Below are 57,671 nucleotides of genomic sequence, written 5' to 3'. Positions count from 1 at the left end.
CGCCGCCAGGGGTTTGAGCATGAAAGTTTCGAGGTCCCGCCCCACCCAGACGATGAGATCCGCCCGGGAAAGACTGCGGACGTCGGAAGGCCGCAGACTGTAGCCATGAGGCGAGGCGGCACCCTGCAGCAGTAATTCCGGTATACCCACCCCCTGCATGACCCCGGCCACCAGGGAATGGATCGGCTTGATGGTCACCACCACCTTGGGCGCCGCCAGCGCATCCGTCATCATCAAAAGCAACCCCACCGCCACCAGCACAAACAATTTCCGCATCAGCACCTCCCATGGGCATCGGTTTATATGTTATATATGTGTTTTTGGCCAGAGCACACCCATTATACCAATTAATTCCGACAACCCTTGGATCTCGAGCAACCGATGCCAAAAATTTCCGTACCCTCCGCACGGCAGCCGCGTCAACTTTTGGTCCAGGCGCAGAATTTAAGCCTCGAAGTCAACGGTCGACGATTGCTGGACGACATTACTTTCGACCTTGCTGCCGGCCAGATCCTAACCGTAATCGGCCCCAACGGTGCCGGCAAAACCACCCTGCTGAGAGTCCTGCTCGGGTTGCAACCCGGGTTCAGCGGCCGCCTCTGGCTGCGCCCGGAGCTGCGTATCGGCTACATGCCGCAGCGTCTGGCCATCGATCCTTCCTTCCCCCTCAGCGTACACCGCTTCATCACCCTGATCACCCCTTTCCCCCGTCACCAAGTGGAGCAAGCTCTGGCCGAGGTCGGTGCGTCACAGGTCATCGATCACCCGGTGCAGCGCATCTCCGGGGGAGAGTTGCAGCGGGTCCTGCTGGCACGGGCCCTGCTGCGCGAACCCGATCTGCTGGTCCTGGACGAGCCCATCCAAGGCGTGGATGTCCATGGTCAGGCTGAGTTGTACCTGCTGCTGGGACGCCTGCGCGACGAGCGGGGCTGCACCATCCTGTTGGTTTCACATGACCTGCACCTGGTCATGGCCGCCACCGACCGGGTACTGTGCCTGAACCGCCACCTGTGCTGCACCGGCACCCCGGAAGCGGTCGTGCGATGCCCCGAGTTCATTGCGATGTTCGGTCCGCAGGTGGGCGAATCCCTGGCGGTATATCGGCACCGCGAGGAACACAATCACAACCACCCGCAGGCCGTCCGGCCGCCGGAATAGGACTGAAAGGACAGTTCATGGATGATTTTCTGTTCCGAGCCCTGCTCGGCGGCCTCGGTGTCGCCGCCGTCGCCGGCCCCTTCGGGTGCTTCGTCGTCTGGCGACGGCTGGCCTATTTCGGCGACACCCTGGCCCATTCAGCGCTGCTGGGCGTAGCCCTGGGTTTTCTCCTGGAGTTGGATCTGACCCTGGCGGTGGTCGCCATCTGCATGCTCCTGGCGCTGCTCCTGTTTCTGCTGCAGCAGCGTGAGGGCCTGGCCGGCGACACCCTGCTGGGCATCCTGGCCCACAGCTCCCTGGCCGTCGGCCTGGTCGTGGTCGGCTTTCAGCAGACCCTGCGCATCGACCTGATGGCGTACCTGTTCGGAGATATCCTGGCCGTGACCCGTCTTGACCTGGCCTGGATCTGGGGGGGCGGACTGCTGATGCTGACACTGTTGTGGCGCCTGTGGCGGCCGCTGCTGGCCGTGACCGTCAGCCCTGAACTGGCCGAGGTGGAGGGGGTGCCGGTGCGGAGAGTGCAGCTGGCCTTTGTCCTGCTCATGGCCTTGCTGGTGGCCATCATGATGAAGATTGTCGGCCTGGTGCTGGTCACTTCGCTGCTCATCATCCCGGCGGCGGCGGCGCGCTCACTGGCCCGCTCGCCGGAACAGATGGCGCTGCTGGCGGTCGGTGTCGGCGCCCTGGCGGTCGGCGGTGGTCTCTGGGTTTCATTGCGTTGGGACGCTCCGGCCGGGCCGGCCATCGTCGTCAGTGCCGCCCTGCTGTTCGTTTTGAGCCTCGGCCTGGAGCGCCTGCTCAGCGCCGATTCTCGTTGACCCGATGCCACCCCGAACGGCTGTCACCCTAACTTTTGACAGGGAAATCCCCATGGCAAAATTCCTCCTGCTGTGCCTTCTGGCTCTCATCGGCGCGACCGGGCTTTGCCACCAAGCCACGGCTGAAAGCGACCCGGGGTGGAACATCCACCTCGACGATTCGCAGCTGCAGCCCGGCGGCCTGCTGCGGATCGATGTCGATCCCTCCCAGGCTGCCGCGCACATCGACTGGGGTGAAATTCGGGTGCCGCTGGTACCGCTGACGGCAGAAAACCGGCTGGCCGCTTTTCTGGGTATTCCCCGCGACACCAAGCCTGGCCCCGTCATTCTCCAACTCACGGTTACCGACCGCCAGGGTCGGGAGCATCGACATACCCTGCCCCTGGTCATCAAACCCCGGGAATTTCCAGTCCAGCGCCTTAAGGTACCGGAAAGCTATGTCTCCCCGGATCCGGAAATCCTCGCCCGCCACCAACGGGAACAGGCCGAGGTGCGTGCCGCCCTGGCCGGTTCCCGGCCGGAGCAATTATGGCGACAGCCCTTCAGAAAACCCCTGCAGGGCGCGGTCAGTTCGCCCTTCGGCGTGCAGAGAATGTTCAACGACCAGCCGCGCAGCACTCATTCCGGCGTCGACCTGCGGGCACCTTCGGGACATCCCGTTGCCGCCGCCGGCGACGGGGTGGTGATCCTTACCGGCGATCACTACTTTTCCGGTCGGTCGGTGTATATCGACCACGGCATGGGACTCATTACCATGTATTTTCACCTCTCGGAGATCCTGGTGGAAAACGGCCAAAGCGTCACCGCCGGCCAAATCATCGGCCGAGTGGGGTCCACCGGGCGTTCCACGGGGCCGCACCTGCACTGGGGCCTGCGGGTGCATGATTGTCGGGTCGACCCCCTGGCCCTGCCGGCCCTGTTCACACAATAAGAGCAGACTCCGGGCCGGTCGGCGTCACTCGTCAACCGGCTGACGGACCTCGACCATGATCGCTTCGGCTCGGCCTTCGCCACCCAGATAATGGCTGATGCGCCAGGCATGGTAGCCGACCCGGTCGAGCCAGCGCATGGCATCCAGCATGGACAGGGCCATGGCGGCATCACGCCCGCCGGCCGCTGCCCGACTCAACACCACGGGCCGGCCTTCACGATGCAACTGCGTTACCTCAGCGGATTTTCCCTCGATCCCCGACAGCCAGTCGGCCTCTGCCCGCCCGTGCAGACCCGCTTCTCCCAAATGCAGAATTTCCCGGACCAGGTCGACCGTGTCCGACAAAGGCTCAGGGATGATGGCTTGCCTCAGAACCACCGGTGGCTGCAGATAGGACCAGAGCCGCGCCAGATGCGCCACGGCGTGCATCTGCGCGATGCGGGTCTGGGATAAGGGGGCTTCGTTCGCCACCGGTGGAATGCCGGCCAGAAACTGCTGGGTCCGGTCCAGGGCCTGCTGGAGTTCCAGGGTCCAGGCCGGCTCCGAAACCTGGCGATAATTGACCAGGCCATCCCGTATCCCATTGAACAGCTCACAGGCCGTTTCGCTCAGGGCCCGTCGGCTCGCCTCCAAGGCTACCGCCGGAACGCTCATCAGGGTCGGGTCGAGATGATGGGTCAATTTCGGGCCCTTGTCGGGCAAAACCCTCTCGATCCAGGCGGAAAAGCGCTCCACTACCGGCAGAAAAACCGCCACCCCAAGGGTGATGAAGGCGGTATGGAAGGCCGCCAGGCTGGCCGCTCCCGGATCCAGCCCCAAGTGCAGTTGGGCCCATTGAAGGCCGCGCAGAAACAGGGGCAACAGGAACAGGGCGATGAGTCCCGTGCCCAGATTGAAAATGACATGGGCCAGTACCGTCCGTTTGGTCGGCACGCTGGCGCCGATGGCGGCCAGCGCTCCGGTGACCGTGGCACCGATGGCCGCGCCGATGACCAGCAGCGCCGCTTGTTCGAAAAAAATCGAGCCGGCATGCAGGGCCGTCATGGTAGTGGCCACCGCGGCACTGGACGACTGCATGATCACCGTCAGCACCAGCCCGATCAGAACCATGAGCGCACGCCCCATCAAACCGTCAGCGGGCAGGGCCTGCAATTGAAATGAACCCGCCAAGCCCTGCATGCCGGCCTGCAGGGTCTCGATACCGACAAAAATCAGCCCGAAGCCGGCCAGGGCCAGACCCAGAGAGCGCCAGCGACCGCGCGCCAGCAATTTCATGAAGGCACCGATGCCCACCAAGGGCAGGGCATAGAAACCGAAACTGACCCTCAAGCCGAGAATCGACACGATCCAGCCGGTGCTGGTGGTGCCGAGGCTGGCGCCCATGACCAGACCGACGGACTGAGCAAAAGTCAGCAAACCGGCACTGACAAAACCGATGACCGCCACAGTGGTCGCACCGGACGATTGCACCAGGGCCGTCGCAAGGGCTCCGGACACAAAGGCCTTGGCCGGTCGCCCCGTGAAACGCACCAGGGCCTGGCGCAAGGCATCACCGGCAAAAGCTTTCAAACCGTCGGAAAGCAGCGACATGCCGAGCAGAAACAGCCCGATCCCGCCTGCCAGGCGAAACACGATGCCGATCATGGCCAATTCTCCATCGGCCAGGTTGCAACTGCGGAGCAAGTCTTCGAACCGCAATCGGCTCCGTCATCCAAGTGTGAACCGCTAAAAAGCCCCATTAAAATACCCCCCGAAAAGACCATGGTTGCGGCGGCGCGGACCGAAAATGCCGGGTTGGCTAAAACCCCTTCATAAAACCCGATAATCCACAACAAAAATGCTTGTATTTCAGATCCACCTCATGATATGGTCGCCAGCATCACGACAAGTTTGTGCAAGTTTTTTGTCGCCCGATATTGACACGACGTCAATCGAAAAAGCACACATAATTTTCCTTTTGTGTGTTTTCCAATGCAGACGCGGCCCGGATTTGCACAACCAAACGTTCCCGCAGGGAATCACGGAGTTAAAAATGGCAGAAGGTACGGTTAAGTGGTTTAACGACGCGAAGGGTTTTGGATTCATCGAGCAGGACAACGGTCCGGACGTGTTTGTGCACTTCTCGGCGATTCAGGGCGATGGCTTCAAGTCTCTCGCCGAAGGGGACCGCGTCTCCTTTGACGTCATCCAGGGTCAAAAAGGGCCGCAATCGGCCAACGTCCGGAAGATCTAATCCTCCCGACAATCGGATCCCAAAAAGCCCCGCGGCCTGCCGCGGGGCTTTTTTGACATGTACCGGCATCACCCCACCCCCTCCGCCATCTTTCGCCCTGCTTTTACCGCGAACAGCTTCCATTTTATCAGGAGAACAGATCCATGAGCGATGAAGGCCGCAAGGTCATCTATTCGATGATCCGGGTCAGCAAGTTTCACAATAAGAAACCGGTCCTGAAAGACATTTCCCTGTCCTATTTCTACGGCGCCAAGATCGGCGTACTGGGACTGAACGGTTCAGGCAAGAGTTCCCTGCTCCGCATCCTGGCCGGAGTCGATCAGGAGTTCCAGGGGCAGACCATTCTTTCACCAGGCCACACTGTCGGTTTCCTGGAGCAGGAACCGCAACTGGCCACCGGTCGTACGGTGCGTCAGATTGTCGAGGAGGGCGTTCAGGAAACCGTCGACCTGCTGGAAGAATTCAACCGTATCAACCTGCAATTCGCCGAACCCATGTCCGACGACGAAATGAACGACCTCATCGCCCGCCAGGGCGAGGTGCAGGAAAAACTCGACCATCTCGAGGCCTGGGACCTGGACAGCCGCCTGGAACAGGCCATGGACGCCCTGCGCTGCCCGCCCGGCGACACTCCGGTGGATGTGCTGTCCGGCGGCGAACGCCGCCGGGTCGCCCTGTGCCGCCTGCTGCTGCAGAAACCCGACATCCTGCTGCTGGACGAACCGACCAACCACCTCGATGCCGAAACCGTGGCCTGGCTGGAACAGCACCTGCAACGTTACGCCGGCACCGTCATCGCCGTCACCCATGACCGCTACTTCCTGGACAACGTCGCCGGGTGGATCCTGGAATTGGATCGCGGCCAGGGGATCCCCTGGAAGGGCAACTATTCCTCCTGGCTGGATCAGAAACAGGAACGCCTGCGCCAAGAGGAAAAACAGGAAAGCGCCCGGCAGAAGACCCTGCAGCGGGAACTGGAGTGGATTCGCATGTCGCCCAAGGGCCGCCACGCCAAGGGCCAGGCCCGCATCACCGCCTATGAGCAACTGCTCGGCCGACAGAGCCAGGACCAGGAGCGGGAACTGGAACTGTTCATCCCGCCCGGACCGCGGCTGGGGGACGTCGTCATCGAGGCCCAAGGCGTCAGTAAGGCCTTTGGCGACCGCCTGCTGTTCGAGAGCTTGAATTTCCGCCTGCCGCCGGGCGCCATCGTCGGCATCATCGGTCCCAACGGTGCCGGTAAAACCACCCTGTTCCGCCTCATCACCGGCCAGGAGCAGCCTGACGGGGGCACCATCCGGGTCGGCGAGACAGTCAAACTGGCCTATGTCGATCAGAGCCGTGAAGCCCTCGATGCGGAGAAGACCATCTGGGAGGAAATCAGCGGCGGCCAGGAAGTCATCGAGTTGGGCAACCGCACCATGAACAGCCGCGCCTACGTCTCGCGCTTCAATTTCGGCGGCGACCAACAGCAGAAAAAGGTCGGCGTGCTGTCCGGTGGCGAACGCAACCGGGTGCATCTGGCCAAAATGCTGCGCAGCGAATCCAACGTCCTGCTGCTGGACGAACCGACCAACGACCTGGACGTCAACACCATGCGCGCCCTGGAAGAAGCCCTGGAAAACTACGCCGGCTGCGCCGTGGTCATCAGCCACGACCGTTGGTTCCTGGACCGCATCGCCACCCACATCCTGGCTTTCGAGGGCGACAGCCAGGCGGTCTGGTTCGAAGGCAACTGGTCCGAGTACGAAGAGGATCGCCGCAGGCGCCTCGGCGCCGCCGCCGACCAGCCGCATCGCATCAAGTACCGCCCCCTGACCCGGGCATGAAAAAAAGGGTGAAGGCTGAAGTCCGAAGGCAAATCCGACCCGCGCCTGAGAGGGCGGATGCAGCATGCCCATGCTGAACTGTGTGGCAAAGGGTCTCCGGGCGCGAAACCCTTCTTGACAGATGCCAAAAAGTGATGTTGTTGCAAACCTTTGGGGCTCGCCGATACCGGCGAGCCCCTTTGTTTTACCTATAAATTCTCCTGTTGCCGGATTTTTTCCACCGCCGCCGCCGCGCCGATGACAATCAGCCGATCGCCGGGCAACAGCCTTTCGTCGGGACCTGGCGCCGCGACTTCATTGCCGTCCCGGCGGATAAAGGCCACCGTCACCCCGTAGCGCTGTCGAAATTGCAGTTCCGCCAAGGTGCGCCCGGTACACTGGCAGAATCCGCCCACCGCCAGTTCCGTGACGGCAAAACGCTCCTGCCCGACCTCCTCCTCCGCCATGGCCAGTTCTTCGAGAATCTTTTCGGCCTGACGCAGTTCCTCCACCGGCCCCATGAGCAGCAACCGATCCCCCGGATAGACACGATAGTCGGGCCCCGGATCATACTTCACCTGGCCGGCACGACTGACGGCCAGGATCGACACCCCCGCCGCCGTGCGCAGGGGAATCGCCCGCACCTTCTGCCCGGCGAAGGCGGACCCGGAACGCAGCCGCACCTCCTTGAAGGCCACCGGCCAGTCGATATGCGACGGCAGGGCGCCCATGGCATGACTGAGGGCATCCGCGGCCTGCTCGGCGGCATCGCTGAAGGGCCGGAACACCACTTGCGCGCCGGCCTTCTCGTACAGAGCCGCCTCCTCCTGATTGACAGCCGTCAGGGCTACCTTGCCCTCATAGCCGCGCGCCTTGAGAACGCTTAGCGTCGCCAGGTTGAGATTCTTTTCCCGCACCGTACTGGCCACCCAGCGGGCCTTGTCGAGGGGCAGATGGTCGAGGAGTTCCGGGTCCGACATGTCGCCGTACAGCACGGAAATGCCCCGTGCCCGCCATTTGTCCAGGGCGACGGGATCGAAGTCGACGCCGATGATGGTCTTGCGACGGCGCAACAGATCCTCGGCCAGGCCGCTGCCGTAATTGCCCAAACCCACCAGGATGACATCCACGGAAGGCAGCTCCCGCACCGAGTCGGCCGCCGCCTCGCGGAACGGTTGCTGCCGCTCGAAGATTTTCAGAGGACCAGACAGCAGCCGGTAAAGGGGACCGGAATAGAGGATCATGTAGGTGGAGGCAAAAATGGTCAGCACGCCGACCAGGGTGATCAGCCCCATGACTTCCGGTGAAATATGTCCGAGGCTCAGGCCTAGAGCGGCCACGATGAGGGAGAATTCCGATATCTGGGCCACGGTCAGGCCGGCCAGAAACCCGGTGCGGCGGCGATAGCCCATGAAGCCCATGATGATCAGCACGATGATGGGGTTGCCGACCAGCACGAATCCGGAGAAGAGGACCGCCGGACCAACCTGGGCGCCGACCGTCGACCAGTCCAGGCGGGCACCCAGGTCGATGAAGAAAAACAGCAGCAGAAAATCCCGCAGGGTGGTGAGGCGAGCGCCGATGGCATCCCGAAAAGACGTGGAAGCCAGGGAAATCCCGGCCAGAAAAGCCCCGACCTCCTTGCTGAACCCGAGCACTTCGCCGCCGGCGCCGAGCAGCACCGCCCAGGCGATGGCAAACAGGATGAGCAACTCCTGGGACTGAGCCAGGCGCTGCAGCAGCGCCGGCAACACATAACGCATGAGCAGGGCCACCAGCACCAGCATCCCCACGCCTTTGACGAAGATCAGCAGGGACGACTCCAGCACCGACACATCCCCCGCCATGCGGCTGCCGAAGGTGGTCAGTATGACCAGAGCCAATATGGCGGCAATATCCTGCACTATGAGAAAACCGACGGCGATCTGGCCGTGCAGGGAATCGATCTCCTTCTTGTCGGAGAGCAGTTTGACGATGATGATGGTACTGGAAAAGGTCAGGGCCACGGCCACATAGGCGGCATGCAACCACGGCAGACCCAGCCACAAGGCCAGCACCAGGCCGATGGCGGAGGTAAAGAGAATCTGCCCCACACCCGTGGCCATGGCGACGGGGCCGGTGGTACGAATCAGGTGCAGATCCAGTTTCAGGCCGACGATGAACAGCAGCAGGGCAATGCCCATGTTGGCCAGCAGGGCGATCTGTTCATGGCTGGCGATGATGCCCAGCACCGCCGGCCCCGCCAGAATGCCGGTAGCCAGAAACATGATGATCAGGGGCTGGCGCAGCTTCTGGCCGACCATGCTCAACAGGGTGGCCAGGCTCAGAATGGCGGCGATTTCAAAAAAGGAATTGGCGGAAGTCAGGCTCATGATCTCGTCGTGGGCAAGGGTTGATTGGGAACCGGAACAGGAGCAGTATCCCTGCAACGGCACCGATCAGGCAATTACTTTTCGCGTCGCAACAGTCGGCGCAGCAACTTTTCCAGTTCCACGATCATCACCACCGTGACGCTGACGGCCAACACCCGCAGCCACTCGCCGGCGGTCAGGGGCGTGGATCTGAAGACCCATTGCATGGCCGGAATGTAAAGAAAAGCCAGATGGGCCAGAAAAGAGGCCAGGGTGCTGAAAAACAAAAATGGATTGCTGAACAGGGGAACCTGGAGGATGGAACGGGTTTCCGAGCGACTGTTCCAGGCCTGGAAGAACTGGAAACAAACCATGGTGGTCACCGCCACGGTTCTGGCGTTGGCCAGGTCGAATCCGGCCCTGAGGGTACTGTAATAGTTGAAAATTACTCCACCGCCGATGATCAGGCCAACCAGTACCGTGCGTTGCAGCAGCACGGCGGACATGATCCCGGTGCCCGGGGGACGCGGCGGACGATGCAGGATCCCTGCTTCGCCGGGTTCGAAGGCCAGAGCCACGTCCTGCAAGCCGTTGGTAACCAGGTTGACCCACAGCAACTGGGCCGGAACAAAGGGAATGGGCAATCCCAACAGCATGGTCCCAATGAGGGTCAAAATCGCCGCGATGCCGATGGGGATGAGGAAAAACACCACCTTGCGGATATTGTCGAAAACGATGCGGCCTTCCCGCACCGCATCAAAAATACTGGCGAAATTGTCGTCCGTCAGCACCATGTCCGAGGCTTCCCGGGCCACATCGGTGCCGGTGATGCCCATGGCGATGCCGATGTGGGCGGCCTTGAGGGCCGGGGCGTCGTTGACGCCGTCTCCGGTCATGGCAACAATTTCACCGTGTTTTCGAAGCTGTTCCGTCACCCGCAGCTTGTGCTCCGGCGACACCCGGGCATACACGGCCACGCAGGGGACCTCGTGGAACAGTTCCTCGTCGCTGAGGGCTTCCAGTTGACTGCCCGTCAGCAGCCTGGCGTCCTCGCCGCCGATGCCGATGCGGTTGGCGATGGCCTCCGCCGTGGCCGCATGGTCGCCGGTGATCATCACCACCCGGATACCGGCCCTTCGGCAATCGGCCACCGCCTCCACCGCATCGGGACGCGGCGGGTCCATCATGCCCTGCAATCCGGCGAATTTCAGACCTGTTTCCACATCGCGATGACACAGGGAGCGACAGTCGGCCGGCATCTCCTTCCAGGCCATGGCCAACACCCGCAACCCCTCCGCGGCCAGACGGCGTACCGCAGCCAAAACCTCTTCACGCTCCGCATCCGGGACCTCGCACCTGGTCAGGACCACCTCCGGCGCGCCCTTGACCAGGACCAGGGCCTGCTCGCCGGATCGGTTCAAGGTCGCCATGAAACCCCGCTCCGATTCAAAGGGCAACAGCCCCAATTGCGGCCAACGTTCCCGCTCCTCCTCGGGGTCCAGGCCGGCCTTGAGGGCCGCGACAATCAAGGCACCCTCCGTCGGATCGCCATCCACCCGAAATTCGCCGTCCTTCTGGTATATTTCCGACTCATTGCACAACAGACCGATGCGCAGCAATCGGGCCAGGTCGTCATCCTCGCCGAGGCTTACCGGTTGCCCCTCATGCAGCAACTCTCCCTCGGGCCGATAACCGGTACCGGTCAGTTCGAAGAGGCGTCCGCCGTGATCGATGCGGGTCACGGTCATCTCATTGCGGGTCAGGGTGCCGGTCTTGTCCGAACAGATCACGGTGGTGCTGCCCAGGGTCTCCACCGCCGGCAGGTTGCGGACGATGGCATGATGCTGGGCCATGCGCGCCACGCCGATGGCCAGGGTGATGGTGACCACGATGGGCAAGCCTTCGGGAATGGTGGCCACGGTCGCCGCCACGGCAATCATGAACATGTCGCGGGCACTTTCTCCGAGCCACAGGCCGACACCGAACAGAACGGTCGCTGCGGCCAACACCAGGACACCGATACCGTGGGCGAACCGCCTGATTTTATCCTGCAGCGGAGCATTCACCATCTGCACGTCCCGGACCTGCCGGGCAATGCCGCCCAGTTGGGTGCCGGCACCCGTCGCCACCACGACCCCTTTGGCGCGGCCGCCGACCACCACCGTGCCCATGAAGGCCATATTGCGCTGATCGCCGGGAGTCAGATGCTCGGCGTCAAGACACTCATGGGTTTTCTCCGCCGGCAACGACTCCCCGGTGAGCATGGCTTCCTCGATGCGCAATTCGATGCTGTTCAGCAAACGCACATCGGCCGGCACCCGCATCCCCGAGGCCAGCAGCACCACGTCGCCGGGCACCAGTTCCTCGCTGTGAATTTCCTGTTCGCTGCCATCCCGCAGCACCCGGGCCATGGGCACGGCCAGGCGCTGTAATGCGCGGACACTTTTTTCCGCCTTGAACTCCTGGATGTAGCCGATCAGGGCGTTGATCAGCACCACGGCGACAATAACGCCGCCATCGATGGTCTCGCCGAGGAGAAACGCCACCAGTGCCGTCGCCAGCAGGATATAGATCAACGGGCTGGTAAACTGGTGCAGCAGAATCCGCAGCCAGCCAATGCCTTCCCCGCCGACCAGGCGGTTGCGGCCATATTCCGCCAACCGGGCCCGGGCCTCGCCGGCGGACAGTCCATGACCATCGGTTTTCAGCTGTGTGAGCACTTCTTCCGAGGGGATACGATACCAGTCCATGTCCACTCCTGCTGCTTGGCTCCATGGAAACTATTCAGCAACCGTGGAGAAGGGTCTCGGGGCGCCAGGCCCTCAAGTGAATTGCCATGCTCCATACAGAACCGGCCCCCATCCTTTGGAACGGGAGCCGGCAGGGGTCTGAATCAGTTCAGGACATCCCTGGAGCGCTGTGGCGAGGCCCGCTCCGTATGCAATTGGGCGACCTGGGGCACCTCCCTCCCCTCCAGCCTGGCGACCTGCTCCGCCACCACGGCCCGGAAGGCGGCCAGGTTGGCCTTGGACACCGGTTCCGCCGGCGGCATCTTGACGGTCAGGGGATTGACCGCCGACCCGTTCTTGTACATGCGGAAATCCAGGTGCGGACCGGTGGAGAGCCCGGTGCTGCCGACATAGCCGATGACCTGCCCCTGCCGCACCCGGGAACCGGTGCGAATGCCGCTGCCAAAGCGACTCATATGATTGTACAGGGTTTCCCAACCTCCGGGGTGACGGACCCGAACGTAATTGCCATTGAATCGATTGTAGGTGGCGGCAATCACCGTCCCTTCGCCGATGGTCATGATGGGCGTCCCGGTGGGTGCCGCATAGTCGATGGCCGGATGGGGCCGCACGGTATTGAGAATCGGATGGCGACGGCGCAGATTGAAACCGGAAGAAATGCGGGAAAAAGACAAGGGTGCTTTCAGGAAGGCCTTGCGGAGGCTGCGGCCGTTCTGATCGTAATAGGCGCCCGGCTTGTCGCCATCTTCAAAGTAAAAGGCATTATACACCTGGCCGTTGTTGTTGAAGCGCGCCGCCAGCAATCGACCCAGCCCCGCAGGCCGGTCTTCCCGAAAACGCTTTTCCACCACGATCTCGAAAGAGTCGCCGGGTTGGATGTCGCGAATGAAGTCGATGTCGTAGGCGAAGATATTGCCGAGACGCACGGCCAGGGCATCGCTGCCTCCAGCTTTGACCACCGACTCGAAGAGGCTGCTTTCGATGCTGCCGCGCATGGTGGACACATGCACCGTGTAGGGGATGGGTTCGCGGCTGACGGAAAATCCGTTTTGATCCTGGATAATCAGCAGTTGATCATCCTGATTGATTTCATACACGAAACTTTCGAAGGAATCATCCAGCAGGGAAAGTTTGTAGGGCCGCCCGGTGCAGATGCGGGTGACCGGAAACACTTCCCGGCACTGCAGGGTCAGATCATGCACCTGGCTGGGCGACAATGTCTGCCCCAGCAGGGAGCCGAGGGTATCGCCGGACTGGATCGTTCCCTGCACCACCTTGCGCTGCGGTCCCGCCGGCTCGGCCGCCCCTTCTTTCGTGACCGCCTTGCGGCCGGCGCTTGAGTTCCACCAGTTCTGGGCTGCCCAAAGACCGGCGCCGAGCAACAGGGCACACAGCAAAATACGGCGTCCATAATGCCTGGATCGATATTTACGGGGACAGAAATGACGCAGGGAAGGGGTCTCCTTGAACATAGCACATCCTCAATAAAGATAAATCTGTCTGAATTGATGACGAAGGCCCCGGACCGGCCGCGAACGGTCCGTGATAAGTTGAACAGAGCGAGTGACGGTCGAGGATCCGGCAAAAGCGATCCTCGAAGTGATTGTGGGCGGCGTCGGGCCGGATCAGGCAAGCGACTGCGCCGCGCGGTGAGCAACGTTGAGCAGGTTTTCGTTCAGCATATTTGAAGCGGCGTACACTCAGGCCTCCAGAAATCCTGTGGTGGCCAAGGCCACCGTAACACATGGTCGCTTACCGGGTTTCGTGGAGTATCGGAGACAGTACCGGATCGAGCTCAATCTGTGAATGTGAGTCTGGGTGCAGAAGGATGTGCGGAAATACAGCCTGATGCTGTGCATATGCACAGTAGTATCGCTAATACTCTCAGTCCCGACGCTTAGGCTCCTTCGGTTTTGTTTTTGAGCCGAGCAGAAACAAAGCGGCGCCCTCCCCTTCTGAAGTAACCAGCAAATCGTTGCCGTCGGCCGTGAAACAGAGGGCTTCGCGTTGGGGCAGATAATCGAGACCGGGCAGAACGATGCGCTGCGGTTGCCGCTGCATGGCCATTGCCCAGCTTTCCCGGGGCCGGCGACGAAAAAGGTAGGCATCCTGATAGGTAAGTACCACCGCCGTCAGGCCGTCCGCGCTGATATCCATGGCGGTGGGCTGGGTTTGAAAGGACCCGAACAGTTCCAGCAGCTGGCTGTCCCTGGCAACCGGGAGCAATTCAACCGCCGTCACCTTGCGGGCCGTGACCGGCCCTGCCGACGGCGTCGGGGCCTGCAGAGGCAGGCTGTAGAGCACCGCGGGCCGATTCCGCTTGCTCAGCAGAAGGATTTCTCCGCGGGAAACATCCACCGCCACCGCTTCGCAATCGCGCGGACCCTCCGGATACCGGAACCGCAGGCTCCAATGCGGCCGCACGGAGCCCGCATAACGGCCGTTGTGCGCCTCGGGTTCCGGCACCAGGTGCACTACCACCTCATCGCGCCGAGCCAGATTGTCACCGGTATCGGCCACCAGCAGCCAGGACCGCCCCTGCCAGACGAAGGAAGCGAGATCCTCCCAGTCGACATTCTCGACTCCCGCCACCCGTACCGATCCGAGATCGGCGCCCTGCAGGTTGATGGCATGCAGGACCGGGTCGGCCCCGCTGTCATTGACCAGCCAGAAGACCTTTTCCCGCAAGCGTGACGGGGCCAGGCCTGAAGCTTCGGCCAGTTCCGGCGAAGTCAGACGGCCCACGCCGACGGCGGGCAGAAACGGCGCTGCCGCCCCGGGCTCCCCGGCAACCAGCGGGGTCGGCAAGAGCAGCAAGAAAGCCAGCAACAGACCAGGCCCGAAGCGGATCATGACATTCCTCGAAGTTCCCGGCAGCAGGAGATGGAAGTTACTGCAATGATTTGAAATGACCTGGCACAAATGGGCGACTTTCGTCAACCGGGCTCAGTATAACAGAACCGGACAGCGAACCCGGTGCAGGGCGTGATTGGTAACGGTGCCGAACAGGACATCCCGGATTTCTCCCGTGGACCGCCGGCCGAGAACAATCAGGTTAAAGTTCTCCTCGTTGGCCAGGCGCGGGATGACGGCGCGCGGCGCGCCCGATTCCAGACGGGTTTCGACCTCCAGTCCGGCCTGGCGCAAAAGATTGGCCTGCTCGCTCAGCAACTGCCGGCCGACCTCTTTCGCCTTCTGCGCCACCATTTCTACCTGAAAATCGGGAATCATCCGGTAGGCCAGGCGGTCCACATCCACCACATGCAGCAGCACCAGGGTGCCTTCGGGCAGCCAGACGGAGCGCCGGGCCACCATGTCCAGAACCCGGCGCGAGGTATCGGAGCGATCGATGGGCAGCAGAATTTTCATGGCGGGCCTCCTCTCCGGAAAGCGAAACGGCCGGCAACCGGTCTCATCCCCCGTACACCAATCGCGGCAGCCAAAGCACCAGGCCGGGCCAGAAGGTAAGCAGCAGTAGCAGTCCGATCTGGATCAGCAGAAAAGGTATGACAGCGCGGGCGACATACAGCAGATCCCGATCCACCACCGCGCCGGAAATATACAGGCTGACCCCCAGGGGCGGCGTGCAGTAGCCGATACCCAGATTAAGGGTCATGAGCAATCCAAAATGCAGGGAATCGACGCCAAACCGCGACAGCAGGGGCAAAAAGATGGGCGTCAGGATCAGGGTCGCGGAGATGATGTCCATGAACATCCCGACCACCAGCAGCACCAGATTGACCGCCAGCAGAAACATCCAGGGGCTGTTGATGCTGGCCATCACCGTCCGGGCAATCTGATCGGGCACCTGCTCGAAGGTCAGGTATTCGCCGAACACCGAGGCCCCGGCTACAATGACCAGCAGGGTCGCGGAAGTGATGGCCGAGGAGACGATCACCTTCTTCACGTCGCGCAGGGGCATGTCGCGATGTATCACGATTTCCACGAAAAAGGCATAGAAGCAGGCCACCACCGCCGCTTCGTTGGCGGTAAAGGTGCCCGAATAGATGCCGCCGAAAATCAGCACCGGCAACAGCAGGGCCCAGATGCTCTCGCGCAGCACCGCCAGCAGTTCCCGCAAGCTGGGCCGGGCGCGGCGCACCTGACCGCGGCGGCGGCAGAACAATCCGGCATACACGGACATGGCCGCCATGATCAGCAATCCCGGAACGAAGCCGGTCAAAAACAGGGCTTCCAGGGAATCGTTGGAGATCATGGCATAGAGGATCATGGAAATGGACGGCGGGATCACCACACCCAGCACCGGTGCGGTGGTCATGAGGCCGACGCTGAACCGCTCTTCGTAGCCATGCTCGATAAGGGCCGGGATCATGAATCCGCCGATGGCCACCACCGTCGCCACCGTCGATCCGGAAATGGCCCCGAAAAAGCCGCAGGCCAGCACGCCGGCCATGGCCAGGCCGCCGGGCAGGAAACCCACCAGGGCATCGGCGACCTTGATCAGCTTCTGCACGATGCTGCCGCTGGTCATGATATTGCCGCACAGCACGAAGAACAGCACCACCACCAGGGCAAATTTGTCCATGCTGCGGTACAGCACTTCGATGACGATGCGGGCATCGATGCCGGCCAGAGTCAGGCCGACCAATCCGGTGAAGAACAGGCTGATGAATACGGGTACCGTGGCCGCCAGACAGCCGACCAGCAACGCCATGGCTGCAATCAGATGAATATCCATGCTCAGCACCCCTGTTCCGGCGGTTGGCCGCGCCAGTCATCGACCATGACCAGCAGGGTGCGCACCACCAGCAGACCGCCCATGACCGGCAGCACGGCGTAAAACAGCCATTCCGGTATCTGCAGGGTGGTGGTGCGGGCAAAGGGATCGCGGAAGGCGGTCAGCATCATGCGGCCGCCGAAACGCAGCATGATGCCGGCAAAGACCAACACCGCCAGATGGCTGATGAGGGTCAGGGGCTTTTTCAAGACCGGCAGCAACTGCGGCAGGGCGTCGATGCGAATCAGTGCGCGACGCCGCACAGCGGCGCTGCAGCCGATATAGGTCGAGACGAAGATGACCTTCATGACCACTTCGTCCGACCAGTACAGGCTGCTATGGGTCAGCTTGCGCAGGGCGATGTTGGCCATGGCCGACAGCAGGGCCAGAAGCACCCCGAGAAACAGGGTCCAGTCCTCCAGCCAGCCCAACCCGCGATCGACCCATTTGACGGTTCGCTTGATCATTCTCATCCCCCGGCGGCCGAGCGGTTACTCGGCGGCCAACCGCCGGCGCACCTTGTCCAGGTAAGCCTTGCCGACCTTGCGACCCCAGATGTCATAGACCGGTGCCGTCAGCTCCTCGAGGCGCCGGCGGTCTTCGGCGGACAGGGTGATGAATTCGACGCCGGCCGCTTCGGCGGCGGCAATCTGCTCCATTTCCTGCCGGCGGGTCAGCTCCCGGGCGTGGCGGCTCTCCTCCTCGATGACCTCCAGCAGCACCTGCTTCAGGTCGCCGGGCAGGCCTTCAAACCAGCGCTTGTTCATCATGTGCACGAACAACCCCTGGGCGTAATCGACCCGGGTGAAATAACGCGCCGTATCGAACTTGCGGGTGATGTTGCAGACGATGGGGGTATGATCGAGACCGTCGATGACCCCGGTCTGCAGCGCCTGGGGCACATCGCCCCAGGACAGCACGGTAAACTTGAGGCCCCAGTTCTTGTAGATATCGGCATTGACCGGCGCTTCGGCGATGCGGAAATTGACCCGGCGGGCATCCTGCAGGGTGCGCACCGGCGCCTTGGTGGCCCAGCCGTAGGAGCCGTGTCCGGTAATATCGACCACCATCACTCCCTGGCCGAGGGCACTGTCCCGGTATTCGTTGAACAGTTCCGGGTCGTTACGAAACTTTTCCAGTTTGTCGAAACTATCGATGACGAAGGGCAGATTGACCAGGCCCAGCTTGTCCGCCATGTTGGCCGCCGCCACGGAGGAGCAGAGCATGCCCTGAATGGCGCCCAGGCGCAATTTGCTGAGCACCGCCCGTTCTTCGCCGAGTTGGGACAGGGGCCGGAAGTCCACGTAAAGGCGACCCTTGGAGCGCTCCCAGACCTTGTCGCGAATCCGGTAGCCGACGGCCACCCCTTCCATGGCGGGATGGGAAACATTGGACAGCAGGTAGGTGAATTCGGCACCGCTGGGATCGAAAGCCGGCTTCCAGGCGGCCAGGGGATCCTGGGCGGCGGGAGCGGCCGTTTCCACGGCAGGCTTCAGTTCCTTTTCCTCGTTGCGGCATCCGAGCAGAGCCATGGACACCAATCCCAGGGTTGCCAACAGTACCAGCTTTCTCATCGTGCCTCTCCCGGACAGGGTTTTACGGCAAGCGTTTACTGCCGTCAAAACAGGGTTAAAATTCAAGAAACTTCAATACTTGACAAGCCCGGTGAGAATAGCGGGCACCGGCCGGGAGGTCAAGGGCAAACCCCTCGATGCAGCTCAGTCCGCTAGAGCGGCCCGCACCTTTTCCAGGTACTCGCGGCCGATTTTGTCGCCCCACTGCTGGTAGACGGGCGCGGTGCGGTCCATCAATTGCTGCCGGTCCGCCGGCGCCAGCTCGAAGAATTCGATGCCCTGCTGTTTGGCCGCGGCGATCTCCCGCTCCTGCTGCTCGCGGGTCAGGGAGCGGGCCCTGGCGCTTTCCTCCTCGATGGTGGTCAGCAGAATGGTTTGCAGATCCGCCGGCAGGCGATCCAGCCAGCGCTTGTTCATGAGGTGGATATACAGCCCCTGGGCATAGTCGAGACGCGTGAAATACTTGGCATAATCGAATTTTCGGGTGATGCTGCAGACAATCGGCGTATGGTCCAGACCGTCGATGACCCCGGTCTGCAGGGCCTGGGGCACATCCGGCCAGGGCAGGACGGTAAACTTCAGGCCCCAGGCTCGGTAGATATCCACATTGACCGGTGCCTGGGCGACGCGGAAGTTCACCCGACGGGCATCGGCCAGGGAGCGCACCGGGGTCTTGGTGGCCCAGCCGTAGGGTCCGTAACCGGTAAAATCCACCACCATGATGCCCTGGTCCAGGGCGGCTTCGCTGAAGGGCTTGAACAACTCCGGTGTGCGACGGAATTTTTCCAGCTTGTCGAAACTGTCGATGACAAAGGGCAGGTTCACGATCCCCAAGCGGTCGGTGACGTTGACCGCGGCCACCGAGGAACAGAGCATGCCGTGCACGGCGCCCAGCTTCAGCTTGTTGAGCACGTCCCGTTCGCCCCCCAACTGGGCCATGGGCCGGAAGTCCACGTAAAGGCGACCGTTGGAACGTTCCCAGACCTTGTCGCGAATGTGGTAGCCGACGGCGATGCCTTCGATGGCGGGATGGTCGACGTTGGAAAGGATATAGGTGAACTCGGCTCCGGCCGGGTCGAAACGCGGCTGCCAGCCCGCCAGCGGGTCCGCCGCGGGCGCCTCCTGTTGGGTTCCTTCAGTGGGCGCGCTTTCCGCTGGCGCCTGCTCCTTGCGGCAACCTACGCCTCCGAAAAGCAACAACATGGACGACAGCAACAAGAGACTAAATCGGATCTTCATCATGGCTCCCTCCCTGGCCCGGGGAAACAGGAAATATGCGACATCAAACGGTGTTGAATCTTAGGTCAACCATGCGCCCGGGTCAAGGCATCGTTGCTTTTTCCTTCAGCCTTCAGCCCTCAGTCTTCAGACTCTCTTTCCCAGCCTTCAGCCTGTCTTTCCCATCCTTCAGCCGGCCTTTTATGCTATGCTTCCAACCATGACCATCGAGTCCCTGTTCGATACCCATGGCCACCTGGATCTGCTCCCGGACGACTGGTCCCTGGAAGAAGAGGTCGGCCTGGCCCGCCAGGCCGGAGTGTACCGGTTCCTCCTGCCGGGAGTACATCCGTCCGGCTGGCCGCGGCTGCTGGCCACGGCGCGGGAAATTAATGAAGCATGGGCGGCGCCGGGGGTGCATCCCCTGGCGGCGGATTGCTGGGACAGGGATCTCTCGCTCCAATTGGAACGCCTGCTGGCCGATGAGAAGGTCGCGGCCATCGGCGAGATTGGCCTGGACGCCATGCCCGGCATGCCCGCCGCACCACGACAGGAAAAGGCCCTGCGGGCGCAGTTGCAAATGGCCCGCGCCACCGGGAAACCGGTGGTGCTGCACTGCCGCAAAGCCACCGGGCGCTTGCTGACCCTGCTCAAAGAGGAAGGCGCCCACCGCTGCGGCGGCATCTGGCACGGCTTTTCCGGCAGCCTCGAAACCGCACGGGCCGCCATGGACCTCGGCTTCGCCCTGGCCTTCGGCGGGCCCCTCACCTGGCCCGGCGCACGGCGCGGCCCCGAGACCCTGCAGGCCCTGCCCGCAGAATGGATCGTCCTGGAAAGCGACGCCCCCGATCTCGCCCCCCATCCCCATCGCGGCCAGCCCAACCATCCCGCCTGGCTGCCCCTGATCGCCGCCCGCGTCGCCGACCTGCGCGGCTGGAGCCTGGCGGAAACCGCCCGCATCACCACCGCCAATGCGATGAGAGTGTTACGAAGGCAGGCTGAAGGCTGATAAGGCAGGCTGAAGGCTGAAGGAAATCCATTTAAAGGCAGGCTGAAGGCTGAAGGAAATCCATTTAAAGGCAGGCTGAAGTCCGAAGTCCGAAGACTGAAGGAAATCCTTTCTATTTTGTCCTCGAATGGGTTAGGATTGGCCTGTCTTTTTTAGCGGTGAGTCGTCAAACCTGAGAGGTTAGATGCCTTACTTCAGTCTTCAGCCTTCGGACTTTAGCCTGGTTTTATGACTTCAGCCTGCCCCTATGCATGAACATCGCTTTGATCGCCTGAAATTGCTGGTGGGAGATTCCGGACTGGAACGGCTGGCCGGGGCGTCCGTGGCCGTGGTTGGAATTGGCGGGGTTGGCAGCCATGCCACCGAAGCCTTGGTGCGGGGTGGTGTCGGGAGCCTGACCCTCATCGACTTCGATCGTATCGTACCCTCCAACATCAACCGCCAGATTCATGCCCTCGAAACCACCATCGGCCGGCCCAAGGTCGAAGCCATGGCCGAACGCTGCCTGGCCATCAACCCCGAGGCCCGGGTGACGGCCCACCCGGTATTCTACAGCGCCGAAACCGCAGACCAACTGCTGGCCGGGGGCTTCGATTACCTGCTGGACTGCATCGACAGCATCACCGCCAAGCTGCATCTCATCGAATACTGCAAAACCCACGATATTCCGGTCATCTCCGCCATGGGCGCAGCCAACAAGCTCGATCCCACCCTGATCCGCATCGCCGATTTGTCCCATACCCAGAAATGCCGCATGGCCCGGGTGATGCGCAAGGAACTGGGGAGACGCGGCATCCGCGGCGGGGTGCGGGTGGTCTATTCCCTGGAGGAATTCCGTCCCCTGACCGGGGAGCCCTGCGAAACCTCTCCATCAGGACCCGGTCGCCAGCGCGTCACCCTCGGCAGTTCGTCATGGATTCCTCCTCTATTTGGGCTGACCATGGCCGGCGAGGTTTTACGCAGCCTGCTGGCAACTTCAAACTGATGCTTTTGGCCCTTAAAAATTGAGCTGCCATAGCATGACTTCAGGCATTCCTTCGAAAAACGGTTAATTTTCCCGCCCCCCTTGCCCTTTTCGGACTTAGCTAAAAGGGTTGGCTCCTTTCCTAATCAAATCCCATGGCAAGGTTGCCACTACTCTTTGCCTATTTTTGGCCAATCAGTTTTCTACCTCCTGCATCTCATTCCCTCCAAGGCCCGCTGTGCACATGCACATTCGATAAACCGTATCTTATGTACAACTTTCTACTCATGTGCTATACCTTAAATCAACTATCGTTTTTTTCTGCCGCTTCGGCCCATGGGCCCTATATTTTTCACCTATGAAATCAGGAGGCAATGGCATGAACTCTCGCAGATTTTCATTTATGGCTGCACTGGCGGCCCTGGTCCTGCTGGCCGGCACCGCTAATGCGGCCGTCGTCGTCGGCGGTTCCGACGGCTGGTCCTTCAGCACCGACGGTATGGTCAACCTGTTCGCGGTTTATCAGACCAGCGACAACATTCCCGACGGTGTCAATAGCGCCTATGCCATCGACCAGGAAGGCTTCCGCATCAAGAACGGCTTCCTTCCCAACATTCTCGCATTCAACATCAAGGCCCCGACCATGAAGGGCCTGGACATGGGCGCCCGCATCGGCTTCTACCCCTCCTCGGCCCATGAAAACCGCAAGAACGCCCGCTTCGACAGCCAGATCGACCTGCGTGAAGTGTTCTTCACCGTCGACGGCTGCTTCGGCCAGTTCATGATCGGCAAGGGCCTGAGCCTGTTCCTGGGCGACAACCTGCTCACCGAGCAGACCCTGATGGGCGCCGGCCGCCTGGCCGGAGCTCTCAATGCCGGTCTCGGCGTGACCCTGGGCCGCATCGGATACGGCTACCTGTATCCCAACTTCAACTCCCAGATCCGTTACACCACTCCGGAATTCATGAACGGCACCAAGATTCAGGTTGGCATTTTTGACCCGAGTGTCATTGCCACAGTTCCGGCGCTTGACGCCTTTGGCGAAAGCATTTCGGCTGCGACCACCAATATGCCGCGCGTCGAAGGCCAGATCTCCAATGCCGGCACCTGGGGCAACAACAATTCCTACAAAGTCTACCTGAACGGCATGTGGCAGGAGGCCAAGGACGGCCAGTATCTGGACAGCGATGGCATCCTGATCGACACCTTTGGGCGGGTTACCGCCTGGGGGACCGGCGGCGGTTTCGTCCTCGGCATGGGAGCCTTTGAACTGACCGGCTCCGGCTTCTACGGCAAGGCCCTCGGCACCAACACCATGCTGGACGCCGACTCCCTGGACTTTACCGGCAAAGAGCGCAAATCCTGGGGCTACATCGGCCAAGTTACCTACACCATGCCCAATGAAGGCAAGACAAAGCTCGGCCTGAGCTACGGCGCCAACCATTTCGGTGAAACCGACGCCGACCGCGAAGACCGTCAACTTGGCGGCGTCGCTTTCATCAAATCCCAAAGCATGCTGACCGGCATGGTGACTCACGACATAACCCCCAACCTGAAACTGGTGGGGGAAGTCAGCTACATCAATCACGAGTGGCACAACGGCGCCCATTGGGAAGTGGAAATGTTCAGCATCGGCACCTTCTTCCTCTGGTAAACATCCAGGTCCAAGAACCAGGACCCTAAGAAAACCAGGATACAGCGAATGCCGGAAGGCGGGCCGGCTCTCAGCCGGCCCGCCTTTCTGATACCGAACTTGCCGCCGAGCCATCCGTAAGCTTCTCCCGCCCGACAGGTCATGACGCCATTCCGGATCTCCCGGTGTCCTCGGAGAGCGGGCCAACTGTCAGACTGTCACCAAGCGTAACACATTCAGTCAAAATTGTTACATTATGTCCTTTTTTGGATCACCCACCATCCCGCATATTTTCCCCTACTGTGCATTCGCACAGAAAAAATCCGTCATTCGCGTACAAAACGCTGTTGATCTGCTATACTCCCTCACATGGCACTGAAATTGCCTAGAGTAAAACGCCAGTTTATTTCTTCAGACCCCGGAGGGGCGGGAAAGGAGGTGTAAAAACTGGCAAGTCGCCCCGAAACATACATCCAGGGAGTTCGGCACACCGACCCCCGCCGCTGAATGAAAACCCTGGAGCGGAAACCGACAGGTTACCACTCCGGCCCTCTTACCCGGAAAGGTCCGGCGGCCACACCGACGAGCCTTTGGGGCCCCAAGCAAAAGGGTTTCCGCCGGCGGCAAGCAAGGATGGGTTTTGGTACCGGGCGCATTGGCGCCCACGCGCTTCCGGCCGTGCCGGAGGCGGTTCGACCGATGGTCTTCAACATTGAAATCAGGAGGCAACACCATGAAATCTCGCAGATTCTCTTTTGTGGCCGCACTGGCGGCCCTGGTCCTGCTGGCCGGCACCGCTAATGCGGCCGTCGTCGTCGGCGGTTCCGACGGCTGGTCCTTCAGCACCGACGGTATGGTCAACCTGTTCGCGGTTTATCAGACCAGCGACAACATTCCCGACGGTGTCAATAGCGCCTATGCCATCGACCAGGAAGGCTTCCGCATCAAGAACGGCTTCCTTCCCAACATTCTCGCATTCAACATCAAGGCCCCGACCATGAAGGGCCTGGACATGGGCGCCCGCATCGGCTTCTACCCCTCCTCGGCCCATGAAAACCGCAAGAACGCCCGCTTCGACAGCCAGATCGACCTGCGTGAAGTGTTCTTCACCGTCGACGGCTGCTTCGGCCAGTTCATGATCGGCAAGGGCCTGAGCCTGTTCCTGGGCGACAACCTGCTCACCGAGCAGACCCTGATGGGCGCCGGCCGTCTGGCAGGAGCTCTCAATGCCGGTCTCGGCGTAACCCTGGGCCGCATCGGTTACGGCTACCTGTACCCGAACTTCAACTCCCAGATCCGTTACACCACCCCGGAATTCATGAACGGCACCAAGATTCAGTTCGGCATCTATGACCCGAGCGTGATCGATGGCGACACCACGGCAGACGTCACCAACATGCCTCGCCTTGAAGGGCAGATCTCCAATGCCGGCAAGATTGGCGACAACCCCTACAAAGTCTATTTCAACGCTCTCTGGCAGGATGCCAAGGGCGGCACGGCCGGCGATGTAACTGCCTGGGGTACCGCTGGCGGTTTCGTGCTCGGCATGGGCGCATTCGAATTGAGCGGCTCCGGTTTCTATGGCAAGGCTCTCGGCACCAACACCATGCTTGACGCCGATTCCCTTGATGCCAACGGCAAAGAGCGCAAGTCCTTCGGTTACATCGGTCAGATCACCTACACCATGCCCAACGAAGGCAAGACCAAACTCGGCCTGAGCTATGGCGAAAACCGCTTCGGTGAAACCGACGCCGATGAAGCTGCTCGCGCTGGCGGCAATGCTTTCATCAAGAAGCAGGGCATGGTTACCGGCATGATCACCCACGACATCACCCCCAACCTGAAACTGGTGGGCGAAGTCAGCTACATCAACCACGAGTGGCACAACGGCGCAAACTGGGAAGTGGAAATGTTCAGCGTCGGTACCTTCTTCCTCTGGTAAGCATCGGGAAGAATGTTGACCCACCGTGGGCACCCTGTTCCGCTGCCCTGACGGGAGCGCCGGCCGTTCGAAAGGATTTTCACCATGCCTAGAGCGATGGTTCTGGTTACCCTGCTGCTGGTTTTCGCGGTCTCCGGCTGCGCCAAGCCGGCACCTCGGGTGCCCGGCGACAGGACCCTGATGCGATGCCCCCACTGCGGGATGGAATACCCTGTAGAGGAGGGGCTGAAAGCCTACGAACAGCACCATGCTCCCTAGGAGACCTGTTCGGGCATGAAATGAAGCGGGTCGGCAAGGTGCCGACCCGCTTTTTTCATGTTCCCGGAGCCGGCGATGCAATCAAAAATCGTTTGACCTCTGTCCGGTTCGATTTTATTATCCTGCAATAATTCCTGTTCAAACCCTTTCCATTCCATCAAAGGAGAGCGCAATGGGTCAGCAGCACCTGTTTGACCTGGGCAGAAAACCTGCCTGGCGGATGTTTTTGACAATTCTGGCCGCCGTGAGCCTGACCGGGTGCGGCACCGCCCTTTTTGGAGGCGGTAACGACAAGACCCAGACCGACATCTGGAAGCACCGCGACCAGTTTGTGCGCATCGAAGCCCAGGATCGGACCGCCGGCACCGTGCCGCCCAATGAACATCCCGCCCGAATCGATGCGGCCGAACTGCGCACCATGCTCGGTTCCATAGAGGTTCGGTTCCAGCCCAAAGGGAGATCCATCCTTGGCAATCTGGCAGACCGCATCCAGGGCGATGAGAAACCGGCCCCCATGTTCACCAATCAGGAACTCGAGACTCTTGGCGACGCCATCAGCGCGGGCCTGGCCCAGGCCGGACCCCGCCAGGATGTCACCTTCGCCATCGTCGGCGTTCATCGCGGGCTTATCGGATTTTCCCACGATCGCGCCTTCATCACGGGGCGGGTTTTCGTTCAGGGCGGCAAGCTCAACCTGATCATCGGCTCCCTGCATGAAGGTTATGAAGAAAACCTGGATCGACGCATGTTCCCCTTCGAAGTGGGCAGCCGTCAATACAAGGCGCCCTCCTCCCGAGAAAAAGCCCCCCGTGCCTGGCAGCCGGTGCCCGTGGCCGGTCTGCAGACGCCGACCGTCGACGGTCGTGTCCGCCATGATTGGCTGATCCTGGATCTGAACCCGGAAACCTGGAAAGCAGCCATCGCCGTGCGGAAAGAAGCCGGCGAAGCGGCCAAGGCGGCCTTCCAGGAAGCCAGCCAGGTGCGCGAAGAGAGTGCCCAGCTCAGCGCCGAGCAGGAACGCCTGCGCAGCGAACTGGAAGCCGTCAAGCAGGATCTGGAGCGCATGCGCCAGGCCCCGGCCGCCGCACCGGTTGTGGCTCCGGCTCCCGCCCCGACCGCACCGCGCGCTCCGGCCGTCGTCCCCGGCGCCGAGGACCTCGAGGTCCGGCTGCGGCGCCTGCAGTACCTGCGCGATCGCAACCTGCTGACGGAAGAGGAATTCCGCGCCAAGCGCAAGGAGATCCTCGAGGCGCTGTAAATCCGCAGCGTTGATGCAAACCATGGAAGGGGGGCCAGGCCCCCCTTCCGCGTTTCGGCCCCCCAACAACAGCTTGGGGGCATCTGAGTCATCATGGGCTATCGCAACCTGGGTGAATGCCTGAAGGATTTGGAATCCACCGGGCAATTGCTGCGCATCGACCAGGAGGTGGACGCCGACCTGGAGGTGGCCGCCATCCAGCGCCGGGTCTGCCGGGCCGGCGGCCCGGCCCTGCTCTTCACCCGGGTGCGGGGTTGCACCTTTCCCATGCTCGGCAACCTGTTCGGAACCCTGGAACGCAGCCGTTTCCTGTTCCGGGATACCCTCGACACGCTCCAGCGCCTGCTGCAATGCGGTGCCGATCCGGCCGCTTTGCTGCGCCGGCCCGGAATTTGGCCGAAAGCCCTGGGCGCGGCCTGGCATCTGCACCCGCGCCGGGTGCGCCGGGCACCGGTGCTGCAGCACGCCACCCATATCTCCCAATTGCCCCTGCTCAAATCCTGGCCCGGGGACGGCGGCGCCTTCATCACCCTGCCCCTGGTCTATTCCGAAAGCCCCGGCCGCCCCGGCTGGCGCCACTCCAACCTCGGCATGTACCGGGTACAGCTGACCGGCAACGACTATCAGCCCGGCCGCGAAATCGGCCTGCATTACCAACTGCACCGCGGCATCGGCATCCATCACGCCGAAGCCCTGGAGTTGGACCGACCCCTGCCGGTGCATGTCTTCGTCGGCGGCCCCCCTGCTTTGATGCTGGCCGCCGTCATGCCGCTGCCCGAGGCCCTGCCGGAAATCGCCTTCGCCGGCCTGCTCGGCGGTCGAAGGATGGAACTCTGTCCCACGGCGACGGGACTGCCGGTAGCGGCCCAGGCCGACTTCTGCATCAGCGGCAGCATCATCCCCAACCGTCTGCTGCCGGAAGGTCCCTTCGGCGACCACCTTGGCTATTACAGCCTGCGGCACGATTTTCCGGTGCTCAAGGTGGAGCGCGTCACCCACCGGCCCGGCGCCGTCTGGCCCTTCACCAGCGTCGGCCGGCCGCCCCAGGAGGACAGCAACTTCGGCGCCCTGATCCACGAACTGACCGGCCCCCTGCTGCCGAAACTGGTGCCCGGCATCCGCGCCGTGCATGCCGTGGATGCGGCCGGGGTCCATCCCCTGCTGCTGGCCGTGGGCAGCGAACGCTACCTGCCCTATGAGCCGCGCCGCCAGCCACGGGAGTTGTTGACTCAGGCCCATGCCCTGCTCGGCACCGGGCAGCTGTCCCTGGCCAAATTCCTGCTGCTGGTCGCCGGCGAGGATGCCCCGGGCCTCCGTATCCACCATGTCGCGGCCTTCTTCCGGCATCTGCTGGAACGGGTCGATTGGCGCCGCGATCTGCATTTTCAGACCCGCACCACCGTCGACACCCTGGATTACAACGGGCCGGCCCTGCACGAGGGCTCCAAGCTGATCATCGCCGCCGCCGGTCCGCCTCTGCGAACTCTGCCGACGGAGGTGCCCGGCGACCTGTCCCTGCCGGACGGCTTCAGTCGGCCGCGCCTGGCCCTGCCCGGGGTGCTCGCCATCCAGGGTCCGTCGGCCGGCCAACCCCGGGGCCAAACCGACCCGGCTCTGGAAGCTTTCTGCCGCCAGGTCCCTGAGGGCCACGGACTGCGCGCGTTTCCCTGGATCGTCATGGTGGACGACAGCGATTTCTGCTCCCGCACCCTCGACAACTTCCTTTGGGTCTCCTTCACCCGCTCCGACCCGGCCGTCGACCTCTACGGCGTGGATGCCTTCGTGCTGCACAAGCACTGGGGCTGCCACGGGCCCCTGGTGCTGGACGCCCGCCTCAAGCCCCATCACCCCGCCCCCCTGGAGGAAGATCCGGCCGTCGTCGCCCGCGTCGAAGCCCTGGCCGCCAAGGGCGGACCCTTGCAGGGAGTGTTTTAAGCAGGCTGATTTGAAGCAGGCTGAAGGCTGAAGTCCGAAGACTGAAGGGAAATGCGCCAAGCCTTCCTGCCAAAATGGACTTTTTCTCCAGGTCCCGAGCCGTTCCCGGACAAACCGGGTTGGCTTTTGCCCTTACTTCAGCCTTCAGTCTTCAGCCTTCGGACTGCCACATCAGTCTTCGGACTTCAGCCTTCGGACTGCCTTTATGAGCCTTCAGACTTTCTATTGCCATCCCCGGGTACCTTCCGCTAAGATGGCGACGCTTTATTCCGGCAACATCCATTCTTGTCAATTCAGGCGGGTTGCTTCCATGAAAACAGTCTTTTCCCACAGTCTCCTGGATGCCATCGGCAATACGCCGCTGGTAGAACTGAATCATCTCAGCCCCAACCCCCGGGTGCGCATCCTGGCCAAACTCGAAGGCAACAATCCCGGCGGCTCGGTGAAGGATCGACCCGCGAGCTTCATGCTCAAAAAAGCCGAGGAATCCGGCGCCCTCGCCGGCGACCGCATCATCCTCGAGCCGACTTCCGGCAATACCGGCATCGCCCTGGCCATGATCGGCGCCGCGCGCGGCCATCGCGTGACCCTGGTCATGCCCGGCTGTGTCAGTATGGAGCGCCGGGCGGTGCTGGAAGCCTATGGCGCCGACGTCATCCTGTCGCCGCCGGGAGAAGCCACGGATGGGGCTATCCGCATGGCCCACCGCATTCTGGCCGAGCAACCGGATCGCTACTACATGCCCAACCAGTATGCCAACGAGAACAATCCTCTGGCCCACTACTGTACCACCGGCCCGGAGATCTACGCCCAGTCCAGCGGCGACGTGGATGTTTTCGTGGCCGGCATGGGCACCGGCGGCACCCTGATGGGGGTCAGCCGCTATCTCAAGGAACAGAATCCCGCCATCCGCATTGTCGGGGTGGAGCCGGTCCTCGGCCACAAGGTTCAGGGCCTCAAGAACATGCAGGAAGCCATCGTGCCCGACATCTACTGTCCGGCGCGCCTCGACGAGAAACTCACCGTCGATGACGATGCGGCTTTCGAGGCCGCCCGCCGGTTGGCGATCCGGGAGGGCATCTTTGCCGGCATGTCGAGCGGCGCGGCGGTGGCCGGGGCCATGGAAATCGCCCGCAGCATGGAGGCGGGCACCATCGTCACCCTTTTGCCGGATCGTGGCGATCGTTATCTGAGCACCACCCTGTTCCGCTCCACCTGCGCCTGCTGTCCGCCCTGACGGGGCGGTCGGCAAGGCACGCCGGTGACGATAAATCGGCCTTCATTCTTGCCTGACAAATGGGAACGTGCTAAATTTCCGTCCGGTCAAAATTTCTTGCCTTGGTTCGGGAGGGACGATGCGTTCATTGCTCGCATGTACGATGGCCGGCCTGGTTCTGCTGCTCTACTGGCCGGCGAATGCCCTGGCCGCCCGTCCCGTCATCCAGGTCGGGGTTCTGTTCGACGGGCCTTGGGAAGGCAATGCCGATCTTCTCAAGCTGTTTCGGGCCGAAATCGACGAGCTTCTGTCCCGGGAGTTCGACGTTCGCTTCCCCGCCGACCGCATCCTCGGCGGCAACTGGCAAAAGTCCCGTATCGACGCCAACATCGATGCCCTGATGGCCGACCCCCGGATCCGGGTGGTCCTGGCCCTCGGCCTCCTGTCGGGCCAGGAACTGGCCCGCCGCGCCCCTCTGCCGAAGCCCGCCATCGCCGCCTTGGTGGCCGATCACCGCATACAGGGTTTGCCGTCCCGCAACGGCAGCAGCGGCGTGCGCAACTTCACCTATGTCACCCCCCATCGTCCCATGAGCCGGGATCTGAGCCGCTTTCGCGAACTGGTTCCCTATCGCCACCTGGCGGTGCTCTGTCACCGCGCCTACCACGACCACATCCCGGAACTGGCTCAAGCCCTGGGCCGCGAGCTGCGGTCATCCGGCGTGGAGGTCAGCTTCGTGCCCGTACAGGATCGGGCCGCACCGGCCCTGGACGCCCTGCCGGGAACCGTGGATGCCGTCTACCTGACCCCCCTGCTGCTGCCCAAGGAAGAATTCCAGGCCCTGCTGGACGGCCTGGCCGCCCGGCGCCTGCCATCCTTTTCCTATCTGGGGCGCGACGAAGTGGAGCAGGGGGTGCTGGCCACGGTAACGCCGGCCACCGAAATGGCGCGCCTGGCCCGCCGCACGGCTTTGAACCTGCAACGCCTGCTCCTCGGCGAAGCCGCCGCGCAGCTGCCGGTCGTCATCGATCAGCAGGAACGCCTGACCCTCAACATGGCCACCGCCCGGGCCATCGGCTATTCGCCGACCTGGGACATTCTTACCGAAGCGGAACTCCTCGAGGATGAGCCTCCCGCCGGCGCCCAGCGCTGGACCCTGGCCGGGGTCGTGCAGGAGGCCCTCCGCATCAACCTGGATCTGGCGGCTGCCGACCAGAAACTGGCCGCCGGGCAGGCCGAAGTCGGCAAGGCCCGCGCCGGGCTGCTGCCACAACTGCAACTGGGCGCCTCCGGTACCCTCATCGATGCCGACCGGGCCCGGGCCAGCTTCGGCACCCAGGCCGAAGAGACGGTCAGTGCCGGATTGGCCCTGCGACAATCCCTCTACTCGGAGCCGGCCTGGGCCAATTTCGACATCCAGAAGCAACAGCAACGCGGTCGGGAAGAACAGCGCCGGCAGCTGCGTCTGGACGTGGTTCAGGAAGCCACCACCGCCTATCTCAACGTGCTGCGCGCCAAAACCCTGCAAACCGTGCAGCGCAACAACCTGCGCCTGACCCGCTCCAACCTTGAGCTGGCCCGCATGCGGCGGGAAGTGGGCTTTTCCGGGCCGGCCGAGGTCTATCGTTGGGAAAGCCAGCTGGCCCAGGACCGGCGGGCGGTCATCGCTGCCGATGTGGCCCGTTCCCAAGCGGAACTGGCCCTCAACCGGGTGCTGTATCGCCCGTTGGAGGAGCCCCTGGTCGCCGCCGAGACCGGCCTCGACGACCCCCAGTTGATCACCAGCGATCCGCGCCTTCTCGGCAACCTGGCCACCCCCCGGGAATTCGCCCGTTTCCGCGAGTTCATGGTGCGCGAGGGCCTGGCCGCGGCGCCGGAGCTGCAACAGCTGGATGCCGCCCTGGCGGCGACGGAACGGGCCAAAACCGCCGCCGCCCGCGCCTTCTGGGTGCCGGACCTGTCCCTGCATGCCGGTGTCAGCCAGCTGCTGCACGAGGGCGGAGCCGGCGCCGAGTCGCCCTTCCGCCAGCTCTCGGGCCTGTTGCCGGTGGATATCCCCGAAGCCGACGACACCAATTGGAACGTCGGCCTGCAACTCAGCCTGCCCCTGTTCACCGGCGGCGCGCGACGTTCGGAACTGGCCCGCACCCGGCACGAGCTGGGGCGGCTGCACCTCGAACGCCGTGCCCTGGCCGACCGCCTGGAACAGCGGATTCGCACCGCCCTGCAATCCAGCAGGGCCTCTCACGCCGGTATCCGGTTGTCGCGACAGGCGGCGGTCGCCGCCACCCAGAACCTGGAATTGGTGACGGATGCCTATTCGCGCGGGGTGGTCTCAATCCTGGAACTGCTCGATGCCCAGAATGCCGCCCTGGCGGCGGAACAGGCGGCGGCCAACGCGGTTTTCGACTTTCTTCTCGACTTGATGGCAGTGCAACGCGCCACCGGCCAGTTCGATTTCTTCATCGGGCCCGAGGAGCGTGAAGCCTGGTTTGTCCGCCTGGCCGAGTTTCTCGGCACCGCGCCGACTGCCACCACGGAACCCTGAACCCTTGCCCGGGGGCTTTTTATGCTGTTGAGATTGATTGGGATAACGTTGTTGCTGGCCGGTCTTCTTTCCGGTTGTCGAAGCCGTCAGGATGATTCTACGGAAATACTTCGCCCGGTGCGTTTTCAGCGCGTCGAAGCGGCCGGTGAATGGATGGAGCGAACCTTCGCCGGCACCGCTCAGGCGGGACTGGAGTCGCGCCTGAGTTTTCGCGTACCCGGTGCCATCCTGGAACTGCCGGTCAAGGTCGGAGACCGGGTTGCTGCCGGGCAGCTCATCGCCCGACTGGATCCGACGGACTATCAACTGCAGGTCCAGGAAGCCGCCGCGGCCCTGGCCCGCACCCAGGCCCAGGCACGCAACGCCGATGCCGCCTATGAACGGGTCCGCGCCCTGTATGAAAACCGCAACGCTTCGCGCAGCGACCTGGACGCCGCCCGTGCCGCCAGCGAATCGGCCGCCGCTGCGGTGCGCGCCGGCGCCACCGGCCTGGCCCTGAGCCGCTCGCAACTCGGCTACACCCGACTGACGGCGCCAACGGACGGCGCCATCGCCAGCGTTACGGTGGAGGTCAACGAAAACGTCGCCGCCGGCCAGGTGGTGGTCATCCTGACCTCAGGGGAGTTGCCTGAGGTCACTGTCGCCATTCCCGAAACCCAGATCCACCAGATCCGACGCGGCGATACGGTGCAGGTCCGTTTTGACGCCATCGACCGTCAGCTGTTCCCCGCCACCGTCACCGAGGTCGGCGTGGCCACCCTCGGCCAAGCCACCACCTTTCCAGTCCGGGTACGCCTCAAAGAAGCCAATCCTCGCATACACCCCGGCATGGCCGGCGAAGTCCGGTTCCGGTTTCCCCGCAATGGCGAGAGCAGCGCCCGCTTCCTGGTGCCGCCGGAAGCGGTGGGCGAAGATCGGGAGGGACGATTCGTGTTCCTGCTCTCCCCGGCCGAGACGGAAACGGGGGTCATCCACCGGCAGACCGTCACCGTGGGCGAACTGACCCCGGCCGGCCTGGAGATCATGAGTGGCCTCAAAGATGGCAACCTGGTGGTGACCGCCGGCGTCAGCCTGCTCGGTGACGGCCAGAAGGTCAAACTCCTCGGCAGCGAAGGGAAGGCACCATGAACCTGACCCAGGCGGCCCTGGAGAAAACCCGTGTCACCTACGTAGCCCTGCTGGTCATCGCTCTGGCGGGCCTGTTCGCCTTCCGCACCCTGCCGCGCGACGAGGATCCCGGCTTCGTGGTGCGCACCGCCCAGGTGCTCACCTATTTCCCCGGCGCCAGCCCGGAACGGGTCGAACAGCTGGTGACGGACAAACTGGAGAAGATCATCCAGGAAATTCCCGAAATCGAATACATCGACAGCGAGTCGAAGCCCGGCGTGTCGGTCATCTTCGTCAACATCCTGGAACGTTACAAGGACATGCGGCCCATCTGGGACAACCTGCGCCGCAAGGTCGACCGCGCCCGGCAGGAACTGCCCGACGAAATTGTCGGTCCCTTCGTCAACGACGAATTCGGGGATATCTTCGGCACCATCATCGCCATCACGGGTCCGGATTTCAGCTATGCCGAGTTGAAAAAGATCGCCGACGAATGCCGCAACGAACTGCTGCTCAACGAGAACATCGCCAAAGTCGAAATTCGCGGCGTCCAGGAAGAACGCATCTTCGTCGAATACAGCAATGCCCGCCTGGCGGAATTGGGGTTGTCTCCCCTGCAGTTGAAAAGCATTCTCGAAGCCCGCAATATCATCATCCCCGGCGGCCAGATTTTTACCGACCGCGAACAGATCGTTCTTGAACCGACGGGCAACTTCGACTCCGTCGAGGATCTGCGCCGCACCGTCATCACCCTGCCGACCAGCGGCGACCTGGTTTTTCTGGAAGACATCGTCCAGATTGAGCGTGACTATATCGATCCGCCCAAAACCAAGACCCGCTACCGCGGTCAACCGACCCTGGCGCTGGCTCTCCACCTGCGGGAGGGCGGGGATATTCTGCAACTGGGCGCGGAGGTGCAAAGCTCCCTGACGCGTTTTCGGCAGGCCTATCCGGTAGGTGTCGAGTTTGACGTAGTGGCCTTTCAGCCGGAGCACGTCAAACGCAAGGTGGATGAGTTCGTCAGCAATCTGTTGCAGGCCATGGTCATTGTCCTGGCGGTAATGCTGGTGTTTCTCGGCCTGCGCACCGGCCTGGTGGTGGCCAGCCTGATTCCCATGGCCATGATCATGTCCTTGATGATCATGAGGCTGCTGGATATCGGCATCGACCAGATGTCCCTGGCCTCCCTGATCATCGCCCTGGGCATGCTGGTGGATAATGCCATCGTCATGAGCGAATCCATCATGGTCGCCATGGCGGCCGGCCGCCCGGCACGACAGGCCGCCATCGAATCGGCGCAGGAGCTGAAAATCCCCCTGTTGACCTCCAGCCTGACCACGGCCGCGGCCTTTCTGCCCATCTTTCTGGCCCAATCCTCCACCGGAGAGTATACCCAGCCCCTGTTCAAAGTGGTGACCATCACCCTGCTATGTTCCTGGCTGTTGGCCCTGACCATGACGCCCCTGCTGTGCGTGCACTTTCTGCGGGTCAAGCAGAGCCCGGAAGCGGTCAGTTACGATTCTCCTTTTTACCGCTGGTACCGAAAGGGACTGCTGGCCCTGCTGCGGCACCGCGGCGCCACCGTCACCGCCATCGCCCTGCTGTTTGTCGCTGCCGTGATCGGCATGCGGATGGTGCCGAAAATGTTTTTTCCGCCCAGCGACAAAGCGGTCTTCTATGCCGAGCTGAAGTTGCCCATGGGCACGCCTCTGCTGCGCACCGAACAAGTGGTCAAGGAAATCGAAGCGTTCATGACCAAGGAACTGCTGCGCCAGGGTGAGGGCGAAGGATTGGTCGACTGGGTGGCCTTTATCGGCGAAGGCGCGCCCCGCTACATGCTGCCCTATAAACCTGAACCGCCCAGTCCGGAGTATGCCTACCTGATTCTCAACGGCACCTCACGCACCCATAATCTGGCCGAAGTGATTCCCCGCCTGGATGCCTTCTGCCGCAGCCGGTTTCCGGACCTGACACCGCGCATCCAGCCCCTGAGCCTCGGCCCGCCCATCGACAGTCCGGTGGAGGTCCGTCTATCCGGCAAGGACAATGACCGCCTGTTCGCTCTGGTGGATCAGGTCAAGGAAAAGCTGGCGTCCATCCCGGGGGTCAACAACATCACCGATGACTGGGGCGCACGCACCAAAAAGCTGGTGGTCAAGGTGAACCAACCCCGGGCTCTGCGCGCCGGCCTGACCAGTCGGGATGTGGCGGTATCCCTGCAGACCATTCTCAGCGGCATCACCACCACGGAATACCGCGAAGGGGATGAAGTGATTCCCGTCACCCTGCGCTCCACCGCCGCCGATCGGCAGGACATCGGCAAACTGGAAACCCACAACATCTACGTGCAGCGAACCGGTCAATCCGTGCCCTTGAAACAGGTGGCGGACATCGAAATCGCCTGGCAACCGGCCAAGATCCTGCGCCGGGACCGGAGTCGCACGGTCACGGTGCAGGCCGGCCTGGAGCAGGCCAGCAACGCCATCGCCGTCGGCCAGCAGATGGACGCCTGGCTGAAAAACGGCAGCAAACACTGGCCGCTGGGTTACAAGTATGCAATGGGCGGCGAGTTGGAAACCTCCGGCAAGGCCAACCGTTCCATCAACGCCAAGCTGCCCATCGCCGGGTTGATCATTGTGCTGCTGCTGGTGGGCCAGTTCAATTCCCTGAGGCGGCCCCTGATCATCCTCCTGACCATCCCCCTGGGCATTATCGGGGTAACCGTCGGCCTGCTGCTGACAGGCAGTTATTTCGGCTTCATGACCCTGCTCGGCGTTGTCGCCCTGGCCGGCATCGTGGTCAACAACGCCATCGTGCTCCTCGACCGGATCAACATCGAGATCAAGGAAAACGGCCTGGACCCGGCGCGCGCCATCATCGAATCGGCCCAGCGCCGCATGCGGCCCATTCTGCTCACCACCGGCACCACCATCGGCGGCCTGCTGCCTCTCTGGTTCGGCGGCGGTCCCCTCTGGGAACCCATGGCCATCGCCATCATCTTCGGGCTGGCCTTCGCCACCCTCCTGACCCTGGGCGTGGTGCCGGTGCTCTACGCGTTGCTGTTCAAGGTTGGTTTTCGGGAGTTCAGGTATTGAAAGGCAGGAAAGACAGGCTGAAGGCTGAAGGCTGAAGGCTGAAGGCTGAAGGCTGAAGGCTGAAGGCTGAAGGCTGAAGGGATTGTGTTCGAAGCATGCGGAAGCAAGGAAATTTTTTCGCAAGCCGTGCGAAGCGTTTGTCAGGCTTTTACTTCAGTCTTCGGACTTCAGCCTTCGGACTGCTTTTTATCAGTCTTCAGCCTGATTTAAAGCTTCAAACCCGCCCAGAATATCGAACAGTTCCTCGGTGATGACGCTCTGGCGCAGGGCGTGATAGCGGGCGCCGAGCTGCTCCTGCAGCTCTTCGATATTCTTTTCGGCGCGCTGCATGGCGGCCAGGCGGGCGGCGTTTTCCGCTGCGAGAGAGGCGGCGAAGGCGCGAAACAGGGCGACGAACAGGTATTCTCCCACCAGCGCGGCGAACAGCGGCCCCCAGGCGGCCCGGCACAGGGGCAGGCTGCGCCCCGGCCAAGGGCGACCGGCCATTTGCCGCAACCACTCCGGATCGGGCGGCAACACCGGCAGTCGCTGCTGACCATAGCTGGCGGCGCTTTCCGGGGCATTATAATACAGTTCCAGACGGCAGGGACCGTACTCCCGACGGCGGGCGTCGAACCGCAACAGCACCTCCTGCACCACCCCGGTTATCGCCTGGGCGGAGGACGGCAGGGGAAAGAACTCGGCAACGGCGCCGAAACGCTCCTCCATGCCGCCGGCGGCCTTTTCTCCGGCCACCCAGTAATGCCTGTCGCCCTGCCTGGAATCCTCCTGCGCCAAAGCGTCGGCGGCATACTCGATGATGGCTTCATTGAAACGCCCGGCCATGCCCTGATCGGAACCCAGCACCAGGGCGACGGTACCCTGGGGCCGTTCCGCCGTCCCGGTCAGGGCGCTGTGCCGCAATACGGCGTGCAGACCGAGTTCCACCGTCGCAAAGTAGCCCTCCAGGGCGCGCACCGCCTCTTCGTACTGGCGGATGCTGACCGCCGCCAGGCTTTTCATGGTGCGCACCACCGTGTAGAGATCAGCGGCGCTCTTGATCTGGCGTTGCAGATCCTGCAGAGCCGGCATCGGTTTTCTCCCGCTGGTTGTGCAGATGCTTTACGGCATGCTGCGCGGCCTGCCGCAGAGCCCGCAGATCCTCATCGGTGAGCTTTTCTCCGGCCTGGATAAGTGCCGCCGTCTCCGGCACTTCGGCCACGGCGCCGCAGACCGCGGCCTCGGCCTCGACCAGATCGGCTTCCTCGACTTCATCGAACACCCCGCTGTTGACGGCATGCAGCACCAGCACCTGTTCGGCGGCGCTGCGCGGTGAAAATTGCGGCTGCCGCAGAATGCCCCGCACGCGGCGACCGCGCGCCAGAATACGCCGGGTCTCCTCGTCCAGGCGGGTGCCGAAGCGGGAGAAGGCTTCCAGTTCCTCGAACTGGCTGTAGGTCAGACGCAGATCCCCGGCCACGGCGCGGTAGGCCGGCAACTGGGTCTTGCCGCCGACCCGTGATACGGATTTGCCCACATCCACCGGCGGCAGCAGGCCCTTCTGGAACAGCTCGGGTGACAGGTAAATCTGGCCGTCGGTAATGGATATAAGATTGGTGGGAATGTAGGCGGCCAGGTTCTGGGCCTCGGTTTCAATGATGGGCAGAGCCGTCAGACTGCCGCCGCCAAGATTCTGGTTGAGGCGGGTGGCGCGCTCCAGCAGCCGTGAATGCACATAGAAGATATCACCGGGAAAGGCTTCGCGCCCCGGCGGCCGCCGCAGCAGCAGGGACACCTCCCGGTAGGCGCGGGCATGGCGGGTCAGATCGTCATAAACGATGAGCACATCGCGGCCCCGCCGCATGAAATATTCGGCGATGGTGGTGGCGGCATAGGGGGCGATGTACTGCAATCCCGGCGGCGCGTCGCCCTCGGCAACCACCACGATGCTGTACTCCATGGCCCCGTGTTCCCGCAGTTGCGCCACCACGCCGGCCACGCTGGCGGCCCGCTGGCCGATGGCACAATAGACGCACAGCATCTCCTGCCGGCGCTGATTGATGATGGTGTCCACGGCGATGGCGGTCTTGCCGGTCTGCCGGTCGCCGAGAATCAGTTCGCGCTGGCCGCGGCCGATGGGGATAAGAGCATCAATGGCCTTGATACCCGTCATCAAGGGTTGATTGACAGGCCGCCGGTCCATGATGGCCGGTGCCGCCCGTTCCACCGGCCAGCGCTGCGGCACGCTCAGGGGGCGCCCGCCGTCCAGGGGCCGACCGGTCGGATCCACAACCCGGCCGATGAGACCTTCCCCGACGGGCACATCCAGCACCCGGCCGCTGCGCCGCACCTCGTCCCCCGCCTCCAGGTGTGCATAATCACCCAACAACACCACGCCGACGCGTTCCGGCTCGATGTTGAAAACCAGTCCCGGCAGCCCGCCGGGGAACATGAGAAGTTCTTCGGACTGCACTCCCGGCAGGCCGCTGACCCGCGCGATGCCTTTGCCGACGGATTCCACCCAACCGATGCGTTGCAGCTCCAGGTCGGGCTTGAAACCGTCGACGGATTCCCGCAGGCACTCGAAGGTCGTTGTCAGAACATGGTCCAAACCGGGGTCCGTGGTCTTCATGCCGGTTCCTCTGGCGCCGCCTCGGGCGGGGTGCCGATCTGGCTCTCGAACAACTCGTCCACGGCTTCCTGCAAGGTTTCGAAGTAGCTGTCCACCCCCCAGGAAAGCTTCAGGCCGCCCACCGCCAGTTCGATGCCCAGGGGCAACTCCGAATCGGTGTGGAAATGTACCCTGACCTCATGCTCCAGCAGCGCCTCCAAACCGTTCCTTAACCGGCTGCGCAGGGACTCCGGCAGTTCAAAGGAACTGCGCACCGTCAGGCCGTCGCTGCGACCGGTAGCGGCCAACTGCTCGCGCTCCTTGCTTGCCAGGGCGGCGAGTCCGGTGGTGAAACGTTCCACGAGTCGCTGTTCCAGTTCGACATCGCTCAGATCCGCCAGGGACTTGCGGGCGATATGCAGGACTTCCCGCCCCACCCGCCTTTTCAGTTCTCGTCCGAACAGCTCCTGCTCGCTGTGCAGGGCGCCCAGCCAGGCCGCCCGCAAGGACGAAGTTTCGGCACGGGCCGCGGCCACCAGTTCCTTGCGGCGCTGTTCCGCCTCCTCTTCAATGACCCTGAGACGTTCGCCCCGCGCCTCCTCCAGGGACTGCTGCTGACGACGGAACTCGGCCTCGGCCTGCCGAGCCCGCTCCAAGGCCTGTTCGGCTTCGGCGAAGCGCTCCGCCAGCCGGGCCTCGCGGCTCTCCATGGCACGCAGGATCGGGCCGTACAGAAACCGCTTCAGCAGCACCACCAGGATCAGGAAATTGACCGCTTGGGCGCCGACGGTGAACCAGTCGATAAGCACGATTTACCCCCCCGTTGCAGCCCGTTCCACGAAGAACTGCCAGAAAGGGTTGGCGAAGATCAGGATCATGGTCACCACAAAGCAGTATATGGCTGTGGATTCGACCATGGCCATGCCGACGAACAGGGTCCGGGTGATAGAGTTGGCCTCGTCCGGCTGCTGAGCCAGGGCCGCCAGGGCCTGGGCCAGAGCCCGCCCTTCGCCGAGGGCCGGACCGATGGCGCCGATGCCGATGCAGAGCCCGGCTGACATGATGGAGGCAACCGCCACCCAAGCAAGGTTATCCATGCGCATCTCCTTTTTTCGTTGTGTCGCCGGTTTCCCGCTGCTGTTCCACCTGGACCGCGGCGGCGATGTACACGGCGGCCAGCACGGCAAAGATGTAGGCCTGTATGGTTCCCGTAAGCAGTCCGAACAGCTGCATGATGACCGGAAAGAACAACGGCGCCACGGCCAGCAGGATGCCGCCAATCATGGCCCCGCTCATGATGTTGCCGAACAGGCGCACGGCCAGGGCCAGGGTCCGGGACAGTTCGCCCATGAGATTGAAGGGCAGCATCAGGGGCGACGGCTGCAGGTAAAGCTTGAGGAAGCCGCGCAGCCCGCGCCGCTGTATGCCCCACAGGGGAACCGCAACGAACACGCACAGGGCCAGGGCGGTGGTGGTGGAAAGGGAACCGGTCGGTGCTTCGTAACCGGGAATGATGGCCAGCAGATTGGCGCACAGCACAAACAGGAACAGGGTGCCGATAAAGGGCAGGAACTCCCGGGGCGGCGACAATCCCATGGCCCGAACCTGCCGTTCCATGCCGACCACCAGGGCTTCCAGAAAATGCTGGCGCCGCTCCAGGCTGTGATCGCTGCGCGCCCGGCGCGTCACCAGCCAGGCGCCACCGGTGAGCAGCAGCATGTTGAGCCAGGTCAGCAGCATGGTCGCATTCAGCTTGAGACCTTGCCATTGCCAGAGAACGACGCTGTCAGGGCTGATGTCCATGATTGGCCTGTGAATTTTCATGGCTATCGTCGGGCAGGTCCTCGCGCAGGGAGTTGCGCAGGCTCAGTCCCAGCCAGACCATGCGCGCCAGGAGGAAACCACCCATGGCCGCGCCCATGGCCAGAATTCCCCAGCGCAACAGAAAATAAAAAACCACCAGAGCGAGAGCCATCCTCAGCAGAAAACTGCCCACCAACCAGCTTCGCGGTCGGCGAATTTTGGGCAGTTCCCGCACCGTCCACCACAGGGCGCCAAAATAGGTGGCTCCGAGCCCCAGCCCGGCCAGCAGGGAGACCAGCAGCTTGACTCCGTCAATGTTTCTCAAGGGTTTCACCCTCCTCGCGGTTTCGTTCCTGTTCGATGATGCGTCGTTCCCTGACCAGCCAGAACCAACCGTTCAAGCATCCCAAGGCCATGCCGACCACCAGCAGCATCAGGGTCCAGGAATAGCGTCCCGGCTTGACCCGATCGATCCAGACGCCGAGGGCGATGCAGGCCACCGCCGGGATCGCCACGGACCAGCCCACCACCCCGAACATGCCGAGCCCGAACCAGGCCTGGTGTTCACCCAGGCGCTGGGCCCGCAGCTTGCGGGCCCGCTTGGCGGCGAGCCGGCGCCGGAACTCTTCGCGCGCCTCCTGGCCCGGGCGTTGGGGGCGATGGTTCTCCGCGGTCATTTCAACTCCATAAAGCGGCGCAAAAAGTCCGTTTCGAGACGGGCCATGGCACTGCGCACCACCCGCTGCTGCTCATCCACGGCCTGAAACCGATTCTCCACCACTTCCATCAATTCCTCAAGGTTCACGCCGGTAATGGCGTTGCGCACCGATACCGCCACCTGGTCCCCTTTTTTCACCAGCACCCCGCGGTCCACCGCCAGGCAGTGGTCCGAACCTTCCGCTGCGGTATAGAACAGCAGGCCGGGCAACAGCGCGGCGACACAGTCGATATGCCGCGGGCGCAGACAGAAAGTGCCTTCCAGCCCCTCCGCCAGCACCGATTGCACCGGCGTGTCGAGCAGCGTTTCCACCGGGGTCTGGACCGTCAGCCTCATGTGCCCTCCTCCCGGTTCGCATCGCCGGCAGCTCCCTGCTTGAGTCGGCGGCGGGCTTCGTCGATGTTGCCGATCATATACAGAACCTTTTCCGGGGCTTCGGTAAATTCGTCATTGAGGATGGCCTCGCAGCCGTCGAGGGCCTCGGCCAGGGATACGGTCCGGCCCTGCATGCCGGTGAACTGCTCGGTGGTGAAAAAGGGCTGAGTGAAAAAACGCTCCAGACGTCGGGCCCGGAAGACGGTGTGCCGATCGTCCCGGGACAATTCCTCCAGACCGAGCATGGCAATGATGTCCTTCAACTCCTCATAGGTGGCCAGGGTGCGACGAATTTCCTGGGCCAGGCGGTAATGACGCTCGCCGACGATGATGGGCGTCAGCATCTTGGACGCGGAGGCCAGGGGATCGATGGCCGGATAGAGGCCTTCGCTGGCCCGCTTGCGCGACAGGACAATGGTCGCCGACAGGTGGGAGAAGGTGTGCACCGCCGCCGGATCGGTAAAATCGTCGGCCGGCACGTAAACCGCCTGGATGGAGGTGATGGCCCCGCGCCGGGTGTTGGCGATGCGCTCCTGTAGTTCGGCCAGTTCCGTGGCCATGGTCGGCTGGTAACCGAGACGGGAGGGCATCAGGCCCAGCATGCCGGAGATTTCCATGCCGGCCTGAATGAAGCGGAAAATGTTGTCGATGAGCAGCAGCACGTCGCGACCCTGATCGTCGCGGAAGTATTCGGCCATGGTCAGGGCGGTGAGGCCGACCCGGAAACGGGCGCCGGGCGGTTCGTTCATCTGCCCGAACACCATCACCGTATTGTCCAGCACACCGGCCTCGCCCATCTCCCGGTAGAGTTCCTCCCCTTCCCGGCAACGTTCGCCGATGCCGCAGAAAATGGACACCCCTTCATGCTGACCGACCATGTTGTGAATCAGTTCGGTGATGAGCACCGTCTTGCCGACTCCGGCGCCCCCGAACAGGCCGGCCTTGCCGCCGCGCTCCAGGGGGGCCAGCACATCGATGGCCTTGATGCCGGTGGTGAAGATTTCGGACTGGGTGGAGCGCTCCATGAGGGCCGCCGGACGGGCCTGGATGGGCCGCCACCGGCAATCGACGATCTCCCCCTTTTCATCGATGGGGCGGCCGAATACATTGAAAACCCGTCCCAGGATGGCGTCGCCGACGGGTGCCTGCAGGGTGCCGCCCGTATCCCGGATGGGTGCGCCGCTGGCCAGTCCCTGGGTGGCGGTCAGAGCCGTGCCCCGGACATGAGCCGCGTCCAGGTGCATGACCACCTCGATGACCACTTCATCCTCCGGGCCCGCCACCAGCAGGGCATTGAGGCGCGGCAGTCGGCCGCTGAAACGGGCATCCACCACGCCGCCGCGCACCGCCACCACGGTTCCTGTCAGGATCTCGGCATCTGCCATGGCCACCCTTCCTGCGACGAGGTCTGTTGCCTCGAACGATTTTAACAGAATCCCGGCCTTTTTGCGCGTCTCGCGAAGGCTTTGGCAATCCCCGGCAAAGGGGGTACAATGGCCCCGTTGCCGGAACCGGCCAACACATCAAAGATTTTCACCATCACGAGGAAGTCCCATGAAGCGTATCCTGTTCAGCCTGCTGTTGTCATTGATTTTAATTGTTCCGAACGGCCACGCCGAGGAAACCGTCCCTGTCGCCTCCGAGCCGAAAGTCGCCCTGCCGGGCATGGCGGAAGTCATGCCGCGCCTGGCCCGGCTGGCGGAAGAAAAAACCCTGCTCGATACTCGCCTCGGCGTTCTTACCAACCTGGCAGCCTTCCAGGCGCCCTTGGGAGAGTTACGCAACCGCAATGCCGAGTTGCAACGGCTCAGCGATCGCCTCGGGACCCCCCAGGAGTGGAGCGTCGACCAGTTGGTACAGGTACGGGCCCTGCTGGACAACCAGAAGGCGGCCGCCTCACGACTGCTGGGTGACGTTTCGGGACGCCTCGAGGAATTGGATACCCTGCACCGTGACTGGTTGGAGCGGCAGGCCTTCTGGGAAGCCTGGCAAAACTCCGTCACTCCCGGCCAACGCCAAATCACCCGTCAGGGCTTCTCCGACGCCCGCCGCCTGCTGCAGCAGATCGAACAGCAATTTGTCGAGGTCAGCCGCCCCCTGGTGGCTCTGCAAAGCGAGGTCACCGAGCTACAGACCGCTCTCAACGCCCAGACGGGTCTTATCGAAGAAGCCCTTGCGGCGCGCCGCGGACAGGTTTTTCAAAAAACGGGGCCGTCCTTCCTCAACTCCGACTTCTATCGGCAGTTCAACCCGCAGCTTTGGACCTCTTTTCTCGGCAGCCTGAAACGGTTGGGGGAAATGGACGCTTTTTTCTGGCACACCCAGGGCTGGCTGGCGGTTCTGCAGCTGCTGGGGGCCGCCCTGGTGGCAGGGACCCTGATAGTGCAAAGGAGACGGGCGGCCGAGGTGGCGGCTTGGAATTTCCTGCTGCGCCATCCCGTGGCCGCCGGAATTTTCGTATCCATCGTTGCCCTGGGGTCTGTCTATCGCACCCCACCGCCTCTGTGGCGCCTGGTTCTCGGTGCCCTGGCGGCCTTTTCCGCAGCGGTATTGGCAGCGGAACTACTGCGGCATCGTCGCAAGAACCTGCTGGTGTTTCTGCTGGCCTCGGTCTACGTCGTCTCGCTGGCTTTACAAGCCATCGTTCTTCCGGAACCCCTCTATCGCCTTTATCTGAGTCTGCTGTGCATTCTAGGCATCCCGGGCCTCCTGTGGCTGGCGGCACGCGAGCGGCAGGCAACGGACGCACCAAGTGGCTTTACCCTGCTGCTGAAACTGGGCGCCCTGCTCCTCGGAGTGGCCCTGCTGGCCCAATTCGGCGGCTTCGTCAGCTTGGCGGCGCGACTGCTGGAAAGCTCTCTGGCGAGCATCTTCATCGGCCTGTTCACCGCCATGACCTTGCGCCTCGGGGTCGGCGGCATGGCCCTGGTGTTGCGCTACGGTCTGTTCCGTCAACGGCGGTTCTTTCGGGTCCACGGTGCCGAACTGACGGCTCGCCTGGAGTGGCTGGTCAAGGTTTTCATCCTGACCTACGCCGGCCTGCACCTGTTGGTGGCCTGGCGCCTGTTCCCCACCGTCGGTGAGGCCTGGCACCGCCTGCTCGACTTCAGCTTTGCGTGGGGCAGTGGCCAGTTGTCCCTGAAAATGCTGTTGTGGTTTGCCATCGTCATCTACGCTGCGGTGGTCTGCTCCTGGTTCCTGCGCACCATGCTGGATGAGGAATTCTTCCCGCGTCGTCGAATGGATCGCGGCGTCCGCGATTCGGTCAAGAAATTACTGCACTACTCGGTGGTGTTGCTGGGCTTTTTTCTGGCCCTGAGCATGGCCGGCATCGACCTGAAAAACTTCGCCGTCCTGGCCGGGGCACTGGGTATCGGTATCGGCTTCGGCCTGCAGAACATCGTCAACAATTTCATCAGCGGACTGATCCTGCTCTTTGAACGGCCCATCAAGGTCGGCGACATGGTGGTGGTGGACAACGAATGGGGCACCGTGCGCAAGATCGGCCTGCGCTCCACCACCGTCGAAACCTTCGACCTGGCGGAGCTCATCGTCCCCAATTCCCTCCTGGTTTCGGAGAAGGTGACCAACTGGACCCTGAGCAATTCCCGCAGTCGATTGGTCATTCCCGTCGGCGTAGCTTACGGCAGCGATGTACCCAAGGTACTGACCATCCTCGCCGAAGCGGCCCGGCAGCATCCGGATGTTCTTAAAGAACCGGAACCCTCTCCCATCTTCGTCGCCTTCGGCGACAGTTCCCTGGATTTCGAATTGCGTGTCTGGATGGCGGACGCCCAAAAACGGCTCCTGGTGCGCAATGACCTGCTGCAGTACATCGACCGCCGGTTCCGCGAGGAAGGCGTGGAAATTCCTTTTCCGCAGCGCGATTTGCACCTTCGGTCCGTCGATTCGGCCATTATCGGCGGCATGCAGGAAAAACCGGCCCCGCCGCGGTCAGAATAAGCCCCCGGCAAGACCGCAGGAGTCAGATCCCCCCAATGCCAGAGAAGTTATTGTTGCCCGGCCTAGGCCCGTTCGAGGGCGGCAATGTCGAATTTTTTCTCCTTGAGGAAAGCCCGGGTCACGCGGGCGCGCTGTTCAGATGTGCCGGCCAGCAGGGTGTAGAGCACCCAGGGAGCCTGGCGCTCCGCCGCGGCGCCATGATGCCGACGGCGCGCAGGTTGGCGGAATCGCCTTGCCGATGTTCGGCAGCTCTTTGAGTGTTCCAGCCCGAATTAGGGCTGGTAAAGGATTATGTGTAAATGGCTCTCGCGGGTTAAAGGGCCGGCATTCTGCCCTCGAAGAGGATCGTGATTTGGTTCACCAGAGGTTGTCTTTTGAGGCCATGTGCGCTTCATTTGCCGTTAAGAGGAAAATGGCAGTTTTTTATTCACGGACTTCCCATACTTGACTACACTTGAACTGGTTTTTTGTCGAGCTGTCTATAACTAATATTTCTTCTTTTAATGTGATCGGATAAAAAGACAATACTTCTCCAGAAACTATAGAGTCCGATGGACAGTATGGTGAAATATTCAAGGTTCTTGATACTTCTTTTGTGCAGTTATAATGTGTTGCCTTATATTCATATTTCTTTTTTTCAAAATTAACCTCGAAATAATCACTCGCATAATCACGCATGTCTTTGAAATTATACATTTGTTTAACCTTGTTGATAATCAATATCTTCTTTCCCGATAAAACCATGTTCTTTGTCCATTGCAAACATGAACCTTCCTCCTGAACAAGGGTCTTCGAGTGGTTCGGTCGGGCCAGAATATCAAAAAATTGCTTCATCTCGTCGCGCTTGTCCCGTTTGTACTCGATTTTGTTGAGCTGGCTCCGGACCGCGGCAGCGTCGGCAACACCGGGTGCCAGTTCCAAGTAGCGGTTGAGGCTGGAGACGGCACCTTCAAGATCGTCGAGCTTCTCGCGAACCAGGCCGAGATTGTAGTGGGCTTCCGGCCAGTCTGGCGCCAAGCGGACAGCTTCCTCGAATTCCCTGGCAGCAGCTGCAAAATCGCTTTGTGTTTCCGCCATTTCCACGGCGGCCGTGCCGCGATCGAAGTAGCGCCGGGCCTGCTCGCCCACAGGCACCTGCGCGAGGGCCTGAACAGCAAAACCAAGCATGCACAACGTCACGGTCATCAGCAAATTCGGAAACCGCATGTTTACCTCCCCCTCAGGACAATCGGCCGGGTCGAGACCAGGAAGAACCTGCCGACATGCTTGTCGTCGAAAAAGTCGGCCGGCGTGATATCAACGGCCCCCAGGCCGAAAAGATGCCGCTCCTTGTCCATGGCAACACCGGTCGCCTTGGCCACCGCGATCGCCGCCCGCTCCGAGCACACCACGCTGCTGCCCAGCAGGCCGTAATCCGACGCCCTCTGCAGGGCGGCTTCGCGGGCGACTTCCCAGAGTTTCCTGCCATCGACCTGCGCCTGGGGCTTGGCGATGTAAACCGGGCGATTGCCGTACCGGCGTATCAACTCCACCTCGTTGATGATCCGGCTCCCTTCCAGGGTATGGTCCAGGAACAGCAGCTCTTCCTTGACCTTCCGGACAAAGGTCAGAACATGTGAGGCCTTCCCATACCTCAACTCCTCACTGGAAACATTGGCGGGGGAAACCAGGGAATCGAGCGCCCGGTAAAGCGGGTCGGCCCTCTTGATCGCACCGGCGACGGATGAATCATCCGGCCCGATCAGGAGCACATCACCGGGGCGCAGATCCTCCAATTCCTTGGGACGAGCCGCGGGATTCGGCACCCGGATCGCCTTGATGGAGGCCAGTACTTCGTTGCGCCACTTGTTGTCATAGGCAACGGATTGCCGGATCAATTCCTGCTGTCTGCGCAGCCACTCAGCCTGCGTGTTATCAAACGCATGCTGTTCCTGGCGAACGGCGGTGCTGGTCTGAGCGGTCGAAGTAACAACCGGCGGGGTGCCGGACTTGAGGGCCAGCCCCTGACCGGCCGATCCGGCGGTTTTCAGCCCCAGGCCGGGGGTCCCCGAACTGCCCCCCTTGATGGAGTGCAGCAACTGCTGCTTTGCCTTGTCGAAGGCCTGCTGCCGCTCTGTTTCGAGCCGCTCTCTTGCTAGTCTTTCCCTCTCCTGGCGCGCTCTCTCCTCGTCGTCCCGGGATGACCCATAACTCTGATGGCTGCCGTTTGGGCTTGAAGACGTTGCCTTCTTGAACACAGGCATGACTCGGGCGTAAGGGTCCGGGCATTCCATCTGCATGGCCTTTTCGGCAAGGCCGGGTGTGATGCGGTCGTTTCGCCACATCTCCAGTTGCGACCGGCACTCGACAAGCATCGGTTCGTCCAGGGCCCGAACGTCCTGCGCGACGGCAGACAGGATGAGCAGGCCAATGATGATTGCATATTTCATGATCACTCTCCGTATTACCGACCGACCCGCTTCAGAACAATCCGGCCCGAACATTGATGGTATCCATCCTGCTTTCTCGTGGTTCTTAAATCCATATTCCGACCGAAGCCGCCGGCAGATAATTCCCCCTCCAAAATGTTTTCGGCGATTTGACGCAGGGTGAACGTAGCTTCCCAGGGGCACAGGGAAGGCTGGACATTCGCCGCGCAGGTATACATGAACGCCTTGTCGATCATGACGGCTTCCCCTTCCCGTCTGACCGGAGCAAAGGGCGCATCCTTAAGAAGGTGTCCATACCGGAATTTGCTGCTCAGAATACGTCCCCGGTTGCCATCAGGGCCGTTAGTTATCTCGAGTTGCAGGTCATCGAAAAGAAACCCGCTGAACAGTATCGTGTCGCCAGTGACCAGGTAGGTGGTCGGTGAGCAGGATACCTGAGAAGCCGATACATCGGCCTTCCAGATTCCGCCGACGTCATTTCGTTGGTGCAGATATTGCCAGCGATAGATCGCCTCGCGAACCTGATCGGCATCGGCAGCCCCGGGCACGATCTTCAGGTAGGTATGCATATTGTCGATTGCCGCCTGGTAATTGCCGGCCTTCTCATAGATCAAGCCCAGATTGTAGTAGACATCCGGCCACTGCGGCGCTGCCCGTTTGGCATTTTCCATCTCCCGGGCGGCGGCTTCGAAATCAGAGATGGAGCGTGCCATCTCCACCGCCGCCAGGCCACGGGTGAAATACCTGAAAGCCTCTTCGGAGACCGCCTGTTCCGCGACCGCAATACCCCTCTGGGAGAGAAAGAGGCAGGCCGCAATGACGAGAATGAAGCCGACCCTCAAGCCGAACTTCAGCCCGGCTGTCTTGTTTGAAGAACAAGTCTGTCTCATAAGGACTTCCTATTCTCGATGTGTATTTCCAATTTTTTGCCCCCTGCCGACCAGATAATAGGCGAATGGAAGGAGTATGGCGACAGTAGTTGCCAGGACATACAGAGGCTGTTTGCCGTTCGCCGTGGGTGTCGTCATCATGACGCTGCCAAGGGCAACGGTTGCAAAGGCCAGCCCTGCAAGACAGACTATCAGCCAGACCAGCTTGTTGTTCCCCTTAAACTCCCCCGTGACCACATCCAGCAGAGCCAGCGAGGAAAGGATCACCCCGAAACCTGCCGGACCGGCATCAATTGAGGCCAGAATTCCCCACACGATGGCAATAATGACGATGACCAGGATGATTTTTAATGTCTTTGGCATGATCCATTCGCTTTCTTAAATAGTTGTCGACTTGGGCGCCAAGAATTGTCGAGTCGGTTCACTGCAGGAATAACTGGATGCAAAGCAATAAGACTATGACAAACAGCAAAAGCAACAACCAGGCCAGAAAACTCGATCTCTTCATCTCGACGGGCGACAACGGAGGCGCTCCGGTCGAGGGCGCTCGTTTGGCCAGCCGCCTCTCCGAAACCATGAAGACCGCAAGTCCTGCAACCGCTGCCAAAAGCGGCGGCCAGACATCCCCGCCTTTCCCGTGGGTCGCAACCCAGGACGCCATTCCGAACCCGATGACCGCTGCCATGCCTCCCAGCAATTTGCCGAGCATCAGCGGCAACCGCCTCAATTCCCTACCGGGCTGTCGCGAGAAATCACCCATGTCGTCCCAAAAGCCAGCGCCATGTGCCATTACCACGGTTGCTTCATTATCTGCTCGCGCTTGGCCCGGTATTCCATTTCCGAGAGCAGGCCATCGTTTTTCAGGGCCTCCAGGGCGCGCAGGCGCTCATCAAAGCCACTGGTTTTTTCCAAGTGAATATCGATGAGGGAGCTGTCGGTTGGGGATGCCCGCTTTGACAACATCCTGACGTAAAAGACGATGATCGCCAAGCAGGCCACGACCCAGATAAGGAAGAACAGGCCGATGAGGAGTTTCAAGCCGATTTCGGAGTCGGGAGTCTCCTGCAGAACGACAAAGCCGAACCCCAGGCCGAACAGCAGAAACAGTGCCACCACGACGATGCCGATTTTTGCCTGCAGAACCGTCAGGCCTCCCGGCGTCACTTGCCCCTTGTGTGTCATCTTGACATCTCCCCGTCGCGGTGATCTGAATGTTCCTGCCCGCCAAGGCAGACGGCCGTGCACGCTTCCCTGGTATCGAAGGGCACGGTCCCCTGGCAGCCCCCGAAAAAAAACTTCTTGCAGTTTCCCTGAGCCATGTCGAAGTAATACTTCTCGAAAAGACCCTTGCACGGGCCCGGATCGGGTTGAAGTGCACAGCGGGGGTCTTGCCGAGCGGGCGTGTCGTGGCTCCTCTCCTCGAGAGCCACCTCAATCTGCTCCCCAGGCAGCAGCCACGGGTTGGCGGGCTGCCCTTCGGCGTGGCCGTAAGCCTTGGGGATTGCTTTTCCCGGATCGTCCATAATATCCCGGTCAAAGGAATAATCGCCCCAGTAGCTGACCATCTGCATGAAGACCTGACGGCCGCCGAAAAACGCTTCCGCTTCAGGATAAATTCGTGCGAGATCGTCGACAGGCACGGCGGCCGAAGTGCTGACCTGCACGTGCTGGTTGAAGGCAGGGAGGCCGAGACAGCTTTCATAGGCTCCAATCGAAGGCTTGCAAAGCGTGCCGGGAAGAAGCAAAACCAATTCAATGGCCCCCTTGCCGCCGAAGGTATTCGAGGTCTTGAGCGGGTAGTAAAGACTCTTGCCGGCGAACCGGTAGGCAATCGGTTCGATGAAACGCGTTTCCTCGGCAACCTCCACATAATCGAGGACGAAATATGGAATGCCGCGTTTCACGTAATCGTCCACAATCGCTTCGGCCGTGACGTATTCCGCCTTGGTGGGAAGCCCCTTCCTCTCGAAATAGGTGTTCACCCACGCCCTGAACTGGGCGGCATCATTCACCTTGATGAGGGTCATGTCGTGGAAGCCAAGTTTTTCGTGGAGGAGCAACTCCACGGATGCGCCTTCTGTTCCGCCTCCCTTGCTGGCCATCAGGAACTGCAGGCGGTGTTTCTTCATCACCTCGGCCAGGATGTCAAAGGTCGCTTCCGGTGCCTTCGTGATCCGGGGTTCGGAAGGAAAGGGAATGAAGCGAAGGATGCCGGTTTTCCGGTCCCCCTTGAGGTCGGTGCCGAGGATCAGGACCTCCTCCGTTCCATTGTGAAGGATGATCGCCTTCTGCGAGTCCTCGCGGATGGCAGCATCACTCGCATGGATCTGCCCCATGTCGGCACAAGCATTCTGGACAACCGCCAGAAAGGCGGCCACCACAAGGGATGACCAGAGTATCCGGCTTGTTACGCTCCGTCTCACAGGCAATCCTCGCCATGCTTGAGCATTAAGGGAATACCCGAAATTTGATGGTGTCGCAAAAACTGACCAACTGCTGCATTGATGCAATTGCTCTCGTCACCGCAGCGTACCTAAGTGCAAAAAACACCCCAATTTGTCGAAGGTGAGGTTATGCCTATTCATAATGACCCTCCAGCAATTCGATCCTCCAAAATACCGTACCTGTCGAGGGTCATGGTAATTGAGCACCTTGACCCGGGTCAGGGTCAGCGGAATTGAGCACCCCGGGGTCAACTTAATTGAGCAGTTTTGCCGGAGGCGGGGTCAGCGTTTTTGAGCACCCCGCCCTGATCTTCGGTGGGCTCCCCAGCCGCCTTGGCTTTATTCTGCCGGGATTTGAATCCCGACAGGAGGCGCCATGGCAAGGAGGCCCATTCCCATGATTGAGCTCGACGAGTTGATGTACCGCTGGCAGCAGGGGCACACCATCTCCCAACTTTCCCGCAGCCTCGGCCAGTCCCGACAGACGGTACGCAAGTACCTGCGACTGGCCGAAAAACACGGGGCGACTCGCGATGGCGATCAAGCCCAGCGCACCCGGGTGCTGGCGGCCATGCGTGCTGCCGGAGTGAAACCGGCAGTGCAAACATCGCCTTCTCATCGACGGCTGGCACCGTACCAGGAGCAGATCCGGGCCTGGCTGGGGGAACCGGACATGACCATGAAACAAATCTGGCGCCTGCTGCGCGAGCGCGGCGTCAAGCTCAGCTACCCCAGCGTCAAACGCTTTGTCCACAGTACCTTGGCGCCGATCACGCCAAGGGTGACGGTGCGAATCGAGACACCGCCGGGGCAGCAGGCCCAAGTGGATTTCGGCAGCGCCCGGGTACGCTTCGGCGAGAAGGTGCGACAACTGTGGGTGTTCGTGCTGACGCTCTCCTTCAGTCGCCATCGCTTCGTGCGCTTCGTCGAACGGCAGGACCTGCCGAACTGGCTCGACTGCCACGTGCGCGCCTTCGAGTTCTTCGGCGGCGTGCCCAAGACGGTCCTGCTCGACAACCTCAAAGCCGGCGTGGTCCGCCCCGACCTCTACGATCCCACCATCAACCGGGCTTATGCCGAACTGGAGCGTCATTATGGCTTCGTGGTCGACCCCGCCAAGGTGGCAACTCCGGAGCACAAGGGCAAGGTGGAACGCCAAGTGCCGGTAGTGCGCCAGCAACTGGTTGCCGGTCGCAGCTATGTCGATCTGGCCGACCTCAACCAAAAGGCGCTTGTGTGGTGCCGCGAGCAGGTCGGACGCGAACTCCACGGCACCACCTGCGAGGCGCCAATGGCGCGCTTCGAGCAGTTGGAGCAGGCAACCCTGCGGCCCCTGCCGGCGCAACCCTTCGACCCGCCGACTTGGGCCGAGGCAAAGGTCCATCCCGACCATCACCTGGTCTTCGAACGCAGCTACTACTCGCTGCCGACCCGCTTTGTCGGCAAAACGGTGTGGGTGCGGGCAACCCGGCGGCTGGTCGAAATCTACTGCGACGATGCCCTGGTGAAGACCCATCCCCGGGCGAATCGGCGCGGCAGTTGGGTGACCGACCAAACCGACTACCCAGAGGCCGCCAAGGCGTTTCTCTTCGCCCATCCGGCGTATTGCCGCCAACAGGCTGCGGAACTCGGCCCCCATGTGGCCCGCATGGTTGAGGAAATCCTCGCCGACCACGCCATCCGCAACCTGCGCAAGGCGCAAGGCGTGCTGCGCCTGGCTGACAAGTACGGACCCCGGCGGCTGGACGAGGCCTGTGATTATCTGTTCCACTTCGGCGCCACCGAACTGCGTCGCCTGACCCATGTGCTGGAAAACGGGATCCCCCTCTACTGGCGTTCCGCTCAGGAACTGCGCCCGGCGTCGTTGACCGAACAGGCTTTGGGCTTTCTCCATCCGCCGGAGAGCTTTGCCGCCAAGGAGGTGGCCCGATGAGCGCGACCGCCGCCCTGACCAGCCAGCTCAAGGCCCTCAAGCTCGGCCGCATGCTCGACACGCTCGATGTGCGGCTGCTGCAGGCTCGCCAGGACCAACTCGGCTACCTGGAGTTTCTCCAACTGCTGCTGCAGGACGAGATCGAACGCCGCAAGACCCAGAGCCTGCGGCTGCGCCTGCAGCGCGCCAGCTTCGAGGAGCCCAAGACTCTCGAGGAGTTCGACTTCGCAGGCAGCCCCACCCTGAATCCCGCCGCCATCCGTGACCTGGCCACCGGTCTGTTCATCGAACGCCGGGAGCATGTCTTGCTCTACGGTCCCGCCGGCACCGGCAAGACCCACCTCGCCCAAGCTCTGGGTCACCATGCCTGCCGCTGTGGACGCTCGGTGCTGTTTCTCAAGGCGGTCAAGCTCTTCCGTACCCTGCAGGCCTCCCGCGCCGACAACTCCTGGGATGCCGAACTGAGACGGTTGCTCGCCCCGGATCTGCTCATCATCGACGACTTCGGCCTTAAACCGATGACCATGACCCAGGCCGAGGATTTCTACGAAATCGTCGCCGAGCGTCACCTGCGCGGCTCGATCATCGTCACCTCCAACCGGCCACCGGCCGACTGGCTCACCCTGTTTCCCGACCCGGTGATGGCCAATTCGGCTCTCGACCGACTGGCCCACAACGCCCATCATTTCGTCATGAAAGGAGAGTCGTACCGGAAGAAGATGCGCCCGAATTCCCCGGCACCGACAACCAACCAAACCGAGCACACCGAAGGTCAAACTGCTCAATAACCGTGACCCCGGCCCTGCTCAATAACGCTGACCCTTGACAGTTACATGAAAGCGAAAGGCATTCTATCGGGAGACAGCACGTGCTTAAAAAGAGATGAGGTAAGTGCCATCAGCAGTGGCATTTTTTGAAAATTATAAATCTGGGGGGTGCCGTGATTAAAAACATGGAGATTCGCAATAAAATTCTTCTTCCAATTTCCTTTCTTTTTATTGTCGTCTTTTCATTGACTGCCGGATTTATATTTTTCAATGCCCGCCGCAGTAGCATCGAATCAGCTAACAAGCTTGCAATAGAAACGGCGTCCCACTATGGGGCAAAGATCCAGTCTGAATTAACTGGGGCCATGACGGCTGCACGCACTCTATCGTCGTTGCTAGAAGCTGCTGCTGCTGCTCCAGAAAGCGTTAACCGCCTTGAGTTGGATCGGGCCTTGCAGAAAGTTTTGCTTTCCAAAGAGACATTTCTAGGAGTTTATGTTGTTTTTGAGCCAAATGCTCTAGACGGACGAGACAGGCTATTTCAAAACCGCAACTGGCATGACGCAAGTGGTCGTTATTACCCTTATTTTTTTCGTCAGGATGGCAAAATTGGCATTGAGCCCTGCGATGACTATGAGACTGAAGACTACTACAGGTTAGCCAAGGACAGTGGGCGCGAGGTTATTCTCGAACCTTACCCTGAGGAATCTGCGGGTGGAATTTTAATTACTAGTGTCGGCGTTCCGATTCTCAAGGACGGGGCCGTGATCGGTGTTGTTGGGATCGATATAGCCCTGCGTGATTGCCAGCCCTTGGTCAGGGCAGCTACGCCGATGGGAACCGGCCATGGAATATTGGTCAGCCACGGTGGTCTCATCGTTGCTCATCCTGAAGAATCGTACAGTGGGAAACAATTGTCGGAAATATTGGAACAGGCTCTCGCGGTCAGAGTTGTTGCCGCCATGCGTGCTGGCCAGATTCACGAGGAGGTAAGTCGCCGCAAGGGCCAGGCTTTGGAGGACCTGATCATCAGTGTGCCCTTTGAAGTGGGTGAGGCCGCCACGCCTTGGAGTTTCGTGGCCGTCGTTCCGATGAAAACCATCCTCGCGGAATCCCGGGCCCTTTTCGGCTTAGGGAGTGGTATGGTCGTAGGTGCCATCATGGTGCTGATAGCGATTGTCTACTTTATTGCCCGTTCTGTTTCCAATCCCATTCATCGCATTCTGGAGATGGTCCAGGGCCTTGAAAAGGGTCAGTTGAATTGCCGATTGAAGATGAATCGGAAGGATGAAGTAGGGCGGTTGGCCTTGACGATGGACGCCTTTGCCGACAACCTTCGGGACGAAGTTCTGGAGGCCTTCAACTGCCTTGCCGCCGGCGATTTCACCTTCAAGGCCAAGGGCTTGATTCGCGAGCCTTTAGCCAAGGCGAATGCCGCAATCTGCGATTTGATCCAGCAAATCCAGTTGACCGGCAAGCAGATTGCCGCCGGCAGCAGCCAGATTGCCGACGGCAGCCAAAGCCTGTCCCAGGGAGCGACCGAGTCCGCCGCTTCCCTGGAAGAAATATCGGCCTCCATGACCGAGGTGGGTTCTCAGACCAAGCAGTCGGCAGAGCATGCCAACATGGCCAGGCAGATGGCCAGCCAGGCCAAGGCTGCTGCAGAAAAGGGGGATCAGCAGATGCGGGAGATGGTGTCGGCCATGGACGAGATCAGCGAAGCCGGCAAGAACATCTCCAAAATCATCAAGGTCATTGATGAAATAGCGTTCCAGACCAATCTGCTGGCCCTCAATGCGGCCGTCGAAGCCGCGCGGGCCGGACAGCATGGCAAAGGGTTTGCGGTCGTTGCCGAGGAAGTGCGCAACCTGGCGGCCCGCAGCGCCCAGGCGGCCAAGGAAACGGCAGTGCTCATCGAAGGGTCCGTGGACAAGACCCAGTATGGCGCGCAAATTGCCGCACAAACGGCATCGGCCCTGGACGAGATCGTGCAGGGCATTGTCAAGGTCACGGACCTGGTCAACGAAATCGCGGCTGCTTCCAGTGAGCAGGCCCAGGCGATTGGGGAAATCAATACCGGATTGGGGCAAATCGATCTGGTGACGCAGTCGAATACGGCCAATGCCGAAGAAAGTGCCGCAGCGGCCGAGGAATTGTCCGGTCAAGCCGAACAGTTGCGCCAGATGCTGCTGCGGTTCAAACTCGATCAGCAAGTGGGTCGGGATGCGGCTTTCGAGGACAAAGGTGGGCTTCAGGCCCTTTCCTCGCGAATCGGCAAGGCATACGATTCAAAGCTGCTTCTCGCTGATAATAGAACTGGTATTGCAAAAGAACGTACTCCGAGCGATATCATCGCCTCGGAAGATCGCGAATTCGGAAAATATTAGCAGGCTGTCGAAAAACGGCTGTGGAGCCAAGTGCTGGGATTTTTATTAATGTGGCGACGGTTTTGAATGGGCGCCCTTGGTGGTTTGTTTAACCGCCAAGGGCGTTTCTGCGCGGATTCTTTGCCGGCCAGAGGGCTTTTGTAAATATTTGAGTTCAAACCAAAGCAGCCAACTGGTCATGGGCTTTTGGAAACATTATGGGATAGACTTCTTGCTCTGCTATCGCAGTTCGGTCATTTACAAATCGTCTGCTTGATAGAAAGTGCTTTTGAGAAGAAGGCTAAGCGCCCGCCGTGATGGCCGCCCTGGCCAGCTCGTCGCAGCGCTCGTTCTCCGGGTGGCCATTGTGGCCGCGTACCCAGTGCCACTCCACCTGGTGTTTTGAGGTCAGCTCCAACAGTCGCTCCCACAGGTCGCGGTTGGCAACCTCCTCCTTTTTGGAGTTCTTCCAGCCCTTTTTGCGCCAGCCGTGGATCCACTCGGTGATGCCCTTGTAGAGGTACTGGGAGTCGGTGGTGACCCGCGCCCGGCAGGGGCGCTTGAGGGCCTCCAGCCCGGCGATGGCGGCCATCATCTCCATGCGGTTGTTGGTGGTCTGGGCCTCGAAGCCGGAGAGTTCCTTGGTGTGGCCATCCCAGCGCAGCAGGGTGCCCCAGCCGCCGGGTCCGGGGTTACCGGAGCAGGCGCCGTCGCTGAAGATTTCCACCACGGCGGTCGAATCGGACATGGGTTCCTCGCTGCAGAAGTTGGGACGAAGCGGCTGAAATGAAACGAAAACAGCCCATCACCGGTGAGATGATGGGCTGTTGACATGTGGCGTCCCCAGGG

48 protein-coding genes (1 of these 48 running past the window's edge) are annotated in these 57,671 nt (G+C 61.6%); 20 read left to right on the top strand and 28 right to left on the bottom strand.

Annotated features, from left to right (window positions below; all coding sequences use genetic code 11):
- Positions 1 to 276, bottom strand: partial view of a zinc ABC transporter substrate-binding protein gene (locus tag JQN68_RS04620; RefSeq protein WP_225073088.1) — the 5' end (the start) only. 672 nt of this gene lie to the left of the window's left edge; only the first 276 of its 948 coding nucleotides appear in the window; its start codon is at positions 274 to 276; the stop codon falls past the left edge of the window.
- A 105-nt stretch (positions 277 to 381) separates the two neighbouring features.
- Between JQN68_RS04620 and znuC the strand changes: the two genes are divergently transcribed.
- The 3 genes from znuC to JQN68_RS14585 are packed head-to-tail and all read left to right on the top strand — an operon-like array spanning position 382 to position 2,907.
- Positions 382 to 1,158, top strand: a complete 777-nt coding sequence (znuC, locus tag JQN68_RS04615; RefSeq protein WP_225073087.1) for a zinc ABC transporter ATP-binding protein ZnuC — start codon at positions 382 to 384, stop codon at positions 1,156 to 1,158.
- A gap of 17 nt (positions 1,159 to 1,175) precedes the next feature.
- Positions 1,176 to 1,976 carry a zinc ABC transporter permease subunit ZnuB gene (gene znuB, locus JQN68_RS04610; RefSeq protein WP_225073086.1) on the top strand — a complete coding sequence of 267 codons (801 nt, stop codon included), beginning with the start codon at positions 1,176 to 1,178 and terminating at the stop codon, positions 1,974 to 1,976.
- A 52-nt stretch (positions 1,977 to 2,028) separates the two neighbouring features.
- The gene (locus JQN68_RS14585; protein WP_283775386.1) at positions 2,029 to 2,907 is read left to right on the top strand and encodes a peptidoglycan DD-metalloendopeptidase family protein; all 879 of its coding nucleotides are present in this window, start codon (positions 2,029 to 2,031) and stop codon (positions 2,905 to 2,907) included.
- A 24-nt stretch (positions 2,908 to 2,931) separates the two neighbouring features.
- Here the strand turns inward: JQN68_RS14585 and JQN68_RS04600 are convergent, their stop codons facing one another.
- Positions 2,932 to 4,605, bottom strand: coding sequence for a Na/Pi cotransporter family protein (locus JQN68_RS04600; protein ID WP_249621033.1), 1,674 nt, complete (start codon positions 4,603 to 4,605; stop codon positions 2,932 to 2,934).
- A 334-nt stretch (positions 4,606 to 4,939) separates the two neighbouring features.
- On the opposite strand from JQN68_RS04600, the gene JQN68_RS04595 reads away from it, so the two are divergent.
- Together JQN68_RS04595 and ettA are read left to right on the top strand one after the other, a co-directional pair.
- Positions 4,940 to 5,140: a cold-shock protein gene (locus tag JQN68_RS04595; RefSeq protein WP_225073084.1), complete on the top strand. Its 201-nt coding sequence runs from the start codon at positions 4,940 to 4,942 to the stop codon at positions 5,138 to 5,140.
- Between the two features lie 143 nt (positions 5,141 to 5,283).
- Positions 5,284 to 6,969 carry an energy-dependent translational throttle protein EttA gene (gene ettA, locus JQN68_RS04590; RefSeq protein WP_225073083.1) on the top strand — a complete coding sequence of 562 codons (1,686 nt, stop codon included), beginning with the start codon at positions 5,284 to 5,286 and terminating at the stop codon, positions 6,967 to 6,969.
- A gap of 188 nt (positions 6,970 to 7,157) precedes the next feature.
- On the opposite strand, the gene JQN68_RS04585 is transcribed toward ettA, so the two are convergent.
- The 9 genes from JQN68_RS04585 to JQN68_RS04545 form a co-directional block, all read right to left on the bottom strand.
- A complete protein-coding gene (locus JQN68_RS04585; protein WP_249621032.1) occupies positions 7,158 to 9,320 on the bottom strand; it encodes a monovalent cation:proton antiporter family protein in 2,163 nt (720 codons plus the stop codon).
- A gap of 74 nt (positions 9,321 to 9,394) precedes the next feature.
- A complete protein-coding gene (locus tag JQN68_RS04580; protein ID WP_225073081.1) occupies positions 9,395 to 12,049 on the bottom strand; it encodes a cation-translocating P-type ATPase in 2,655 nt (884 codons plus the stop codon).
- Between the two features lie 143 nt (positions 12,050 to 12,192).
- Complete coding sequence (locus tag JQN68_RS04575) at positions 12,193 to 13,521, bottom strand: M23 family metallopeptidase (RefSeq protein ID WP_225073080.1); 1,329 nt, start codon at positions 13,519 to 13,521, stop codon at positions 12,193 to 12,195.
- Between the two features lie 412 nt (positions 13,522 to 13,933).
- Positions 13,934 to 14,902, bottom strand: a complete 969-nt coding sequence (locus JQN68_RS04570; protein ID WP_225073079.1) for a hypothetical protein — start codon at positions 14,900 to 14,902, stop codon at positions 13,934 to 13,936.
- 93 nt (positions 14,903 to 14,995) lie between these two features.
- Positions 14,996 to 15,418: a universal stress protein gene (locus tag JQN68_RS04565; protein WP_225073078.1), complete on the bottom strand. Its 423-nt coding sequence runs from the start codon at positions 15,416 to 15,418 to the stop codon at positions 14,996 to 14,998.
- Between the two features lie 43 nt (positions 15,419 to 15,461).
- Entirely contained in the window at positions 15,462 to 16,748 is a 1,287-nt protein-coding gene (locus JQN68_RS04560; protein WP_225073077.1) for a TRAP transporter large permease, read from the bottom strand.
- 2 nt (positions 16,749 to 16,750) lie between these two features.
- On the bottom strand, positions 16,751 to 17,254 hold the full coding sequence (locus JQN68_RS04555) for a TRAP transporter small permease (RefSeq protein ID WP_225073076.1): 504 nt from the start codon (positions 17,252 to 17,254) through the stop codon (positions 16,751 to 16,753).
- 24 nt (positions 17,255 to 17,278) lie between these two features.
- Positions 17,279 to 18,361, bottom strand: a complete 1,083-nt coding sequence (locus tag JQN68_RS04550; RefSeq protein WP_225073075.1) for a TRAP transporter substrate-binding protein — start codon at positions 18,359 to 18,361, stop codon at positions 17,279 to 17,281.
- A gap of 144 nt (positions 18,362 to 18,505) precedes the next feature.
- Entirely contained in the window at positions 18,506 to 19,603 is a 1,098-nt protein-coding gene (locus tag JQN68_RS04545) for a TRAP transporter substrate-binding protein (protein ID WP_225073074.1), read from the bottom strand.
- A gap of 196 nt (positions 19,604 to 19,799) precedes the next feature.
- Here JQN68_RS04545 and JQN68_RS04540 point away from each other — a divergent pair, with 196 nt between their 5' ends.
- The 11 genes from JQN68_RS04540 to JQN68_RS04490 all read left to right on the top strand — a co-directional run bounded on the left by JQN68_RS04540 (position 19,800) and on the right by JQN68_RS04490 (position 36,544).
- Complete coding sequence (locus JQN68_RS04540) at positions 19,800 to 20,588, top strand: TatD family hydrolase (protein ID WP_225073073.1); 789 nt, start codon at positions 19,800 to 19,802, stop codon at positions 20,586 to 20,588.
- Between the two features lie 247 nt (positions 20,589 to 20,835).
- Positions 20,836 to 21,573 (top strand): tRNA threonylcarbamoyladenosine dehydratase, encoded by a 738-nt coding sequence (locus JQN68_RS04535; protein WP_225073072.1) that lies wholly within the window; start codon positions 20,836 to 20,838, stop codon positions 21,571 to 21,573.
- Between the two features lie 358 nt (positions 21,574 to 21,931).
- Positions 21,932 to 23,206, top strand: coding sequence for a histidine kinase (locus JQN68_RS04530; protein WP_225073071.1), 1,275 nt, complete (start codon positions 21,932 to 21,934; stop codon positions 23,204 to 23,206).
- 712 nt (positions 23,207 to 23,918) lie between these two features.
- Positions 23,919 to 25,127 (top strand): histidine kinase, encoded by a 1,209-nt coding sequence (locus JQN68_RS04525; protein ID WP_225073070.1) that lies wholly within the window; start codon positions 23,919 to 23,921, stop codon positions 25,125 to 25,127.
- A gap of 84 nt (positions 25,128 to 25,211) precedes the next feature.
- Positions 25,212 to 25,385 (top strand): hypothetical protein, encoded by a 174-nt coding sequence (locus JQN68_RS04520; protein WP_225073069.1) that lies wholly within the window; start codon positions 25,212 to 25,214, stop codon positions 25,383 to 25,385.
- A gap of 172 nt (positions 25,386 to 25,557) precedes the next feature.
- Positions 25,558 to 26,643 carry an SHOCT domain-containing protein gene (locus JQN68_RS04515; protein ID WP_225073068.1) on the top strand — a complete coding sequence of 362 codons (1,086 nt, stop codon included), beginning with the start codon at positions 25,558 to 25,560 and terminating at the stop codon, positions 26,641 to 26,643.
- A 93-nt stretch (positions 26,644 to 26,736) separates the two neighbouring features.
- A complete protein-coding gene (locus JQN68_RS04510; protein WP_249621031.1) occupies positions 26,737 to 28,578 on the top strand; it encodes a UbiD family decarboxylase in 1,842 nt (613 codons plus the stop codon).
- A 310-nt stretch (positions 28,579 to 28,888) separates the two neighbouring features.
- Positions 28,889 to 29,815 (top strand): PLP-dependent cysteine synthase family protein, encoded by a 927-nt coding sequence (locus tag JQN68_RS04505; RefSeq protein WP_225073514.1) that lies wholly within the window; start codon positions 28,889 to 28,891, stop codon positions 29,813 to 29,815.
- 118 nt (positions 29,816 to 29,933) lie between these two features.
- The gene (locus JQN68_RS04500; RefSeq protein ID WP_225073513.1) at positions 29,934 to 32,342 is read left to right on the top strand and encodes a TolC family protein; all 2,409 of its coding nucleotides are present in this window, start codon (positions 29,934 to 29,936) and stop codon (positions 32,340 to 32,342) included.
- 21 nt (positions 32,343 to 32,363) lie between these two features.
- The gene (locus JQN68_RS04495) at positions 32,364 to 33,470 is read left to right on the top strand and encodes an efflux RND transporter periplasmic adaptor subunit (RefSeq protein ID WP_225073512.1); all 1,107 of its coding nucleotides are present in this window, start codon (positions 32,364 to 32,366) and stop codon (positions 33,468 to 33,470) included.
- Positions 33,467 to 36,544, top strand: a complete 3,078-nt coding sequence (locus tag JQN68_RS04490; protein ID WP_225073511.1) for an efflux RND transporter permease subunit — start codon at positions 33,467 to 33,469, stop codon at positions 36,542 to 36,544. Before JQN68_RS04495 ends, JQN68_RS04490 begins: the two co-directional genes overlap by 4 nt.
- Positions 36,545 to 36,733: 189 nt before the next feature.
- Here JQN68_RS04490 and JQN68_RS04485 read toward each other — a convergent pair whose 3' ends face one another.
- The 9 genes from JQN68_RS04485 to atpD are packed head-to-tail and all read right to left on the bottom strand — an operon-like array spanning position 36,734 to position 43,415.
- The gene (locus tag JQN68_RS04485; protein ID WP_225073510.1) at positions 36,734 to 37,615 is read right to left on the bottom strand and encodes a F0F1 ATP synthase subunit gamma; all 882 of its coding nucleotides are present in this window, start codon (positions 37,613 to 37,615) and stop codon (positions 36,734 to 36,736) included.
- Positions 37,569 to 39,155, bottom strand: a complete 1,587-nt coding sequence (locus tag JQN68_RS04480; protein ID WP_225073509.1) for an alternate F1F0 ATPase, F1 subunit alpha — start codon at positions 39,153 to 39,155, stop codon at positions 37,569 to 37,571. Before JQN68_RS04480 ends, JQN68_RS04485 begins: the two co-directional genes overlap by 47 nt.
- Positions 39,152 to 39,943, bottom strand: coding sequence for a F0F1 ATP synthase subunit B family protein (locus tag JQN68_RS04475; RefSeq protein WP_249621030.1), 792 nt, complete (start codon positions 39,941 to 39,943; stop codon positions 39,152 to 39,154). Before JQN68_RS04475 ends, JQN68_RS04480 begins: the two co-directional genes overlap by 4 nt.
- 3 nt (positions 39,944 to 39,946) lie before the next feature.
- Positions 39,947 to 40,231, bottom strand: coding sequence for a F0F1 ATP synthase subunit C (locus JQN68_RS04470; RefSeq protein ID WP_225073507.1), 285 nt, complete (start codon positions 40,229 to 40,231; stop codon positions 39,947 to 39,949).
- Entirely contained in the window at positions 40,224 to 40,937 is a 714-nt protein-coding gene (locus tag JQN68_RS04465; protein ID WP_225073506.1) for a F0F1 ATP synthase subunit A, read from the bottom strand. The genes JQN68_RS04470 and JQN68_RS04465 overlap by 8 nt, the downstream gene beginning before the upstream one ends.
- Positions 40,921 to 41,262 (bottom strand): ATP synthase subunit I, encoded by a 342-nt coding sequence (locus JQN68_RS04460; protein ID WP_225073505.1) that lies wholly within the window; start codon positions 41,260 to 41,262, stop codon positions 40,921 to 40,923. The genes JQN68_RS04465 and JQN68_RS04460 overlap by 17 nt, the downstream gene beginning before the upstream one ends.
- Positions 41,249 to 41,614 (bottom strand): AtpZ/AtpI family protein, encoded by a 366-nt coding sequence (locus JQN68_RS04455; protein ID WP_225073504.1) that lies wholly within the window; start codon positions 41,612 to 41,614, stop codon positions 41,249 to 41,251. The genes JQN68_RS04460 and JQN68_RS04455 overlap by 14 nt, the downstream gene beginning before the upstream one ends.
- On the bottom strand, positions 41,611 to 41,991 hold the full coding sequence (locus JQN68_RS04450; RefSeq protein ID WP_225073503.1) for a F0F1 ATP synthase subunit epsilon: 381 nt from the start codon (positions 41,989 to 41,991) through the stop codon (positions 41,611 to 41,613). The genes JQN68_RS04455 and JQN68_RS04450 overlap by 4 nt, the downstream gene beginning before the upstream one ends.
- Positions 41,988 to 43,415, bottom strand: a complete 1,428-nt coding sequence (gene atpD, locus JQN68_RS04445; RefSeq protein WP_225073502.1) for a F0F1 ATP synthase subunit beta — start codon at positions 43,413 to 43,415, stop codon at positions 41,988 to 41,990. The genes JQN68_RS04450 and atpD overlap by 4 nt, the downstream gene beginning before the upstream one ends.
- Positions 43,416 to 43,584: 169 nt before the next feature.
- Here atpD and JQN68_RS04440 point away from each other — a divergent pair, with 169 nt between their 5' ends.
- On the top strand, positions 43,585 to 45,993 hold the full coding sequence (locus JQN68_RS04440; RefSeq protein ID WP_225073501.1) for a mechanosensitive ion channel domain-containing protein: 2,409 nt from the start codon (positions 43,585 to 43,587) through the stop codon (positions 45,991 to 45,993).
- A 423-nt stretch (positions 45,994 to 46,416) separates the two neighbouring features.
- Here JQN68_RS04440 and JQN68_RS04435 read toward each other — a convergent pair whose 3' ends face one another.
- The 7 genes from JQN68_RS04435 to JQN68_RS04405 all read right to left on the bottom strand — a co-directional run bounded on the left by JQN68_RS04435 (position 46,417) and on the right by JQN68_RS04405 (position 51,735).
- Positions 46,417 to 47,199, bottom strand: coding sequence for a tetratricopeptide repeat protein (locus JQN68_RS04435; protein ID WP_225073671.1), 783 nt, complete (start codon positions 47,197 to 47,199; stop codon positions 46,417 to 46,419).
- Positions 47,200 to 47,201: 2 nt separating this feature from the next.
- The gene (locus JQN68_RS04430) at positions 47,202 to 48,422 is read right to left on the bottom strand and encodes a hypothetical protein (RefSeq protein WP_225073672.1); all 1,221 of its coding nucleotides are present in this window, start codon (positions 48,420 to 48,422) and stop codon (positions 47,202 to 47,204) included.
- A gap of 14 nt (positions 48,423 to 48,436) precedes the next feature.
- Positions 48,437 to 49,312 carry a tetratricopeptide repeat protein gene (locus tag JQN68_RS04425; RefSeq protein WP_225073673.1) on the bottom strand — a complete coding sequence of 292 codons (876 nt, stop codon included), beginning with the start codon at positions 49,310 to 49,312 and terminating at the stop codon, positions 48,437 to 48,439.
- Between the two features lie 9 nt (positions 49,313 to 49,321).
- A complete protein-coding gene (locus JQN68_RS04420) occupies positions 49,322 to 49,675 on the bottom strand; it encodes a hypothetical protein (protein WP_225073674.1) in 354 nt (117 codons plus the stop codon).
- A gap of 58 nt (positions 49,676 to 49,733) precedes the next feature.
- Positions 49,734 to 50,030, bottom strand: coding sequence for a hypothetical protein (locus JQN68_RS04415; protein ID WP_249621029.1), 297 nt, complete (start codon positions 50,028 to 50,030; stop codon positions 49,734 to 49,736).
- Between the two features lie 71 nt (positions 50,031 to 50,101).
- Positions 50,102 to 50,494, bottom strand: a complete 393-nt coding sequence (locus JQN68_RS04410; protein ID WP_225073676.1) for a hypothetical protein — start codon at positions 50,492 to 50,494, stop codon at positions 50,102 to 50,104.
- Complete coding sequence (locus tag JQN68_RS04405; RefSeq protein ID WP_249621028.1) at positions 50,491 to 51,735, bottom strand: BPTI/Kunitz-type proteinase inhibitor domain-containing protein; 1,245 nt, start codon at positions 51,733 to 51,735, stop codon at positions 50,491 to 50,493. The genes JQN68_RS04410 and JQN68_RS04405 overlap by 4 nt, the downstream gene beginning before the upstream one ends.
- Positions 51,736 to 52,153: 418 nt before the next feature.
- Here JQN68_RS04405 and istA point away from each other — a divergent pair, with 418 nt between their 5' ends.
- The 3 genes from istA to JQN68_RS04390 all read left to right on the top strand — a co-directional run bounded on the left by istA (position 52,154) and on the right by JQN68_RS04390 (position 56,843).
- On the top strand, positions 52,154 to 53,689 hold the full coding sequence (gene istA, locus JQN68_RS04400) for an IS21 family transposase (protein WP_225073678.1): 1,536 nt from the start codon (positions 52,154 to 52,156) through the stop codon (positions 53,687 to 53,689).
- Entirely contained in the window at positions 53,686 to 54,477 is a 792-nt protein-coding gene (gene istB, locus JQN68_RS04395; RefSeq protein WP_225073679.1) for an IS21-like element helper ATPase IstB, read from the top strand. The genes istA and istB overlap by 4 nt, the downstream gene beginning before the upstream one ends.
- A gap of 152 nt (positions 54,478 to 54,629) precedes the next feature.
- Entirely contained in the window at positions 54,630 to 56,843 is a 2,214-nt protein-coding gene (locus JQN68_RS04390) for a methyl-accepting chemotaxis protein (protein ID WP_225073680.1), read from the top strand.
- Positions 56,844 to 57,123: 280 nt separating this feature from the next.
- On the opposite strand, the gene rnhA is transcribed toward JQN68_RS04390, so the two are convergent.
- Positions 57,124 to 57,570: a ribonuclease HI gene (gene rnhA / locus JQN68_RS04385; RefSeq protein ID WP_249621027.1), complete on the bottom strand. Its 447-nt coding sequence runs from the start codon at positions 57,568 to 57,570 to the stop codon at positions 57,124 to 57,126.
- Positions 57,571 to 57,671: the final 101 nt, after the last annotated feature.

Source organism: Desulfuromonas sp. CSMB_57 (assembly GCF_020194955.2).
Lineage (GTDB): Bacteria > Desulfobacterota > Desulfuromonadia > Desulfuromonadales > Syntrophotaleaceae > JAFCIY02.
The sequence above is the reverse complement of the archived record's forward strand: the minus strand, read 5'-3'. Positions and strand labels throughout refer to the sequence as shown.

Excerpts from the sequence above, each read along its gene's own strand:
- znuB (WP_225073086.1), top strand. The coding sequence starts at position 1,176 with ATGGATGATTTTCTGTTCCGAGCCCTGCTCGGCGGCCTCGGTGTCGCC.
- istA (WP_225073678.1), top strand. The coding sequence starts at position 52,154 with ATGATTGAGCTCGACGAGTTGATGTACCGCTGGCAGCAGGGGCACACC.
- JQN68_RS04520 (WP_225073069.1), top strand. The coding sequence starts at position 25,212 with ATGCCTAGAGCGATGGTTCTGGTTACCCTGCTGCTGGTTTTCGCGGTC.
- JQN68_RS04465 (WP_225073506.1), bottom strand. The coding sequence starts at position 40,937 with ATGGACATCAGCCCTGACAGCGTCGTTCTCTGGCAATGGCAAGGTCTC.
- JQN68_RS04480 (WP_225073509.1), bottom strand. The coding sequence starts at position 39,155 with ATGAAGACCACGGACCCCGGTTTGGACCATGTTCTGACAACGACCTTC.
- JQN68_RS04455 (WP_225073504.1), bottom strand. The coding sequence starts at position 41,614 with ATGACCGCGGAGAACCATCGCCCCCAACGCCCGGGCCAGGAGGCGCGC.
- JQN68_RS04410 (WP_225073676.1), bottom strand. The coding sequence starts at position 50,494 with ATGACACACAAGGGGCAAGTGACGCCGGGAGGCCTGACGGTTCTGCAG.
- rnhA (WP_249621027.1), bottom strand. The coding sequence starts at position 57,570 with ATGTCCGATTCGACCGCCGTGGTGGAAATCTTCAGCGACGGCGCCTGC.
- JQN68_RS04515 (WP_225073068.1), top strand. The coding sequence starts at position 25,558 with ATGGGTCAGCAGCACCTGTTTGACCTGGGCAGAAAACCTGCCTGGCGG.
- JQN68_RS04450 (WP_225073503.1), bottom strand. The coding sequence starts at position 41,991 with ATGAGGCTGACGGTCCAGACCCCGGTGGAAACGCTGCTCGACACGCCG.
- JQN68_RS04485 (WP_225073510.1), bottom strand. The coding sequence starts at position 37,615 with ATGCCGGCTCTGCAGGATCTGCAACGCCAGATCAAGAGCGCCGCTGAT.
- JQN68_RS04595 (WP_225073084.1), top strand. The coding sequence starts at position 4,940 with ATGGCAGAAGGTACGGTTAAGTGGTTTAACGACGCGAAGGGTTTTGGA.
- JQN68_RS04435 (WP_225073671.1), bottom strand. The coding sequence starts at position 47,199 with ATGCGGTTTCCGAATTTGCTGATGACCGTGACGTTGTGCATGCTTGGT.
- JQN68_RS04495 (WP_225073512.1), top strand. The coding sequence starts at position 32,364 with ATGCTGTTGAGATTGATTGGGATAACGTTGTTGCTGGCCGGTCTTCTT.
- JQN68_RS04430 (WP_225073672.1), bottom strand. The coding sequence starts at position 48,422 with ATGAAATATGCAATCATCATTGGCCTGCTCATCCTGTCTGCCGTCGCG.
- JQN68_RS04580 (WP_225073081.1), bottom strand. The coding sequence starts at position 12,049 with ATGGACTGGTATCGTATCCCCTCGGAAGAAGTGCTCACACAGCTGAAA.
- JQN68_RS04470 (WP_225073507.1), bottom strand. The coding sequence starts at position 40,231 with ATGGATAACCTTGCTTGGGTGGCGGTTGCCTCCATCATGTCAGCCGGG.
- atpD (WP_225073502.1), bottom strand. The coding sequence starts at position 43,415 with ATGGCAGATGCCGAGATCCTGACAGGAACCGTGGTGGCGGTGCGCGGC.
- JQN68_RS04560 (WP_225073077.1), bottom strand. The coding sequence starts at position 16,748 with ATGGATATTCATCTGATTGCAGCCATGGCGTTGCTGGTCGGCTGTCTG.
- JQN68_RS04420 (WP_225073674.1), bottom strand. The coding sequence starts at position 49,675 with ATGCCAAAGACATTAAAAATCATCCTGGTCATCGTCATTATTGCCATC.
- ettA (WP_225073083.1), top strand. The coding sequence starts at position 5,284 with ATGAGCGATGAAGGCCGCAAGGTCATCTATTCGATGATCCGGGTCAGC.
- JQN68_RS14585 (WP_283775386.1), top strand. The coding sequence starts at position 2,029 with ATGGCAAAATTCCTCCTGCTGTGCCTTCTGGCTCTCATCGGCGCGACC.
- JQN68_RS04555 (WP_225073076.1), bottom strand. The coding sequence starts at position 17,254 with ATGATCAAGCGAACCGTCAAATGGGTCGATCGCGGGTTGGGCTGGCTG.
- JQN68_RS04550 (WP_225073075.1), bottom strand. The coding sequence starts at position 18,361 with ATGAGAAAGCTGGTACTGTTGGCAACCCTGGGATTGGTGTCCATGGCT.
- JQN68_RS04565 (WP_225073078.1), bottom strand. The coding sequence starts at position 15,418 with ATGAAAATTCTGCTGCCCATCGATCGCTCCGATACCTCGCGCCGGGTT.
- JQN68_RS04540 (WP_225073073.1), top strand. The coding sequence starts at position 19,800 with ATGACCATCGAGTCCCTGTTCGATACCCATGGCCACCTGGATCTGCTC.
- JQN68_RS04505 (WP_225073514.1), top strand. The coding sequence starts at position 28,889 with ATGAAAACAGTCTTTTCCCACAGTCTCCTGGATGCCATCGGCAATACG.
- JQN68_RS04500 (WP_225073513.1), top strand. The coding sequence starts at position 29,934 with ATGCGTTCATTGCTCGCATGTACGATGGCCGGCCTGGTTCTGCTGCTC.
- JQN68_RS04535 (WP_225073072.1), top strand. The coding sequence starts at position 20,836 with ATGCATGAACATCGCTTTGATCGCCTGAAATTGCTGGTGGGAGATTCC.
- istB (WP_225073679.1), top strand. The coding sequence starts at position 53,686 with ATGAGCGCGACCGCCGCCCTGACCAGCCAGCTCAAGGCCCTCAAGCTC.
- JQN68_RS04530 (WP_225073071.1), top strand. The coding sequence starts at position 21,932 with ATGAACTCTCGCAGATTTTCATTTATGGCTGCACTGGCGGCCCTGGTC.
- JQN68_RS04585 (WP_249621032.1), bottom strand. The coding sequence starts at position 9,320 with ATGAGCCTGACTTCCGCCAATTCCTTTTTTGAAATCGCCGCCATTCTG.
- JQN68_RS04545 (WP_225073074.1), bottom strand. The coding sequence starts at position 19,603 with ATGATGAAGATCCGATTTAGTCTCTTGTTGCTGTCGTCCATGTTGTTG.
- JQN68_RS04425 (WP_225073673.1), bottom strand. The coding sequence starts at position 49,312 with ATGAGACAGACTTGTTCTTCAAACAAGACAGCCGGGCTGAAGTTCGGC.
- JQN68_RS04440 (WP_225073501.1), top strand. The coding sequence starts at position 43,585 with ATGAAGCGTATCCTGTTCAGCCTGCTGTTGTCATTGATTTTAATTGTT.
- JQN68_RS04570 (WP_225073079.1), bottom strand. The coding sequence starts at position 14,902 with ATGATCCGCTTCGGGCCTGGTCTGTTGCTGGCTTTCTTGCTGCTCTTG.
- JQN68_RS04510 (WP_249621031.1), top strand. The coding sequence starts at position 26,737 with ATGGGCTATCGCAACCTGGGTGAATGCCTGAAGGATTTGGAATCCACC.
- JQN68_RS04490 (WP_225073511.1), top strand. The coding sequence starts at position 33,467 with ATGAACCTGACCCAGGCGGCCCTGGAGAAAACCCGTGTCACCTACGTA.
- JQN68_RS04575 (WP_225073080.1), bottom strand. The coding sequence starts at position 13,521 with ATGTTCAAGGAGACCCCTTCCCTGCGTCATTTCTGTCCCCGTAAATAT.
- znuC (WP_225073087.1), top strand. The coding sequence starts at position 382 with ATGCCAAAAATTTCCGTACCCTCCGCACGGCAGCCGCGTCAACTTTTG.
- JQN68_RS04525 (WP_225073070.1), top strand. The coding sequence starts at position 23,919 with ATGAAATCTCGCAGATTCTCTTTTGTGGCCGCACTGGCGGCCCTGGTC.